This is a genomic window from Acetobacter sp. P1H12_c (assembly GCF_018811975.1).
GTDB classification, from domain to species: Bacteria; Pseudomonadota; Alphaproteobacteria; order Acetobacterales; family Acetobacteraceae; genus Acetobacter; species Acetobacter persici.
Window position 1 is genome coordinate 1 of the sequence record NZ_JACRVR010000027.1, and the last position, 41286, is coordinate 41286.

Genomic DNA, 41286 nt, shown 5'->3' on the forward strand with positions numbered 1-41286 from the left:
GGCGGCCCCTGTGCGGGGGCGCTGGGTTTCTGCCTGCTGGCGGCGGGGAAAGTTGCTGGCGATGGTCGCCAGTTCCATGAAGTTATCGGCCTGACGGCGCAGATCATCCCCGATCAGCGGCGGGGAAGAGCGCATGGAGGACACAACGGACACGCGGGTGCCCTGACGCTGCACGGCTTCCACCACGCGGCGGAAATCTGAATCGCCGGTAAAGAGAATGGCGTGATCAATATGCGGGGCCATCTCCATCATATCCACGGCAATCTCGATTTCCATGTTGCCTTTAACGCGGCGTTTTCCGGTGGAATCGGTAAATTCGCGTGCAGGTTTGGTGACGAGAAAATAACCGTTATAGGAGAGCCAGTCTGTCAGCGGCTTGAGGGGAGAATAATCTTCCGTATCCAGAATGGCGGCGTAATAATAAGCGCGAATGATGTGCGTTTTAGAGGTAAAGAAATCCAGCAGCTTTTTATAATCGACGTCAAAACCCAGACCGCGAGAGGTGGAGTAGAGACTTGAGCCATCAATGAAGAGGCAGGTTCTCTCTTCTTTTTTGAGATTCATTTGGATTTTTTCCTCTAAATAATACAGTGATACGTTTTGAATGTAGGTTAAAAATCTATCGCATTCAGGGATTTAAGGCTAAGCCTGCGCGGATTATACCGGTGTTCAGAAAAAAAGATACATTCACATGGCAAATATATCAGGTCTGACAAAAACTCCGGACGAGGCAAATACCGTCCTTATCGCGATAGGGGCAAATCTGCCTTATGCGGGGCAGGCGGCGCTGCAAACATGCCATCGGGTTGTGGCCGCATTGCGGCAGGTGCCCGGATTAACCGTCGAGGCGGTTTCCCACTGGTATGAAAGTGCTCCTGTGCCACCGTCAGGTCAACCTCCTTATATTAATGGTCTGGTCAGGGGGGTGGCCAGCATTGAGCCTGAGGCTCTGCTAAAGGCGCTTCAGACCATAGAAACGCAGTTCGGGCGGGAACGTTCCATCCCGAATGCGGCCCGCACGATTGATCTGGACCTGATCAGCTTTGGGGCACGGTGTCAGACTGACCCGTCTCTGACCCTCCCGCACCCCCGCGCGCAGGAGCGGGCTTTTGTGCTGCTGCCCCTGCGGGATGTGGCGCCGGACTGGGTGCATCCTGAAAGCGGAAAAACGCTGGCGGACCTCCTGCCGGGCGTTGCAGATCAGGAAATCCGGCGGATTCAGGAATGATTCAGGAATAAGGACTTCCTAGGGGTGGGGGGATGCGTTACAATGGTCCTTCTGAATTTTTTTGCTGAATTGTGTGGAGGCTCTTCGTAATGGCACGCGTCACTGTCGAAGACTGCGTTGAGAAAGTCCCGAACCGCTTTGAGCTGGTGCTGTACGCAGCCCAGCGCGCCCGTAATATCTCACGCGGTGAAGAGCTTACCATTGACCGGGATAATGACAAGAATCCGGTTGTCGCCCTGCGCGAAATTGCGGATGAAACTGTCAAACTGCCGGATCTGCGCAATGATCTGATCCGCTCTCAGGCGCGCGAGCCCGAGCCCGAGCCTGTGGATGAAGAAGTGCAGGATCTGGTTCCCACGGAACAGAATATCTTTGGTCTGCAGGAAGTCTCCCCGGAAGAGGAAGCTTCTGATGATGCCGGTGCGATTGAAGCCGCTCTCAGCGGGCGCGCACGGCGGTAAGAGCGTGTGACGCAGGCGGGGAGCGATAACAGAACCGGAATTCTGGTGCCTGAGGCAGGTGCTTCGGCTGGTTCTGCGCTCCTGCCTGGTGTGACGGGAGAAACTGCTCCCGTGCCGGTTGCCCCGGAACCGTCCGGGCGAGGCGATGTGACCTGTGACCGGCTGGTTAATATTGTGCGCGGCTACGCGCCCAATGCTGACCTTGAGAGTATCCGCCGCGCTTTTGAGGTGGCGAAAAAGGCTCATGAGAGCCAGCTCCGCGATAATGGTGACCCGTACATAACGCACCCGCTGGCGGTGGCGATGATTCTGGCTGGCTTCCGGCTGGATGTTCCGTCCATCGTCACCGCCCTGCTGCATGATACGATTGAAGATACCGGCGTTACGCAGGAGGAACTGCGGGCGCAGTTCGGCGCGACGGTGGCCGATCTGGTGGATGGCGTCACCAAGCTGACGCGGCTGGAACTCCAGTCCGACCGGACCAAACAGGCCGAAAATTTCCGCAAGCTTGTGCTGGCAATGTCCAAGGACATTCGCGTTCTGCTGGTCAAACTGGCAGACCGCCTGCACAACATGCGCACGCTACATTTTGTGGAGCGTGTGGACCGCCGCCAGCGCATTGCGCGGGAAACGCTCGATATCTATGCCCCCCTTGCCGAACGTATCGGTATGGACCGGGTCAAGACCGAGTTGCAGAACCTCTCCTTTGCGCAGCTTGAGCCGGAAGCAGATGCCACCATCCGCGCCCGCCTGAACTATCTGCGCGGGCAGGGTGCGGATGTGATTGAAGAGGTGCGGCGGGAACTGCTGCGCCTGTGTGAAGAGGCCGGGCTGAAAAACGTCCATGTCTCCGGGCGGGAAAAATCGCCATATTCCATCTGGGAGAAAATGCAGCGCCGGAACGTGGCGTTCGAGCAGTTGTCTGACATCATGGCCTTCCGCGTGGTGGTGGACACGCGCGAGGATTGTTACATGGCGCTCGGGGCTGTGCATGCGGCCTATCCCGTCATCGCCGGGCGTTTTAAGGACTATATTTCCACCCCCAAGGCCAACGGATATCAGAGCCTGCATACCGGGGTGACGCTGCGCTCCCCGCGGAACCAGAAGATTGAAGTGCAGATCCGTACCGAGGCGATGCATGACATTGCCGAAAACGGTGTGGCGGCGCACTGGGCCTACAAGGAAGGTGATGCCGGGAGCGAAGGCGGTATTACCGGCTTCCGTCGTCCCCGCTGGGTGCAGGATCTGCTGGAAATTCTGGAAGCGTCCTCCGCGCCGGATGAGTTTCTGGAAAACACCAAACTTGAACTCTATCAGGATCAGGTTTTCTGCTTCTCCCCCAAAGGCCAGCTTATTTCCCTGCCACGCGGGGCGACGGCGGTTGATTTTGCCTATGCCGTGCATAGTCAGATTGGGGATTCCTGCGTAGGCGCCAAGATCAACGGTCGCCTGATGCCGCTGCGGCATGAGTTGCAGAACGGGGATCAGGTCGAGATCATGACCGCGCGTGGCGGCGCGCCGTCTCCCTCGTGGGAACGGTTTGTCGTCACCGGCAAGGCGCGCGCGCGCATCCGCCGTTATGTCGCGGCCCAGCAGCGCCAGACCTATCTGGATAGCGGGCGCGCGGCACTGGCCAAGGCCTTCCGTCAGGAAGGGGTCGATGGTTCCGAAAAGGTTATTGAAACGACCCTCAAGGCGCTGAAGCAGAGTTCGCTTCAGGACCTGTATGTTGCTGTGGGCAACAATAATCTCGGGGCGCGGGATGTTGTGCATGCTGCTTATCCGGAACTGCGTCGCGCCACGCGGGCACCGCGTATGGTGGCGGGACTGCCGGGTGTTCTGGGTACGGCCGGGCCGCGCCCGCGGGCGACCAGTGGTGCCGGGAGCGGCCGGTCTGGTGGGGCTATTCCGCTGGTGGGGCTTGGCCCCGGCGTGGCCGTGCATTTTGCCGCCTGTTGCCATGCTCTGCCGGGGGACCGGATTGTGGGTGTGGTGGCAACCGGCAAAGGTGTGACCATTCACACCCGCACCTGCCCGACGCTGGAAAGTTTTGCCGCAACCCCCGAGCGTTTTCTGGATGTGGACTGGGATTATGACGCTATGGCCCGCTCCGGCAGCGGAGAACTGCGGGTGGGGCGCGTGACCATTGTGGCGGAAAATGAATCCGCCGTGCTGGCTGCGATTACCAACACCGTGTCCAAAGCGGATGCGTCTGTGGTTAATCTGAAAATTGTACACCGGCAGCTCGACTTCATGGAAATCCTTGTGGATGTGGAAGTGCGGGATCTGCGCCATCTGTCCTCGGTTATTGCGGCCCTCCGGGCGGCGCAGGGGATTTCTCAGGCGGACAGGGCACGGGCATGAGTGTCATTGCCGCCGGGATTGACCTGTGTGACATGCGCCGGATTGAGCGCGTGATTGAACAGTTTGGCGACCGCTTCCTCCAGCGTGTTTTTACGGCGACGGAGCGGGCGCGGGCGGACCGGAGGCACGGGCAGGCGCGGATTGGCGCCTATGCAAAACGCTGGGCCGCCAAGGAGGCCTGCGCCAAGGCGCTGGGCACAGGGTTTGCGCAGGGTGTGGCGCAAAGCCAGATCGGGGTGGAAAACCTGCCTTCTGGCCAGCCGACACTGGTGCTGACAGGTGCAGCCCTGCTCCGGTTGCAGCAGATCATGCCAGCCGGGCAGGTGCCGCATCTGGTGCTGAGCATGACGGATGAACATCCGTACGCGTTTGCCGAGGTCCTGATCTTGGGGCGTCCGGCTTGACATCGGGCAGGGGGCGCGGCTTGATCCCGCCGGTTTTTCTTTTCTTTCCTAATGACGCAGACAGGCGGTGCAGGACATGACCAACCCGAACCAGACTCCCACGGTATCAGGCGCAGGGGAGCCGGCAACACTCGGGCAGCTCGTGCTGGATTATGCCAGAACCATCATCGGGGTGGTGCTGGCGGTTACGCTGTTCCGCACCTTTCTGTTTGAAAGCTTTGTCATTCCGTCCGGCTCCATGATCCCGACCCTTCAGGTGGGGGATTACATCATGGTGTCCAAATACAGCTATGGGTATTCCCGTTTCTCCTTCCCGTTTTCGCCCAACCTGTTTCAGGGGCGGATCTGGGGCGCTGAGCCGCACAGGGGTGATGTGGCTGTGTTCCGTTTTACCAAAGATACCTCGGTTGATTACGTCAAACGGATTATCGGTCTGCCGGGTGACCATATCCGGGTGACGGAAGGGCATCTGTATCTGAATAATGAGCTGGTGCCCTGCCTTGCCCCGCACCCATACACGGCGATGGATGAATCCCGCGTGCCGATGGAAGGGGAGGCCTGCGAGGAGCAGCTTCCCGCCAGCGGCGGCAAAGGCGTTGTGGCGCATCAGGTGCTGAAGCTGATGGATGACGGCGCACAGAACAACACGCCGGATTACGTTGTGCCGCCGGGCTATTTCTTCGCCATGGGTGATAACCGGGATGATAGCGCGGATAGCCGCTTTATGGGTGATGGCCCGAAAGACCTTGGTTTTGTGCCCATGGAAAATCTGGTGGGCCATGCCGGGCGCGTGTTCTTCTCGGTAGAGTCCGCGCATCCGTTCTGGCAGGTCTGGTACTGGCCGGTGGAAATTCGCTGGGCCCGGATTTTCCGGAGCATCACGTGAAACGCCCTGCTGTTTTTGCCGGAGAAGCCTCTGCCGTCACCGCTTTGCAGGATCGGCTGGGCTATCAGTTTCGCAATCCGGCCCTGTTGCATGAGGCTCTGACCCATCGGTCCGCCGCGCACCAGAATGCTGGTGGCCGCCGCCGCCCGCAAAAGGCGCGTGGCATGGGCTCCAATGAACGTCTGGAATTTATCGGGGACCGCGTTCTGGGGTTGCTGATGGCGGAATGGCTGTTGGAACGCTATCCGGCAGAGCAGGAAGGGGCGCTCGGTTCCCGTCTGGCGCATCTGGTCTCCCGCGCCACGCTGGCTGAAATTGCCGAGCGGATTGATCTGCCCGCCAGTCTGGCGGTCGCCACGCATGAGGCCCGCGTGGGGGTGCAGAGCACCGCCAATGTGGTGGCCGATGCGCTGGAAGCCGTGCTGGGCGCGGTTTTTCTGGATGGAGGGCTGGACCCGGCCCGCGCCATTGTGCGCAAAGCCTGGAAGCCGATGCTGGATGCGCAGGCCCGCCCGCCCAAGGACCCGAAAACGGCCTTGCAGGAATGGGTTCTGGGGCGCGGGCAAAGCCTGCCGGTTTATGAGACAATCGGGGCCGATGGCCCCTCCCACGCGCCCTTGTTTGTGGTGCAGGTGACCGCTGGTGGCCGGAGTGGAGAAGGGCGGGCTGGTAACAAGCGCGCCGCCGAGAGTGCCGCGGCAGCGGATCTGCTTGAACAACTTGGAGGCCCGGATCATGGGTGAGACGACGCGCTGCGGCTTTGCAGCACTGGTGGGGGCGCCAAACGCCGGGAAATCCACGCTGCTGAACAAAATGGCGGGGGCTAAACTCTCCATTGTCAGCCCGAAGGCGCAGACAACCCGTGCCCGCGTGCTGGGGATTCTGATGCGCGGCTCCACGCAGATTCTGCTGGTGGATACGCCCGGCATTTTCCAGCCGCGCCGGATGCTGGACCGGGCGATGGTCGCTGCGGCATGGAGCGGTGCGGAAGATGCAGATATCACGCTGCTGCTGGTCGATGCTCGCTCTGGCCTGACGGACGCCGTTAACAGCATTATCGAGCGTCTGGCCAGCACAGGCCGCAAAGTCTGGCTGGTGCTGAACAAGACGGACCTTATCTCCCCCGAGCGCCTGCTGCCGCTGACGCAGGAGATTACGCAGAAGCTGGCGGTGGAGCACGTCTTTATGGTCAGTGCCCGCTCCGGCAGCGGTGTGGAGGATCTGCTGGACCGTCTGGCCGCAAGCCTGCCGGAAGGCCCGTATCTCTATCCGGAAGATGATCTGACGGACCTGCCCGACCGTCTGCTGGCGGCGGAACTGGTGCGGGAGCAGATTTTTCTGCAAACGCATGAGGAAGTGCCGTACGGCGCCACGGTTGAGACGGAAAGCTATAAAGAGCGCCCGGACGGTTCCGTGCGGATTGATGCCACCATTTATGTTGGCCGCGCCGGACATAAGGCGATTCTGATCGGGGAGCGGGGGCAGAAAATCCGCCAGATTGGTGAGCGCGCCCGTAAGCAGCTTTCCGGTCTTCTGGAACGGCCCTGCCACCTGTTCCTGAATGTCAAGGAGCGGTCCGGCTGGGATGAAGAGCGCGCCCGTCTGCGGGCCATTGGTCTGGATGATGTGCCATAAGGCGGCTCTGGCCGCTTGTAGCCGCGCGTCATGAAGGATAAGAGAAGGGCGACTTGTCCCGCCCCCTGTCTGGAGGCGGGGCCTTTTTCAGACGATCTGCGTGATTGAGGGCCAATGACTGCTTCCACTGGCGAGATGCCACCCCGTAAACGCGTATTGCTCAAAGTTTCCGGTGAGGCCCTGATGGGGTCAGGCGCTTATGGCGTCGATCAGCAGACGGTTGAGCGTATTGCCGCTGATGTTGCCGAGGTTGTGCGCAGCGGGTGGGAAGTCTGCCTTGTTGTGGGCGGTGGCAATATCTTCCGCGGTCTGGCCGCGGCGGCCAAGGGGATGGACCGCGCGCAGGGTGATTATGCCGGGATGCTGGCAACCGTGATCAACGCCCTGCTGTTGCAGAACGCGCTGGAAGGGCAGGACCTGCCGACGCGGGTGATGTCCGCCATCGGTATGTCCGCCATTGCTGAACCCTATATCCGCCGCCGCGCTGTGCGGCATATGGAAAAAGGCCGCGTGGTGATTTTTGCCGCAGGCACAGGCAACCCCTTCTTCACCACCGATACGGCCGCCGCCCTGCGCGCTGCGGAAATGGAATGTGACGTGCTGCTGAAAGGCACGCAGGTGGACGGCGTTTATTCGGCTGACCCCAAGCATGACCCGTCTGCCGTGCGGTATGAAGAGCTGACCTATATGGATGTGCTCTCCAACCAGCTCAGCGTGATGGATGCCGCCGCCATCAGTCTGGCGCGCGAAAATCGTCTGCCGATTATTGTGTTCAATATTGGTGAGCCGGGGTCCTTCCCGCGCGTGATGCGTGGAGAAGGCCCGTTTACGCGGATTATTGAAACCGCGTAAACCGAACGGAATGCCTTGTCCGGCGCGTTCTGCCGCCGGATATTAGTGTTAAGAGTGATGAGGCGGGCCTGCGGGTCCGTCCGGGAAACGGGAGAAAGACCGTGTCTGATCTGAATGCCCTTCTGGATGACCTGACGCGCCGCATGGATGGCGCGCTGGAAAGCCTGCGCCGTGACTTTGCGGGCCTGCGTTCTGGCCGCGCCAGCCCGGCTCTGCTGGAGCCGGTGCGCGTGGAAGCTTATGGTGGTGAAGTGCCGCTGACGCAGGTTGGCTCCATTGCCGTGCCGGAAGCCCGCATGATTACCGTGCAGGTGTGGGACCGCGTGCTGGTCGGGGCTGTTGAACGCGCTATTCGTGACGCAGGGCTGGGCCTGAACCCGGCTTCTGACGGCCAGCTGATCCGCGTGCCGATCCCGCAGCTGACGGAAGAACGCCGCCATGAACTGGCAAAGGCCGCTGCCCGCTATGCTGAAGGTGCCAAGATTGCTGCCCGTGGCGTGCGGCGTGACGGCATGGATAAAGCCAAGGCGTTTGAGAAAAAGAGTGAGATCAGTCAGGATGACGTCAAGACCTGGTCTGACGCTATCCAGAAGCTCACGGACCAGTATGTGAAAAAAATTGACGACATGCTGGCTGACAAAGATCGCGAGATTAAGCAGGTCTGACGCGCGTGGCGTCGGGATTCCTCTCTCTGGCCCGTGGTGGTGAAGCCGTGCCGACAAAATCATCCGGGACTGTAGACAGGAAATCTGTCGTCCCCGCGCATGTTGCCATTATTATGGATGGCAACGGCCGCTGGGCGCTGGAGAGAGGTCTGCCGCGTCTGGCCGGGCACAAAGCGGGGGCGGAAGCGGTTTCACGCTGCCTGCGTGCCGCGATCAATCGTGGTGTAAAATATCTCACGCTCTATGCGTTTTCTTCAGAAAACTGGTCACGCGAGCCTGCTGAGGTCGCGGATCTGACCAGCCTTCTGCGGTATTATCTGCGGCATAAAGTGGCGGAACTGCACCGGGAAGATGTGCGTATCCGCTTTATCGGGGATCTGGCGCGGTTTGACGTCAGCCTGCGGGAAGAACTGGCGCGTGCGGAATCCCTTACACGGGATAACGGGCGGCTTACCCTGCTTCTGGCGCTCTCCTATGGCGGGCGTGGCGATATTGTGCAGGCTGCCCGGCGGCTTGCGCAGTCTGTGCAGCAAGGTGACCTCAAGCCCGAACAGATTGATGAAACCCTGTTTGCGGACAAGCTGTGGACCGCTGGCGTGCCAGACCCGGATGTGGTGGTGCGGACCAGCGGGGAGTTCCGGCTGTCCAACTTCCTGCTGTGGCAGAGTGCTTACGCGGAACTCGTTTTTCTCGATATTTTCTGGCCCGACTTTAATGAAGGGCATTTTGCGACCGTGCTGGAGGCCTATGCCCGCCGGGAGCGCCGGTTTGGCGCGAGGCCCTCTGCGTCATGAGCCAGCCTGATGCTTCTGCGTGGAGAGACCTGCGCACGCGCCTGATGTCCGCCTGCGTGCTGGTTCTGGTGGCCGGGCTGTGCATCGGCATGGGTGGCATCCTTTATGATCTTCTCATTCTGGGCGTGATGGGCGGCATGGCGGCGGAAGCGGCTCTGCTGTTCAGGCTTTCCCCCCGATCATGGCGGGGCATCGTGTATGTGCTGTGGGCCATCGGGGCCGGGCTGGCGGCGGTTACGGGCCGGTGGGAGGCCTTTCCGGTTTTCTGCCTTTCTTCCATCATATTCGGGGCGCAGTTATGCGCGGTGATGTGCGTGATTGTGCTGGCGGGCACGGCTCTCGTCTGGCTGCGGCTGGAAAGCGTATGGCCGGTGCTGTTTGTGGTGGCAGTTGTGGTGGCGAGTGACACCACGGCGTACCTGACCGGCAGGCTGATGGGTGGCCCCAAACTGGCACCGCGTATTTCCCCCGGCAAAACATGGTCAGGCTCGGCGGGTGGTCTGGTGGGCGCTGTGGTGTGCGGCTGCGTGATCGCGGCTCTTTCCGGGCAGGGCGGTGTGGCAACCGCTGCGTTCTGGGGCGCGGTGCTGGGTGTTGTGGCGCAGGCGGGTGATCTGGCGGAAAGTGCCATGAAGCGCGCGCTGGGTGTCAAGGATTCCGGCACGCTGTTGCCGGGGCACGGCGGGTTGCTGGACCGGTTTGATGGTCTTGTCGTCGCCGCACCGGCTGCGGCTCTGATCTCATTATGTGTGGCGGCTCCGGCTCCGTTCTGGACGGCAGGGGCACACGCTGTTTTCGCTTTTCTGGCAGGAAAAATGCCGGGGTGAGTCTCAACAGGCGGCAGGCTTTTATCAGGCCATGCCGCCTTTGTCTGGTTTGGAAGAGGGCGCATGAGAACCGTTACCGTTCTGGGAAGCACAGGCAGCATTGGCTGCTCAACCGTGGATCTGCTGGAGCAGGCGCGTGACCAGTTCCGGGTGCGGGCGCTGGTAGGCGGCAGCAACGCCGCCAAACTGGCGGAGCAGGCAAAAAGCCTGAAGGCCGAACTGGCTGTTGTGGCCGATGAAAAGGCGTTTGAAGAACTGCGCACGCTTCTGGCTGGCAGCGGCACCGAGGTTGCCTGCGGCCGTGCGGCTGTGATTGCCGCTGCTGGCTTGCCAGCAGACTGGACAATGGCGGCTATCACCGGGGCCGCCGGGCTGGAGCCGACGCTGGCGGCTGTCAAAAACGGCAAATCCATTGCGCTGGCCAACAAGGAAGCTCTGGTGTGCGCCGGGGATGTCATGCTCCGTGCTGTAGCGGATGCCGGAGCCACGCTGCTGCCGGTAGATTCCGAGCATAACGCCATTGCGCAGGCTATGGCGGACAAGCAGGCGGATCAGGTTGCCAAAATCATCCTCACGGCGTCCGGCGGCCCGTTCCGCAAAGCGTCTCTGGAGGAGATGGAAGCCGCGACCCCGGCACAGGCGCTCAAGCACCCGACATGGAGCATGGGGGCAAAAATCAGCATTGATTCCGCAACCATGTTCAATAAAGGGCTGGAAGTGATTGAGGCCGCCCGCATTTTCGGCCTGACGGAAGACCGCATTGATGTGCTGGTACACCCGCAGTCTGTGGTGCATGGGCTGGTCCAATATACGGATGGCAGCCTGATTGCGCAGATGGGGTCTGCGGATATGCGGATCCCCATTGCACATACGCTGGCCTGGCCGAAGCGCATGGCAACGACCTCCAGCCATCTGGATCTCGCGGCCTTTGCCACGCTCGAATTCAGCGCGCCGGACATGGTGCGTTTCCCGGCGCTGCGTCTGGCGCGGGAAGCCCTGCGGAGCGGCGGCGCTGCCCCGGCCATTCTGTCCGCGGCTAATGAAATTGCGGTTGAAGCGTTCCTGAAGGAACAGATCGGCTTTCTGGACATTGCCCGTGTGGTTGAGCAGACCATGACGGCGCTCGGCGCACCCCCGGCGGATACGCTGGAGGCCGTGCTGCACTGGGATGCCGAGGCCCGTAAAGCGGCCCGCAGCCATACTCTTGCCCTGGCGGCTTGAGAAAACAGCTCTCTGAGCCGATATCCGGATAATCATGATACACGAATACCTGCGTACCCTTATCTCCTTTGCCTTTGTGCTCGGCGTGCTCGTGACCATTCATGAGCTTGGGCATTATCTGGCCGCGCGCTGGCGGGGGGTGCATGTGGAAGTGTTCTCTCTGGGGTTTGGCCCGGCCCTGTTCCGCTGGCATGACCGCAGCGGCACGGAATGGCGCGTCTGCCCTATCCCTCTGGGGGGCTATGTTCGCCCGCACGGGTTTGAAGACCCGGAGGACGCAACGGAAGAGCAGAAAGCTGCGTGGATTCCGGGGCGGACCTTCCATGATAAATCCGTCTGGTCACGGGCGATCGTGATTGTCGCGGGGCCGGTGTTTAACTTCCTGCTGGCGATTGTGCTGTTTACCATCATTTTTGCCTCGGTCGGCCAGCCGACGGTGCGCAATGAGATTGCGTCCGTCGTGCCCGGCGGGGCCGCCGCGACGGCAGGCGTGCAGCCCGGTGACGTGATCCGCAGAATCGGCACGCATGACGTCACGGACGTTCAGGATGTGCAGACGACCGTCACGGGGGAAGCCGGGGCTAAAACCACCCTCACGGTGCGCCGCGCGGGGCAGGACGTGGACCTGCCGGTGACAATCGGAACCGCAGCGGAGTCGTCCTCAGCGCAGCCGCATGGCCAGCTTGGCGTGATGTTTGCAACCGAGGCCGGCAAGCCGCTTTCCGTGCCGTCTGCCGTTGTGGCTGGCGTCAGGGCGACGTGGACCACATCCGTCCAGACACTGGACGGCGTGTGGCAAATTCTCACCGGCCGTCATACAGCCAAGGATCTGGGCGGCCCGCTCAAGATCGCGCAGCTCTCGGGGCAGGTGGCGCAGTATGGTTTTGCCAGCCTGCTTTCGTTCATGGCTTTGCTTTCTGTTAATCTGGGTCTAATAAATCTGTTCCCGGTGCCGCTTCTTGATGGCGGACGTCTGGTTTTTTATGCCATAGAGGCAGTAAGAGGGCGTCCGGTTTCAAAGCGTATTCAGGAAATCAGTTTTCAGGCTGGTTTCGCGCTTCTGGCTGGCCTGTTCTTGTTTTCGACGTTTAATGATCTGTCTGGTTTCGGATTGTTTAAGTGGATTGCATCGCTCGTAAGCTGAATTACAGTCGGGCTGGAACGGAAGAACTTGCGTGACACGGGTTATATCGGATACGTCCCCCTGCGGGCGACAGAACAACAGGGGAAGGTCTCCTGAGATGGGAACGACCCGGATGGAGGATGGCAAATCTTGACGGGTAAGCGTTCAGCCCTTTTTGTTTCTGTCTGCGTGCTGCCTTTCTTTCTGACGGAAGGAAAGGTCGCGCGCGCTGCGGCTGCGGATGATGGCGCACAGGCGCCTGCCTCCGTCTCTGCGCGGCAGGCCAGACTCTCGGCATCCACCTCTGCTCTGTCGGGACATTCCGGTGGGGTGATTGAAGATATTACGGTCTCCGGGAATACCCGTATCGAGACCAATACCGTGCTGTCCTACATGGTGGTGCGGCCGGGAGATTCGTTCAGTCAGGAAGACCTGAACCGCTCCCTGAAAACGCTTTACGCCACGGGTCTGTTCAAGGATGTCTCCATGCGGCGTGAGGGGGGGATCCTCCATGTGCGTCTGGTGGAAAACCCGATCGTCAACCGCATTGTGTTTGAAGGCAACCACGCCGCGAAGGATGAAGACCTGCGGAAGGTTATCGCCCTGCGTCCGCGTGCTGTGTATTCAGCAGAAACAACGGCGGATGACCGGCAGAAGATTCTGGACGTCTACGCCCAGAAGGCCCGTTACGCCGCTGTGGTGACGCCCCAGATTGTCCGTCTGGCGCATAACCGTGTGGACGTTGTCTTCCAGATCAATGAAGGTCCGCAGACGCTGATCCGCAAGATCAGCTTTGTCGGCAACAAAGCCTATTCGGAAGCGCGTCTGGCCGGGGTGGTCTCCTCCAAGGAAACCGCATGGTACCGGTTCTTCTCCTCTTCTGATGAGTACAACCCGGACCGTCTGAAATATGATGCCGAGTTGCTGCGCCGTTTCTATCTGGCCAATGGCTATGTTGATTTTGACGTCAAGAACGCTACGGGTGAACTCTCTCCGGACCGCAAATCCTTCTACGTGACCTTCACGATGAATGAGGGTATTCGCTACCGTCTGGGGAAGGTGGATATCCGGTCCAGCCTGCGCCATGTTCCGGCAAAGTCCCTGCGTAAATATGTCGAGCTGTTTGCCCATCAGTGGTACGACGGTAAGGCCGTGCAGGATAACGCGACGGATATGGAGGAAATTCTTCAGGCACAGGGCCATCCGTTTGCGATGGTGCGCCCGGAAATTGCCCGTAACCCGGAAAAGCATACCGTCAACCTGCTGTTTGATGTGAGCGAAGGCCCGCGCCGGTATATTGAGCGGATTGACGTGAACGGAAACACCGTCACGCAGGATAACGTGATCCGTCGCCAGTTGCCGTTTGCGGAGGGTGACCCGTACACTCCCAGCTACAAGAAATATGCCAAGCAAAGTCTGGAAGATCTCGGATTTTTCAAAAGCGTTTCGCTGGATGAAAATCAGGGGTCTGCGCAGGACCGTACCAACGTGTCTGTCAACGTGACGGAAAAGCCGACGGGTGAATTCTCGCTGGGTGGCGGGTACTCAACCGACGTTGGCGTGCTGGGCAATATCGGCCTGAAGCAGCATAACCTGCTCGGCTCAGGTGTGGATGCCGGTCTGTCCGGTACCATGTCTATGTGGCAGAAGCAGGCGGATTTCTCCGTGACTGATCCGGCCTTCCTGAGCCGCAACATGGTGGCGGGGATTGACCTGTTCGGGATTGAGAACAAATACCAGACCTATCAGAACTATTCAGAAAGCCGTTACGGTCTCACCCTGCGTATGGGGTATGCCTATAACCGCTATCTGTCCCAGTCCTGGAGCTACACCCTGATGCGCCGTAACGTCGGCAATACATGGGATGAATCTTCATGGTATGTTCTGGACAATAAAGGGGCAACCACGCTCTCCCAGCTCAGCACCAATCTTGTCTATGATACGCGCGACAATCACATGGTGCCGCATAGCGGCTATATGGTGTCTGTCGGGGGTGATTTTGCTGGTATCGGCGGGAACTCGCGGTATGTCCGTGGCAAGGTGAATGGCGCGTACTATATTCCGCTGGATGACCTGACCAACAGTCATGAATGGACGGTCGCGCTGCGGGCTGGCATGGGCTACATGACCGACTGGGGCGACGGCAAGAAAAGCATCATTGATAACTTCTATCTGGGCGGTAACAATCTGCGAGGCTTCCTCGACGGTGGTGCCGGGCCGCGAAGCATCGGTTATTACGGGCATGCCTCGGAAGATCTGATTGGTGGCCGCTTTATGTATACGGCGTCTGCCCAGCTGAACTTTCCCATCCCGTTCCTGTCTGACATGGGCGTGAAGGGGCGTGCATTTGTTGACTCCGGGAGCGTCGCCGGCTTGCGCGTCCAGCGGAATATTATCAATCCTTACACAAATAAGCAGGACGTAAGCGGTAACACCTTGCGGCCGCGTGTCAGTGCCGGTGCGGGTTTCTCATGGAAAAGCCCCTTCGGTCTGCTGAATATCGATCTGGGCGTGCCCGTTATGCGTAGCCATAATGACCGCACGCAGCTCCTTCGCTTTGGCTTCGGCCAGCAATTCTGAGGTAATGATGCCTAACTTTAACAGAACAGCCGCTCTTTCTGCGGCTCTCCTGTCAATTTCCGTTGCGCTGGCTCCGTCCGCCATGGCTCAGAACGCGGGCGGCGGCTGGTTTGTGCCCAAAGCGGCTCAGCAGCCTGCTCCTCCGGCGGCACATACCCAGCATCGGGCACCGTCTCCTGTCCAGTTGCCAGCACCTCCGGCTGATAGCAGCGAAGCAGACCAGCAGCAGACCCCGCCGGTCCTGCCGCTGCCGCCCATTCCGTCCATGCAGGATCTGCCGAAGGGTGTCGCTCCGCCGCCGACCGTTATTGGCGTGATCAGCGTGTCCGGTGTCATGCGTCAGTCTACCGCTGCCATGCAGGTGGAGCGTACTCTGGGTGGCCGCCGTGATGCGCTGGCGCAGGACCTGCAGAAAGAGCAGGCAGGCTGGCGGAATGAGCAGCAGAACCTGCAGGCTCAGGCGAAAACCATGACGTCTGACCAGATTCAGAACCGGGAACGCAGCCTGCAGAACCGCGTGATGAAGGCGCAGCACGACTTCCGCAACCGCAACCGGATCATTCAGGAAGCGGCGCAGGTGTCTCTGGGTCAGATCGAGCGTGAGCTGGTTCAGGTCATTCAGAAAGTGGCGGCAGCCCATGGCATGAATCTGGTGCTGCATAGCGAACAGATTGCCCTGCATGTTGACGGGCAGGACATTACGAACGAAGTGGCCAAGCAGCTCAACAGCGTGCTGCCGTCCGTGTTTATTCCGGATGCTAATGTAGACCCGGAAGAGCTGGCAAAATCCGGCAAGATGCCGACCACGGCAGATGCGGATCAGGATGCCCCGGCAACGGGTCCGGCTCCTGCTGTCGCTCCTGCGGCTCCGGCCGCCGCTCCGGCTGCGCATAAGTAAGGATGGCCAGCACGCAGGCGTCTTCCGGGCCAGCCGACCCCCGGTTTTTTACACGGTCTGGTCCGTTTGACGGGCAGGCTCTGGCTGATGCAGCCGGAGCCACGCTGGTTCCGCCGCGTGAAGGCGGATTTCCCGAGGCTGGCTACGCTGGCATTGCCCCGCTTCAGGTCGCGGGGCCGGGGGATGTCAGTTTTCTTGATAATCGCCGCTACGCGCCTCTGCTGGAAGGCACAAAAGCCGGTCTGGTGATTGTGGCTCCGGCGTTTGCGGATAAGGTTCCGGCGCATTCCGCCGCGCTGGTGTCCGCAACGCCGTATCTGGCATGGTCCCGCGTTGCGCGGCTGTTTCACCCCAAAGCTCCCGCGCAGCCGGGTATTCACCCCCTCGCAGTGGTTGATGCCAGTGCCGTGGTGGACCCGTCAGCTGAAATCGGCCCGTTTGTGGTGATTGGCGCACGGGCTGACATTGGCCCCCGCTGCATCATCAATTCTCACTGTGTGGTGGGTGAGGGCGTGGTGCTGGGTGCGGATTGCCGCATTGGCTGCCATGTCACCCTGTCTCACGCAACACTGGGTGAGCGTGTGATTATTCTGCCGGGTGCGCGCATCGGGCAGGATGGCTTCGGGTTTGCCGTGGGGCCGAACGGGTTTGAAACCGTGCCGCAGCTTGGGCAGGTGGTGCTGGAACATGATGTTGAGATCGGGGCAAACACCACGATTGATCGCGGTTCCGTTAATGATACCGTGATTGGTGCGGGCTCACGGCTCGACAATCTGGTTCAGATCGGCCACAACGCCCGGCTTGGGCGGTGTTGCATTGTGGTGTCTCAGGCCGGGATTTCCGGCTCCACGGTGCTGGAAGACTATGTGACTGTCGCAGCGCAGGCAGGCCTTATCGGGCATATCCGTATTGGGGCCAAGGCGCGTATTGGAGCACAGTGCGGCGTGATGTCCGATGTGGAGGGCGGCGCTGATGTGATTGGCAGTCCGGCCATGCCGTTCCGGGAGTTTTTCCGGAATGTTGCGGTGTTGCGCAAGCTGTCCAAAAAAGCGTCTGGACCGGCAGAAGGCGGTTCGGGCAAGGGTTGAACAGGTACCGGGCGCTGTCCGGCTGAAAAAGGTGGTCCAGGGGACGTGGAGACGAAACAAGAATCGCAGCAGGACGTTCAGACAATCGATGCGATTGACGTCACGCGCATTATGCAGGCGATTCCGCACAGATATCCTTTCCTTCTTATCGACCGGATGGTGGATATCAGACTGGGGGAAGAGGCAACCGGCATTAAGAATGTCTCGGTCAACGAGCCGTTCTTCCCCGGTCATTTCCCTGTGCGGCCCGTTATGCCCGGTGTTCTGATTGTAGAAGCCATGGCGCAGACAGCAGCAACGCTGGTGGTGCTGACGCTTGGCAAGGCTTTTGAGGGCAAGGTTGTCTATTTCATGACAATCGAAAACGCCAAGTTCCGCAGACCTGTGGAGCCGGGTGACCAGTTGCGCATCCATGTTGTGAAGGAACGCCACCGCGCCAATGTGTGGAAGTTCCGTGGCGTTGCCAAAGTGGATGGGGTTTCCGTCGCGGAAGCAACATTCAGCGCCATGATCATGGGTTGAGTCCCGCATTATTTTTAAGATAAGTGTTACAAAATATCCTGATCTGCCCGGAAAACGCCTGTTTTCTGAGGCAGATAGTCCCGCGTAATGCGTTGTACTCTGCGGGATGCAAACAGGTGAAAGAGGAGTGGAACTGGTGCATGCAGTAGGAGAAAACGGGGGGGCGCGTGTTCACCCTACCGCCATTGTTGCACCAGAGGCTCGGCTTGGGCGTGGCGTGGTAATCGGACCCTGGTGTTCGGTCGGCCCCCATGTGGTGATTGAAGACAACGTGGAACTGATTTCTCACGTTGTGGTGGATGGCCATACGCGGCTGGGTGCGGGGTCACGCTATTTCCCGTTCAGCACCATCGGCATGGCCCCGCAGGATCTCAAATATAAAGGTGAGCCGACCCGGTGTGAGGTGGGTGCCCGCACGGTGGTGCGTGAGCATGTGACCATCCATCGTGGCACCGCCGTGGGCACGGGCCTGACGCATATTGGTGACGATGTGCTGATTATGGCCAACGCCCATGTGGCGCATGACTGCACGCTCGGGAACCGGGTGATTATCGTCAATAACGTCGTCATGGGTGGCCATGTGACAATTGAGGATGATGCGCGGGTCATGGGCTCTGCCGCCATCCACCAGTTTGTCCGTATTGGCCATGCGGCTCTTGTGGGCGGTGTGGCCGGTGTGGAAGCGGACGTTATCCCCTACGGCAGCGTACTGGGGAACCGCGCGCGGCTTGTGGGCCTGCACTGGATCTGGCTGCGCCGGAACGGCGTGCAGTCCGCGGAAATCCACCGGATGCGCAAGGCGTTCCTCACGCTGTATCCGAAAGGTGTGTGCGAGGAAGGGCCGTTTGCGGCGCGTCTGGAAGTGATGCGGCGTGAGTTTGGGGATGAACCCCGCGTGCGTGAAATTCTTGCTTTTATTGATGCTCCCAGCCGCCGTGGCCTTGTCCGTGTGGCGCGTGGAGACTTCAGCACGGCGGAAACCGAAGGCGCGTGAGCGCGCAGCCCGGCGCAGTTGGTATTCTGGCCGGGGGCGGTCCGCTTCCCGCACGCGTTGCCGAGGCCGCAGCGGCAGCCGGGCGGCCGGTTTTTATTCTTGGATTTGATGGATTTGCGGAGCCAGAGGTGATCAGCCCCTGGCCGCACCAGTTTGTGCGCCTTGGCGCTGCGGGGCACATGCTGTCTCTTCTGCGGGAGCATGGCTGCACGGATCTGGTGCTGATTGGCCCTATCCGTCGTCCGTCCCTGCGCAGCCTGTACCCGGATGCGGAAGGGGCGCGTATTCTCGCCCGGCTGGGGCGCGCGCTGTTTGCGGGAGACGATGGGCTTCTGGCGGCTCTGGTGCGTATTCTGGGCGAGGAAGGGTTCTGTGTCCGGGGTGCGCATGAATTTCTGGCGCACGCCGTCGTACCCCCGGGTATTCTGGGCGCGGTTGCGCCGGATGATCAGGCTCAGGCGGATATCAGCCGCGGGATTGAGGTTGTGCACGCGCTGGGCCGGATGGATATCGGGCAGGGCTGTGTGGTGCAGAATGGTCTGGTGCTGGCTGTGGAAGCCATGGAGGGCACGGACCGAATGCTGGCGCGCGCCGGAGAGTGCCGACAGCCAGGCGAGGGTGGTGTGCTGGTCAAGCTGCTCAAGCCCGGGCAGGACAAGCGGGCGGATATGCCCACCATTGGCCCTGCGACGGTGCGCAACGCGCATCTGGCGGGCCTGCGTGGGATTGCGTTTGAGGCAGGCCATACTTTGCTGACAGACCGCGAGGCCTGTGTGCGGGAGGCGGATCAGGCAGGATTATTCCTGATTGCGGTAACGCCGGAGCCTCTCGCGCGCTAAAAACAAGAGCGAAACAGAGGAGACGCAGCGCGATGGTACGCTATTTGCACACTATGGTCCGGGTGAAAAATCTGGATGACAGCATCGCTTTCTATAAACTTCTGGGGATGCATGAACTGCGGCGGCGCGAGGTGCCGGACGGCCAGTATACGCTCGTTTTTATCGGCTATGCTGACAATGCCGCCGGTGAGGCCGAGATTGAGTTGACCTATAACTGGGGCAAGGATGACGGCTATGACGTCGGCACCGGTTTCGGGCATTTTGCCGTCGGTGTGCCGGACGTCGCGGCTGCGGTGGAGCAGGTGCGGGCCGGGGGCGGCAAGGTTACGCGGGAAGCAGGCCCCGTGAAGTTCGGCACATCCGTCATTGCCTTTGTGGAAGACCCGGACGGTTATAAAATCGAACTGATCCAGCGCCCCGGCTAACTCCGCGCAGCGATGCGCGGTTTCAGGACTGCGGTTTCTGCTTCAGGCGGAGCAGAGCGCGGTCCAGAGACTCGTCTATGGTTTTGACGGCTTTGAGCACCAGAGGGTCCGTGCTGGTGCCAAGCTGCTCGGCTGCGAGCTTGGCCGGGGAGAGAATATTCCGGATATCGTGCCGCAGCTTTGGGTCAGCGTCCGTTGCTGCGGGAGCAGGGGCTGTGTCCGCCACAGGAGCCGGCTGAGCCTGTGTGACTGAAGGCTGTGAGAGCAGCGTGGGCGTGAGGGGCGCAGACGGGGGTGCTGTAACTGCAACCGGTGTTATGGAAGCGTTCTGCCGCGAGTCTGCGGGCTGACTGTGGGCCGGATGGCGCGAATTAGCCAGAGCAGACGTCCTGAAACGGGTGCCGAGCCACGCCCCGATCCCGGCTGTCAGCGCAACAGGCAGCAGCCCCGCAGGGAAGGAAAGACCGAGCAGCCCTGCGGTCAAAGCGCCGAGGAGCGGCAGGCAGAAGAGAAGCAGCACGATGCTGAGGGGGGATTGAGAGGTGCTCATGGAGGACCAGCCCTTCTTTTTGTCGGAACAGAGTGTGCCGGGACTCTGCCGATATGATTGACGTTCTCCTTTCTGAACATTATAAGCCGCCCCTTCAAGACAGGTGGCTCTGGGCTGCCTGCATATCTGTATCAATGAAGGGAGTGCTGCAATGAAGCGCACTTATCAGCCGTCCCGGCTCGTCCGTAAGCGTCGTCATGGTTTCCGCGCACGTATGGCAACTGTTGGTGGCCGCAAGGTTATTGCCAACCGTCGTTCCAAAGGCCGTAAGCGTCTCTCCGCTTAAGCTTTTTATGGCTTACGGGCATCATGCAGCAGCGTGAGAGTCTGGAGGGAGCGGGGGCTGAGCCCGTTCGTTCCCAACGCCTAAAAAAGCGGAAAGAGTTTCTCTTTCTGGCCGCGCGTGGGCGTAAGGCGCCCGTGCGGGGGCTGGTGCTCCAGCTTTTTCAGCGGGCCGACTCCAACGCACCGCGCGTTGGGTTTACCGTTACAAAAAAAGTTGGAAACTCTGTGGTTCGCAACCGCGCCCGCCGAAGGCTGCGCGAGGTTGTCCGCATTGTGGAAACTGAAACACCTCTTAACGGCCTTGATCTGGTTCTGATTGGCCGCGCTGCAACCCTGAACCGCTCTTTTGTGGATCTGGTGGCAGATTTTCGCAAAGCCTTGCAGCAGTGTCTTTCTCAGGCTGACCGGAGCGCAAAGCCCGGCCATAAGTGAGATTTCTGCCTGCCTGACAGGGCAGGAAGATGCTTTCCCGGCTTGCATTCCTGCTCATCCTGCGCTGGAAACCAGAGTGCCGTGAAGACTCCGTGTTTCACGGTTGAATTATCTGTTCCGTTTCGTGCAGGGGGGCCAGCAGGCCAGCAATGGATACAAGACGTCTGATACTGGCAACACTGCTGTCAGCCGCGGTTCTTCTCGGGTTTGATTATTTCTTCCCGCAGGCGCCCAAAGCTCCTGTTACGCAGCAGACAACGCAAAGTGTTTCTGCGCCGCCGTCTGGTGCCGCGCAGCCTTCTCCCGCAGCCTCGGCGCAAGCTGCGGCCGATCCAGCCAGTGAGGCCAGCGGGCCTGAGACGCATCTGGCGATTGATGCCCCTGCCGTGCAGGGTTCCATCAATCTGCGCGGTGCGCGGCTAGATGATCTGGTCCTCAAAAAATATCGGGAAACGGTCAAGCCGGACAGCCCGGACGTGCGTGTGCTGTCTCAGGACGCAAGTACGCGGCCGGACTATATTGATTTCGGGTGGCGCGCGCCGTCCGACGTTTCCGTGCGTCTGCCCGATTCCCATACGTTGTGGAAGGCAGACAGCGCAAAGCTGGATTCCACGCATCCCGTCACCCTCTCATGGGATAACGGGCAGGGCCTGACGTTTGAAATTGCTCTGGCGGTGGATCAGGACTTCATGTTCACCGTCACCCAGCGCGTGCATAACGCAACGGGTCAGGCTGTGGCGCTGTACCCGTATTACCGCGTCAACCGTGCCTACACGCCGGAAACCAACGGCGGGATGCTGGTGCATGAAGGGCCGATTTCCGTCATTGATGGCCGTCTGAATGAAGGGTCCTACAAGGCGCTGCGGAATGAAGGCGTGCCGCCCGATAACGTCTCATGGAGCCATCAGGGCACAGGCGGCTGGGCCGGGATTACCGATAAATACTGGCTGATGGCCGTCCTGCCGGACCAGACCACACAGGCTGTGGGGGCCTATACCTATCTGCCCGCGCAGCACATCTATCAGGTGGGCTTTACGGCCAGCGCCCCGGTGCAGGTGGCAGCAGGCCAGACGGCCTCTTCCGAAGCACATGTGTTTGCCGGTGCGAAGGAAGTGCGTCTGCTGGACCGGTATGAGCACAGCCTGCATGTGCCCATGTTCTGGAAAGCGGTGGATTTCGGGTGGCTGGCGTTCCTGACGCGCCCGGTCTTCTTCGTGCTGGACTGGCTCTACACCATGATCGGCAATTTTGGTCTGGCGCTGCTGACCTTTACCGTGATCGTGAAGCTGCTGTTCCTGCCGCTGACCATCAAGCAGATGCGCATGACGTGGAAGACCGCCCGCCTGAAGCCGAAGGTGGACCAGATCCGCGCCCGCTACAAAGACGATCCGATGGCCATGCAGCAGCATATTATGGGGCTGTACCGGGAAGAGGGCGTCAACCTGTTTGGCGGCTTCCTGCCCCTGCTTATTCAGGCTCCGGTGTTCTGGTGTCTGTATAAGGATCTGTATGTCACCATCGAGATGCGGCATGCGCCGTTCTTTGGCTGGATTAAGGATCTCTCCGCCCCGGACCCGACGAACGTTTTCAACCTGTTCGGGCTGATCCCGTTTGATCCGGCACAGGTGCTGTCCATTCTCTCCCTTGGTGCATGGCCCATCCTGTATGGCGCGACCATGTTCCTGATGCAGAAGATCAGCTCCAGCTCCACCAACATGGACCCGGCGCAGCAGAAGGTGATGACGTTCATCCCGCTGGTGTTCACCTTCTTCATGGCGCATCAGCCGGTTGGTCTGGTGATCTACTACGCATGGAGCAACCTGCTGACGGCGTTGCAGCAGTTCATCATTCTCGGGCGCTTCAAGGCGGCTGATAAAACTGCCGATGGCAAGACGACTGGAGTGAGCAAGCGCTGATGCCCGAAGCCGGAACTGACTTTCGAGACCTGACGAATGACGAACAGATTGCCGCCGCCCTGGAAAAGGGGCGGCTGCTTTTTGCCGGTTCGTGCGATTTTATTTTCGGGGCGCAGAAGCTCGGGCAGCTCCCGCCGCAGACCCTGCCGGAAATTGCCTTTGCGGGCCGCTCCAACGTGGGCAAATCCAGCCTTGTCAACGCGCTGACAGGCCGGAAGACGCTCGCCCGCGCCTCATCCCAGCCGGGCCGCACCAAGCAGCTCAACTTTTTTGATCTGGCCCACAGGCTGATGCTGGTGGACATGCCGGGCTACGGCTTTGCCAAAGCCGCGAAGTCGGTCAAGGAAGACTGGCAGGAAATGATGTTTGACTACCTGCGCGGCCGCCCCGGCCTGCGGCGGGTGCTTCTGCTGCTGGATGCGCGGATTGAAGTCAAACCGCATGATCTGGAAGTGATGAAGCTGCTGGACCGCGCCGCCGTCAGTTTTCAGGTAGTGCTGACCAAGTGTGATGCCGTGAAACCCACGGCACTGGCCCGTAAGGAAGAAGAGGTTCTGGCTCTGACCAGACGCCACCCTGCGGCATGCCCCTTCCTTTCCCTGACCAGCAGCGAGACCGGACTGGGCATTGAGCCTCTGCGGGCAGAACTTGCAGACTTTGCTCTGCCGCCCCAATAACACCCGGCAGGATTATCGAGCAGGATTTTCAGCCCATGACCGACCCTTCTTCCTCATTGCCTGATCTGCATCATGAAGCCGCCGTTCTGGCTGGTGCGCTGCCGTATCTGCGGCGTTACGCGGGTGATACCATTGTGGTTAAATATGGCGGACACGCCATGGGTGACCCGGAACTGGCGCTGACGTTCGGGCGGGACATTGCCCTGCTCAAGCTGGTTGGCATCAATCCGGTGGTGGTGCATGGCGGCGGCCCGCAGATCAACCAGATGCTGGCCCGGCTGGATATCCGCTCCACCTTTGTGGATGGCCTGCGCGTGACCGATGCCAGTATGGTCGATGTGATTGAGATGGTGCTGGCCGGGTCCGTCAATAAGGAAGTGGCGGAACTGATCAGTCAGGCCGGTGCGCTGGCGGTTGGTATTTCCGGCAAGGACGGCAAGCTGATTACCGCCCGCAAGCTGGCCCGCACCGTGCGGGACCCGGATAGCCAGATTGAGCGGGTGCTGGATCTCGGCTTTGTGGGTGAGCCGATTAAGGTCGACCCGCGGGTGATTTACGCTCTGTCCGGCTCCGGGCTGATTCCGGTGATTGCACCGGTTGGTCTGGGTGAAGACGGCGCGACCTACAACATCAATGCCGATACCGCAGCCGGTGCGGTGGCCGGGGCCGTGCATGCCACGCGCCTGCTGATGCTGACAGACGTGCCCGGCGTGCTGGACAAGGACGGCAAGCTGATCCCGGAACTGACAGCCGAGCAGGCCCGGCAGGCCATTGCGGACGGCGTGATTACCGGCGGCATGATCCCCAAGGTGGAAACCTGCATTGAGGCCGTTCAGGCCGGGGCGCGGGCCGCCGTGATCATCAATGGCCGCACACCGCATGCCTGCCTGCTGGAACTGTTTACGGCGTCCGGCTCCGGCACGCTGATCCGCGCGGACTAATCTGAGTGGGCGGATACCTGCCAGCAGGTGTCCGCCCCGCCGCGTTGACAGGAGCGTGCCCTGTCCGCATGGTTCCTTCCTCTTTTTGCCGGTCGGGGGTTCCGCCCCGGCCCTGTCTCCATCCTGTCTGACGGTATTGTCTTATGACTGAAGAAACTCTCCGCGCTCAAATTGAAACTCTGTGGGACGCCCGTGACCGGATTTCCTCCGCCACGACTGGTGATGATCGCAAGGCGATTGAAACCGCTCTGGAGGCGCTGGATTCCGGGCGTCTGCGCGTGGCAGCCCCCAGTGAAGATGGCTGGGTGGTGCATGAATGGCTGAAAAAGGCTGTTCTGCTTTCTTTCCGTCTGAATGACAGTGTGATCGTGCCGGGCGCTGCCGCGGGTGGACCGGCGTTTGATAAGGTCCCCGTCAAGTTTCAGGGCTGGGATCAGGCCCGCTTTGAAAAAGCCGGGTTCCGCGTGGTGCCAGGTGCCATGGTGCGTTACTCCGCCTATATCGCGCCGGGTGCGGTGCTGATGCCCAGCTTTGTGAATGTGGGCGCGCATGTGGGCAGCGGCACAATGGTGGATACATGGGCAACCGTTGGAAGCTGTGCGCAGATTGGCAGCAACTGCCATATCAGTGGCGGGGCAGGCATTGGCGGTGTTCTGGAACCGTTGCAGGCGGCTCCGGTCATTATTGAAGATAACTGCTTTATTGGTGCGCGGTCCGAAGTGGCGGAAGGCGTGATTGTGGAGCGTGGCTCTGTTCTGTCCATGGGGGTGTTCCTCGGCGCGTCCACCAAAATTGTGGACCGTGCGACGGGTGAGATCTTCATGGGCCGTGTTCCGGCTTATTCCGTGGTGGTGCCGGGTACGCTGCCCTCGTCCAGCCCCGTCGGGCCGGATGGCCGCCCGAACCCCAATCTGGCCTGCGCCGTGATTGTGAAGCGGGTGGATGAACGCACACGCTCCAAGACGTCTATCAACGACCTGCTGCGCGACTAAGCACGGGATCTCTCAGGCAGATTATACACATGACCTATTCAGCGCCGGACCAGACCACCACAACCGGACCCCGGACCGGGCTTCTGCCCGATCTGACGGACCCGGTGGCGGTCACGCAGGCGCTGATCCGGCATGCGTCTGTCTCGCCTGATCCCGGCCCGGCCCAGCAGACTCTGGCCGCCATGCTGGAGGCGCTGGGCTTTACCATTATCTCCCTGCCGTTTGGGGAGGGGGCGGAGCGGACGCCAAACCTGTTCGCCCGGCTGGGCACGGCAGGGCCGCACATCTGTTTTGCAGGCCACACCGATGTGGTGCCGCCGGGTGCGGAGAGTGCCTGGACCCATCCGCCTTACGCGGCAGACATTGCAGACGGTATTCTGTTCGGGCGCGGTGCGTGTGACATGAAGGGCGGCATTGCCGCTTTTGTCTCCGCTGTTGCCCGGTGTGTCCAGCAGGGCGGCCTGCCCGGCTCCATCAGCCTCCTGATTACCGGGGATGAAGAAGGCCCCGCCACATACGGCACCTGCAAGGTGCTGGACTGGATGGCGGAGCAGGGGCAGATCCCGGATTTCTGCGTGGTGGGGGAGCCCACCAACCCGGCCGCCATGGGGGATATGATCAAGATTGGCCGCCGTGGCAGCCTGAACGCCCATATTGTGGTGGAGGGCGTGCAGGGCCATGTGGCGTATCCGCATCGGGCGGATAATCCGGTGCATAAGCTGCTCAGTGTGCTGAGTGCTTTGCGTGAGACGCCGCTGGATAACGGGTCTGACTGGTTTGAGCCTTCCAGCCTGCAAATTACCAGTATGGATGTGGGCAATACCGCGACCAACCTGATCCCGGCAAAAGCGGAAGCGCGGCTGAATATCCGTTTTAATGACCTGCATACCGGCACAGGCCTGAAAGGCTGGCTGGAGACCATCTGCCGCCAGCACGCGCCCACGGCGCGGGTGACTGTACGCATCAGCGGGGAATCTTTCCTGACGGCACCGGGGGCGGCGACGGACCATCTGGTGCAGGCCGTGCAGACCGTGACAGGCCGCACGCCTAAGCTGGATACGGGTGGCGGCACATCTGATGCGCGCTTTATTGCAAATTATTGCCCGGTGGCGGAATTTGGTCTGGTCGGGGCCAGTATTCACAAGGTGGATGAACACACCACACTGGCCGATCTGGAAACATTGACGACGATTTATAAGACCTTTCTGGAAGGGGTCATGGCGTGATTTCAAGTTCGGGTTCTGGCAAACAGGGTAATGGCCGCAGAATTTTGCAGGGGATGCTGCTGCTGGCCAGCGGGCGGCGTGAAGGCATTGGCTGCTTTCAGGGAACGCCGGATTCCTTTGGTGCGGCCCTTGCGCCGCAACTGGCGTTATTGCTGGTCGGTATTTTTCAGGCCTCCATGCAGGCGGACAAGGTGCTGGGCTTTACCAAGCTCCTGCTTTCTCTGTGTGTGGTGCTGCTGCCTGCTGTAATCTCGCATTTTTATGCCCATAAATGGGGGCGGGATGCGCTCTGGCTCCGCTATATCACGGCCTCTACATGGTGTGGCTGGGTGGTGGTGCTTATCTCTCTGGTGGCAACGGTTCTGGCGGGCCTGCTTTTCCCGCCGCTGCTGCATCAGCCGGGTTTTATGGCCGCGCTGATGGTCACGGTCTCTGTCTATGAAATCTGGCTGCAATGGTATGTGGCGCGTGTCGGGCTCGGGCTGAGCCGGGGGCGTGCCGTGCTGATGTATGTCTCGGTGCTGGCGGCGACGCTGGTTCTTTACGGTCTCGCGGCTCTGCTGCCGCCGCATTACATCGTGATGCAGGATCTGCTTCAGCCGATGATTTCAATTAAGCCGTCCCACTAAGTCTCTCACCAGACCACGCTGCGAAGAGTGCGGTCTGAGGGAAGAAAGTTATCCTGTTTTTGAAAAGCCTGTGCAGGCATGAGAGCAATTCTCTCACGCCGCGCAGGTTTTTTTATGGGCTGCGTATCCGTGTGTGGAGTCTTGCAGGAGGGCAAGCCTTTTCACTTCAGGGCCACCAGACGGAGCAGAAGCAGGCTCAGCCCCCCTAACACGGTGAGCGATAGGACGACGGTTGTCGTGACGCGGCTTCCTGCTCTGGCGACGGTACGAACATCAACCCCCAGCCCCAGAGCCGCCATGGACAGGACTGTCAGCACTGTTGCTGTCTGCGTAAGCGGCGCAATCAGGCCTGAAGGGACAAGCCCGAGACTGCGGCAGAGCATGAGCGCCAGAAAACCGGGGATGAACCACGGGACAAATTGTGTGAGGCCGGGACGCCCGGCCTTGGCTGGTCCGGCGGTGATAGTGCTACCATCCGGCTGCGCAGGAGGCAGGCGGGGCGCAAGGCAAGAGAGAACACAGCAGACCGGCCCCAGCATCAGCACCCGCATCAGTTTAACAACAGTCCCTGTCTGCACAGCCAGTGGGCCAAGGGGTGCTGTGGCAGGCAGAACCTGCGGCACGGCATACACCGTCATGCCCGCAACAATGCCGAAGGACTGGTCAGTCATCCCCGTCGCAAAGGCCAGAACGGGCAGGGCAAGCACCACTCCAATCCCCAGAACAGCCGTAAAGGCGATGGAGGCTGCCACATCCTTGCTGTCTGCCCGGATCACCGGGGCCACGGCGGCAATGGCGGAATTGCCGCAAATGGCGTTCCCGCAGGCGACAAGCAGGGCCATGCGGGGCGAAAGGCCGAGCAGCCTGCCAAGGCCGAAACTCACCAGAATGGCCGTGGCGACGACGGTGGCAATCCCCGCCAGCAACCGGGGGCCAAGTGGCATGAGAGCGGCTGCGCTGACGGAGGCACCCAGCAGCATGACGGAAACCTCCAGCAGGGTTCGTGCGCTGAAGCAGATACCCGCATCCCACTGAGTGTCTGGCGTCCATAGGCTACGGATGCAGGCGCCCAGCAGGATGGCCAGAACAAGTGCTTCCAGCCACACCTTGCCAAACAGCAGGGATTCGAGTGACTGGAGGCCATACGCGCCTCCTGTAATGGCCGCGCATAAGCCAATGCCGGGGAGCCGGGTGCGGAGGGTGCGATAGACTGTGCCCAGAGATGCGGTGATCATGGATGTGTCCTTCCGCCCTCTGATCTAGGCGCGGAAGATCAATCAATCCAACGCATTGTTTTTCTCATTCCAATCAGTAAAAATAATGAATTGGAAAAGGATGGCCTGATTGTGACTCTTGAGCAGCTTCGGATTTTTGTGTGTGTGGCGGAACGGGAGCACATGACGGATGCGGCCAGAACCCTGCATGTCACGCAGTCTGCGGTCTCGGCGGCGATTGCCGCACTGGAGGCGCGGCACGGGGTCCGGCTGTTTCACCGTGTTGGGCGCGGGATTGTGCTGACAGAAGCAGGCAGCCTGTTTCTGGCGGAAGCCCGCATTATTCTGGCGCGTGTTGCCGCGGCGGAGGCCATGCTGGATGATCTGAGCGGCCTGAAGCGCGGCACCCTGCGCGTTGTTGCCAGCCAGACCATTGCGGCATACTGGCTGCCGCCCGCACTCGCGGCCTTCCGGGCGCGGTTCCCGCATCTGGAAATCGTGCTGGAAATTGGCAACACCATGCAGGTTGCGGCCCATGTGCAGGCGGGGCAGTCTGACTTTGGCATTGTGGAAGGCAAAGTGGACAACCCTGTTCTGGCGCAGTGGCCCATTGCACAGGATCGGCTGGTGCTGGTACGCTCCACACCGTTTGATGCGCAAAGCTGCACCCCGGAAGCCCTGCAAAAGGCAGACTGGGTGATGCGGGAGCAAGGGTCTGGCACCCGCTCCACGCTGGATGAGTGTTTGCGGCAGAGCGGCGTGGACCCCGAGACGCTGACCGAGGTTCTGGTTCTGCCATCTAATGAAAGCGTGCGCACGGCCGTTGAGGCCGGGGCCGGGATTGCCGGTCTGTCCTCTCTCGTCGTTGCTCCAGCGCTGGCGGCGGGCACGTTGTATGCGGCTCCGCTGGCCTTCGGGCCGCGCGAGTTCTTCGGCCTGCGGCACAAGGAACGGTACCGGAGTCAGGCCGTTGAGGCTCTGACAGATTTTATTGCGCAGTATTCAGCGCAGCAGGGGTGAGGGCGCATGCAGACTCTTGAGCGTCTGGGGCTGAGTGTCCCGGTTTTTCAGGCCCCGATGGCCGGGGTGGCGACGCCCCTGCTGGCGGCGGAAGTCTCCATGGCCRGAGGGCTGGGCGGGCTGGGCCTCGGCTCAGCAAATCCCGCGCAGGCGCGCGCCATGATGGCGGAAGTCCGCGCCAGAACGGACCGGCCCTTTAACGTCAATCTGTTTGTGCATCAGACACCCCGACAGGACCCGGAGCGTGAGGCCCGCTGGCTGGACTGGCTGAAACCGGTTTTTGCAGAATACGGGGCGGCGCCGCCTGAAAAATTGTCTGCGTCCTATACAAGTTTTCTGGATGACCCGGAGATGATGGCGCTGCTGCTTGAGGTCAGGCCAGCCGTTATCAGTTTTCATTTTGGCCTGCCGCCCGCAGCCTGTGTGACGGCGCTCAAACAGGCAGGCGCAGTCCTGCTGGCGAGTGTCACCAGCCCGGCAGAAGCCCGCGCGGCAGAAGCAGCCGGGATGGATATGGTCGTGGCGCAGGGGATTGAGGCCGGAGGGCACCGGGGCATTTTTGACCCCGATGCACCGGATGATGCACTGGGCACCTTCGCACTGGTGCGTCTGCTCAGCCGCCAGTGTCATGCCCCGGTGGTGGCTGCGGGCGGCCTCATGGATGGGGCAGGTCTTGCTGCAGCGCTGGATCTGGGGGCTGTGGCGGCCCAGATGGGCACGGCTTTTCTGCTCTGCCCGGAAACAGGCCTTGAGGACGGGTACCGAAAAACCCTGATGGGGCAGGCGGCTTTTCATACCCGTCTGGTCAGTCTGATATCCGGCCGCCCTGCGCGCGGGCTCTCCAACCGGTTTACCGCGCTTGCGGAACAGGCGGATAAGCCCGCCTGCCCGGATTACCCGATTGCGTATGATGCCGGGAAAGCACTGGCCAAAGCTGCCCGCGCACAGGGGGATGCAGGTTTTGGGGCGTACTGGGCCGGGCAGGGCGCGCCACTGGCCCGCGCAGTGCCTGCGGGGCGGTTGATTCGGGAAATCTGGGCTGACTATCAGGACAGTGTGAAACAGCGGATACGCTCAGCGGAGCGCACGGGGCAGGTCTGAGACCGGCCGCCCGGCCAGCATTAGTCTGAGGGGGTCTGGTCCGCAAACGGGTCCGGGTTGTAGCCAACGCCTGTCAGATACAGGCCGGTTGGCGGGGCTGTCGGGCCTCCCGCCGTGCGGGAGCGGGCTTCCAGTGCGGCGGTAATGCGTTCCGGTGCCCAGCGTTCCCGGCCGACAAGAATCAGCGTGCCGACCATGTTGCGCACCTGATGATGCAGGAAAGACCGTGCGCGGGTGCGGATATGAATTTCTTCTCCCACACGCTCCACGGTCAGACTGTCCAGCGTGCGGACCGGGTTTCTGGCCTGACAGGCGGCGGCGCGGAAAGACGTAAAATCATGCGTGCCTACTAGCCTGTCTGCCCCGGCGCGCATCAGGTCCAGATTCAGGCGCGCGCGCACATGCCACATATGGGTGGCCCCAAGCGCCGGAGGGGCAGGGCGGTTGATAATGCGGTACAGGTAGGAGCGCCATGTGGCGGAAAACCGCGCACTCCATTTGTCCGTTACCCGCGCGGCCTGAAGCACGGCGACGGTGTTGGGCTTGAGGTGATAGCTCAGCCCGTCCCGCACGATATGGGGGGCGAGGTTCATATCCGCAGGGAAGTCCAGATGCGCGACCTGCCCCGTGGCATGGACCCCGGCATCCGTCCGTCCGGCGGTAATGCTGGAGACGGGGCGTCCGTTCGCCATACGGGTCGCGGCGGCTTCCAGAAGGCTCTGGACAGAGACGCCCTCATTCTGCTTCTGCCAGCCGACCAGCCCCGTGCCGTCATATTCCATTTTAACGGCCCAGCGCTGGAACGCATCCCGGTTTTCCGCCGCAGCGTGCGGGTCACACGGGAAAATGGGCGAACGATCCTGCAGGACCAGCGGCGGCTCCGTCATACGCTGTCTGGAGCAGCGGGGGGCGTGTGGTAGAGGCGGGTGCCAGCGGGAACAGGCTGGCCACGCAGGAAGGCCTCTGCGTCCATCATGCCGCGCCCCGGTTTTTGCAGGCGCGTCAGGCGCAGGGCCCCCTCGCCGCAGGCAATGGTCAGGGCATCGTCCAGCGCCGTGCCAGGCGGGGCCGTGTGCGTGCGGTCCGGCAGCGGGGTGGCCGCACCAATTTTCAGCACCGTGCCATCCGCCTGCACGGTAAAAGTGCCGGGCCACGGCGTGAGGGCGCGAATACGCAGGTCCAGTGCGTTGGCGGGCTGGGACCAGTCGAGACGTCCGTCCTCCCGCGTCAGCATGGGCGCGTAGGTCACGCCCTCTTCCGGTTGCGGGATGGGGGCAGGGTGGTCCGCCAGAACGCGCACGGCAAGCTGGCCTCCAATGGCGCTCAGCGCATCATGCAGGCTGGTGGCGGTGGTCTCAGTTGTAATCGGCACAGCCTCACGCAGCAGCATAGGGCCGGTATCCAGCCCGGCTTCCATCTGCATGATGGTCACGCCGCTTTCCGCATCGCCTGCCAGAATGGAACTCTGAATGGGCGAGGCCCCGCGCCAGCGCGGGAGCAGGCTGGCATGAATATTCAGGCAGCCAAGGCGCGGCGCATCCAGCATGACCTGCGGCAGAATGAGGCCATAGGCGGCCACAACGGCGGCATCAGCCTTGAAGGCGGCAAAAGCGGCCCATTCTTCCTCATTTTTGCGGAGCTTTTCCGGGTGGCGCACTGGCAGGCCGAGGGCTTCCGCCGCCTGCTGCACCGGGGAGGCCCGTAGCGCCTTGCCCCGGCCAGCGGGGCGCGGGGGCTGGGAATACACAGCGACAATCTCGTGCCCTGCGGCATGGAGGGCGCGCAGGGCCGGCACCGCAAAATCCGGCGTGCCCATAAAGATAAGACGCATGGTGTCCGGCCCTCCGGCTTATTTCCGCTTCTGTTCCTTGGCCAGCCGCCGCAGGATCATGTTCCGGCGCAGCACGGAGAGGTGATCCACAAACAGGATACCTTCCAGATGGTCAATTTCATGCTGCATGCAGGTGGCCAGCAGGCCGTCCACTTCACGCTCCATGACATCGCCACTCACCGTGCGCCACTGGACGCGCACTTTCTCCGGCCGGGTGACTTCCGCGTACTGGTTGGGCAGGGAAAGGCAGCCTTCCTCCCGCGCGGCCAGTGTCTCTGTCTCGGCAATTACTTCCGGGTTGATCATGACAATCGGCTCACGGGCCTCTTCCTCGCCCAGATCAACCAGCGCAAAGCGCAGGCCAAGCCCCACCTGCGGGGCGGCCAGCCCGATGCCGGGGGCGGCATACATGGCGGAAAACATACTGGGCAGAACCCGGCGGATATCCGCCATATCTTCCGGTTTGACCTCACGTGTTTTGCGCCGCAGCACGGCATGCGGGGCAATGAGGATGGGCATGGGAGCGGCATCTGCCGCCGCAGCGGAAAAAGCTGCGTCTGTCATGGCTGCGTCTGTCATACGCCCGATTTAACCTCCCGCGTCCGGCTGCGCCAGAGGAAGATGTTCAGGATGTGCCAAAAACCGTGGGAAATATGCCGCACTCGCGACTCAGATGATGCAGGAGCGCGCCTGAGCGGCCTTTTCAGGCATGCGTGGGCCTCCGTGCAGTCTTGCGTTTGGCCGCGTGTCTCCCATATCGTGAGGAAAGCCGGGTGCCATGAAGGGCCCGGTTTCTGTCTCGCTCAGAAAGGGGAGGCTTTATGTCTGGCAGAGTATTTGGCTCACCCATGTTCCTTGGTTTTGACCATCTCGAGCAGATGCTTGAGCGGGCCAGCAAAGGCAATGGCGATGGGTATCCACCTTATAACATTGAACAGATAGCCCCCAACGGGCTGCGCATTACGCTAGCGGTGGCGGGATTCCGGATGGATGATCTCCAGATCACGCAGGAAGACAACCAGCTGGTCATTCGTGGGCGGCAGGTGGAAGATGGTGAGGAGCATGTGTATCTGCACCGTGGCATTGCCTCCCGCCAGTTCCAGAAGGCTTTTGTGCTGGCTGAAGGCATAGAGATTGGCGGGGCCTGGCTGGATAACGGCCTGCTGCATATTGATCTGTTCCGCCCGCAGCCGGAAGTGCGCGTCAAGCGGATTGAAATCATGCAGCCCGGCAGCACGAAAACGGCAGCCGCTGCGGCAGGTGGTCTGAAGCCCCGTTCCTCTCGCATGCTGCATAAGGTGGTGGAGGACTGAGCTGCCGGGCGCAGGCTGGCGGATCTTTTTCCGCCGGACAGCGTTGGTTTTCTAGAAACGGAAAGGAGACACCATGAGAGTCACGACCCGTAACGGACGTGTTGTTCTTATGCCCGATGAGTCGGATAAACCGTTGGATGTCCATCAGCTTTCCGAAAAACAGTTTCGGTCTCTGGGGGTTGCCAATGTCGCCTATGTGCGCCCGGCCCTGACGGAAGATGGCGAGGAAGGCTGCGCCATTCATGCTGCTGACGGCTCCCCGCTGGCCGTTGTGGAAGATCTGGAAACCGCGTGGGGGGTTATCCTCCAGCACGATATGGTGCCCGCCAGCCTCCAGTAACTGGCCCTCCATTCATCGATTTTTCCAGTCACCGGCCTTTGTCATTCTCTGACCCATTAAAACTCAGGCCCATTAAAAAACCCTGCCACGGGACGGATGAAAAATCCGCTGTGTGGCAGGGCCTTTTTTGGCGGCAGGTGCTCAGGCCGTCCTTCAGGACGGCCCCGTATCCACCCACCCGATATTTCCGTCATCACGCCGGTATACCAGATTGATCTGCTGGTTCTTCCGGTTGCGGAAAAGCAGAATGCTGCATGCGGCAAGGTCAAGCCGCATGACGGCCTCACTCACGCTCAGGCTCGGGATATCCGTGGTGTGTTCCGCAATAATCGCGGCATAGGTCTCGGCTTCTGCCTGAGCCTCATGGTCCGTGCCGTGATCCGGCCTGTCCTGCCGGGCTTTTGTGGCGGGCGGCGCGGATTGCAGCACGTAGGAGCGGCCGGTTTCCTGCGTGACATCCGCCTTGCTGGTGCGGGCGTGGGTTGTCACGCGGCGATGGTAGCGGCGCAGGCGTTTGGCAATATGTTCGGCGGCATCATCAAACGCGGCATTGGCGTCAGCGGCTTCGCCCTCACCGCGCAGGGTCAGGCCACGGCCCGCATGCACGTTGATATCACAGGTGAAGAAGGACCGGGCTTTGCTGAAAGTCACATTGGCTTCCAGCGCCTTGTCAAAGTATCGTTCTGCAAGGCCGCCCAGGTGAGCATTGACCCGGTGCTTGAGCGCATCGGACAGAGCAATCTGTTTACCGGAAACATGAATATGCATCGGATGTCGTTCCTTGCTGGTTAAAAGCAGGACCGTCTTTGCCTGAGCGCGGAGCCGTAACAGATGCAGCCCTCTCTCAGGCGCAGGCGGTTTGACTCGTCAGACACGGAGCCTGTGCCCGCGTGCCTGAACGTATTTGGGCATGTCCGGGCCGGGTCTGTCTACGGTTTTATGACAGTTTTAATGCAGGAACCCGAAGGGGGCGTGCAGCGTTACGGCGCGAGGATTTCGGCCCGTTTCTCAAAAAACCGCACGCTTCGGGGTTGCTGAGGCGGAAAGCTGGCGCATACAACACAGAACAGAGTTGCAAGCCAGACAGGATGCCATGCTTTTAAGATCCAGCCCGCCCGTCAACATGCCAAAGATGCGCCGCAAGTGGCGGGTCAAGGTGATGATCCTGCTGGCGCTGCTGGCCGCCTATGGCAGCATCATGTGGTACATGACGCATTACAAGCCGCCGATGGAACGGGTGGTGATTCCGGTGGAGGTGGTCAGGCAGACGACCCGTGCCGGTCTCGCGGCCCCTCCGGCCCCGGTGCCGGAACTGGAGCCAGCGCCTCCGGTACCCGAAATTGCGCCGCCGCAGTTAGTGATTAAAGGGCGGCAGTAAGGAGGCCGCGCCTTACAGCGAGAAGCTCTCGCCCAGATACACGCGGCGTACATCCTCGTTCGCAACAATTTCTTCCGGTATGCCCTGCATCAGCACCTGCCCGCTGTGCATGATGTAGGCGCGGTCGATCACTTCCAGCGTCTCACGCACGTTATGATCGGTAATCAGCACACCAATGCCACGGTCTTTCAGGTGTGAAACAAGGTCACGGATTTCCCCCACCGCAATGGGGTCAATCCCGGCCAGCGGTTCATCCAGCAGGATGTAATGCGGCTGGCTGGCCAGTGCGCGGGCAATTTCCAGACGCCGCCGCTCACCGCCTGACAAAGCGAGGGAGGGAGAGCGGCGCAGATGCGAGATACCAAATTCGCTCAGCAGCCCGTCCAGCATCACTTCCCGCTGGTCCGGGTCACGCTCTACCACTTCCAGCGCGGCCATAATGTTCTGCTCAACATTCAGCCCACGGAAAATACTGGCTTCCTGCGGCAGATACCCAATGCCCAGCCGCGCACGGCGGTACATGGGGAGCTGCGTAATATCCGCGCCATCCAGCGTGATAGAGCCGGTATCCGGCTGCACAAGGCCCACAATCATGTAGAAGCTGGTGGTCTTCCCGGCCCCGTTTGGCCCGAGTAGGCCCACGGCCTCGCCCCGGTGCACTTCAATGGAGACGTTTTTCACCACCTCGCGCTTTTTGTAGGATTTGCCAATGCCATTGGCAAACAGGCCCTGACCGGGCGCATGGGGGGCGTTCAGGTCGGCCGGTTCAGGCCCCGGCCCGATGATCTGATTGTCCACGGCTTCGTCCGAGGTCCAGCTGATCTCCTGCGTCATCTGTTATTTCCTGTCCGATCCGTCGCCATTGTTCGGCACAACCAGCCCGCTTACGCGGCTGCCGGGGCGCTCGGTCATGGTTGCCAGACCTGTATGCATGTTGATGATGGCGGCAGCGCCCTGAATCTGGTTTGGCCCGCGAGTGATGTGTACATTCCCCACAATACGGGCAATGCCGGTATCCGGCACGTAGACGCCGCGATCCCCGGTGACGGTTTCCGTCTGTGTGCGGACCCACACATGGCCAAACGCATTGACCTTTTCCAGCTTGCCAGAACCGTTTGCCAGCGGGTCGGATGAGGTCTGGCCCGCATCCTTCTTCTGGTCCGCAGGCTGGGCGGACTGGTCTGGCGGGGCGCTGTAGCCCACCAGCACATCCGCGCGGATCTGCCGGTTATCATTGGTGGTGACCGTCGCGTTGCCACGCCCGATGGAAATACGCTGCTGCGAGTAATATTCCATGGAATCCCGCGCCGTCAGAATATCCTGCGGGGTGGTGAGCTTCAGGGCATTGCCCGTCATCACCAGCACGGCCTGATCCATGTCATACACGGCCTTATCGCCCCAGCCCTGATCGGTTTGGGTGTAGATATGCACATGCCCGACGGCTTCCAGCCGGTAAATTTCATTCGCGCCGGAGGAATCCGGGTCGCCACCGCCTGCTTTGCTGTCAGCCGGTTTTCCGTCCGCAGGCTTGGTGTCCGCCGGGGCCGGTGTGCTGGCCGGAGCGGGTGGCTGGCCGGTCGGGGCGGCGGGGGTGCCTGCGGCTGCGGCGGATGCACTGGGTCCGGCGGGTGTGCCTGCTGCGGCGTCCTCCGGGGCAGGGGCCCCATCAGGCGTAGTCTTCTTGCGGTAATAGGCAATCAGCTTGTCAGCCGTGACCGTGACATCGCCACGCACGGCCTTCGCCTGATCATACGCGGTGACTTTTTTCTGGTTCTGGTCCCAGTCAAACCCACCGGCGGCGGTGACGGTAATCTGCCCGCCGTGGGAAAGGTCGATCGACTGGGCATGGGCTGTGCCGCAGAACAGGGCTGCCAGCAGCGGCAGCGCCATAAGGCCCGGAGCCACAGCCAGCTTAGCGGAAGGAGGGAGCAGACGCATATTCAGGAAGCCTTCCCATCAGCCGGATGGCTGCCGCGGTCATCATTCAGGATCAGTCGGCCCGGCCCGCGGAACTGGGCAATGCCCTCATGCTGAGACACCAGATATCCTTTTGCATCAAGCACGCCAAATGGCCCTTCTGCCCGCACCCACGCGTTGGATGCAATAATGCCCGTACGGATATCCACATCCGCTACAGGGCTGCGCATCATAAGGCCATCATCACGATACAGGGTTACTTCTCCGGTGAGGTCAAGAATCTGTGCATGCTGCATGTAGACGCCTTTTTCCGATCGGACCAGCAGCCAGCTTCCGCCCTGACTGAGGATATCCGCCACCGGGTCCGTCAGATCCATCCGTTCCGGGTTGGCCTGATGCGCGCTGTCCGCCGTCACCATAAAGGGTCGATTATGTTCATCTACACCCCGATAGGTCGCGCCGATCAGATTCCCGCTTTCAATCTTGACCCTTGAGAGGTCTTTCAGCGCCGCCTTGTTGGCGTTAATCAGCCGGTCCACTTCCGGCCAGACCGCAATGGAGCTGAGCAGCAGCAGGGCCGTGGCGGGCAGAACCCATTTGGCCCAGCGCAGCAGCAACCGCCTGCGGGCGAGTTCCGCGGCATCCGGCGGCAGGCGGCGGGGTGCTGAGGGCGCCATGCGCTCACGCTGCTGGCGCACGCTCTCCTGCGAGCGGGCAAAATCATCACGCTGGGGGGGGCGGTCAGCGGGTTCGGTCATCCCACGCCCGCCCGCAGCAGGTCATGCACATGCACAACGCCCATCGGGCGGCGGTCCGCGTCCAGAATGAACAGGGAGGTAATGGGGCGGTCACGTTCGTTCATCATGCGCAGCGCATCAGCAGCAAAAATGTCAGGCCCTATGGTAAGAGGGTGACGGTTCATGACATCCTTTGCCAGCGTGGTTGTCAGATCAAGGTCCAGCGCGCGGCGCAGGTCACCATCCGTGATCAGCCCCGCCAGACGGCCATTATGGTCCAGAATGCCAATGCAGCCTAGGGCTTTGCACGTCATTTCCATAATCACGTCCCGCATGGGGGTGTCTTCCTGCCCCAGCGGGATATCCGCGCCGTTATGCATCAGCTCCTGCACGGTGCGCAGGCGGCTGCCCAGACGGCCTCCGGGGTGAAAATTGCCAAAATCGCTGGCGGTAAAGCCGCGCTGGCGCAGCAGGACCACGGCCAGCGCATCCCCAAACGCCAGTTGCATCAGGGTGCTTGTGGTCGGGGCGAGGCCCATCGGGCAGGCTTCCGGCATGGCAGGGAGCGTCAGGGCCACATCCGCCGCGGAGGCCAGTGTGGAGTTTGCCCGGCTGGTCACCGCCAGCAGCGGCAGCCCTGCCTTGCGGGTATGGGCTGCGATATCGCCCAGTTCTGTCGTCTCGCCCGAGTTGGAGAACGCCAGAACGGCATCCCCCGGCTGCACCATGCCCAGATCCCCGTGGGAGGCTTCTGCCGGATGCACAAACAGGGCGGAGGTGCCGGTGGAAGAAAGGGTTGCCTGAATTTTCCGCGCCACATGGCCGGATTTACCAATGCCCGTTACCACCACGCGGCCGGATACGCTCAGCAGAATCTCCACCGCGCGGGCAAACGCGCCGCCCAGCCCGTCCGGGTCCTGCAAGGCGTGGACCAGCGCATCCAGTCCGGTGCGTTCCGTCTGGATCACGGCTGCGGCCTCGGTCGCGAGGGTGGCGGGAGAGGCCGGTAGAGTGCGGTCTGTCATGCGGGGCGGGTTCCGGTCCGGGCGGGATCAGGCGCGGTGGGAGAAAATATCGGGGTCTTCATACCCCAGCAGGTCAAGCCGGGCACGCGCGGGCAGGAAGTCGTAACAGGCCTGCGCCAGATCCCGGCGGCCTTCACGCACCAGCAGCGCATCCATTTTTTCCCACAGCGCATGCAGATACAGCACATCGGACGCAGCATAGGCCAGTTGTTCCGGCTTGAGGTTTGTTGCCCCCCAGTCGGACGTCTGCTGCTGCTTGCTCAGTTCCACTCCCAGAATGTCCCGGCACAGGGCGGCCAGACCGTGGCGGTCCGTAAAGGTGCGGACCAGACGGGCGGCGATTTTGGTGCAGACCACGGGGCTGACGGTAATGCCCAGCGCATGCTGGAGAATAGCGACGTCAAACCGCGCGAAATGCATGATCTTGGTGACGGCAGGATCGGCCATCAGGCGTTTGAGGTTGGGGCAGTCATACCCTTTACCGCCGAGGGATTCCGGGATGATCTGCACCAGATGCGCCGTGCCGTCTCCGGCGGAAAGCTGCACAAGGCACAGCCGGTCACGATGGGGGTTGAGGCCCATGGTTTCCGTATCCACAGCAACGGACCCGGTAAAGGTCAGCCCGTCGGGCAGGTCGTTACGATGAAGGGTGATGCTTCCCTCGGAAGAGGTCCGGGATGCGTTCATGACCCGCTCCTGCCTTGTTGTTGATCAGGCTCAGACGGATACAGCCGGGATGCAGGAATGTCCATTCCGGACACCCTGTCAGAGCTTTCAGGCGATTTGATGGTGAGTCCTGCCGGAGCACTCCATCAAGCCGCCCGCTGGCCTGAGCTCTGAGTGTTCCAGAAGCGTATCTGGCGTGTGTTTGGGAACGGGGATGCAGGAGGAGGTGCAGAAACAGGCCAGGTTTTCAGGATGCGTTTCAGGACGCCGGGAGCGTGCCGTTCCGGGATTCCTGCACGGCAAGCCGGGTCAGCCGGGCCTCGTTTTTCTTCAGGAAACGCCCCATGGCAATCATGCCACCAACCGCGGCAATGCCAATGATGATCCCGGCCGGGCCGGAAACTTCAGAGATCTTGCGGCCCAGCGCATAAGTGCCCAGCGCATAGCCGCCTGCCCAGCAGGTGCCCCCCAGCGCATTGAACAGCATGAAGCGCGGCCAGTGCATGCGGCAGGCCCCGGCCAGCACGGCCACAAATACCCGCACGACGGAAATAAACCGGCCACAGAAGACAATGGCGCTGCCGTGGTGGTGGAACAGATATTGGCCCAGAATCAGACGGTCGGCATTGAGCCCGAAGCGCGAGCCGTATTTTTGCAGCAGGGGCAGCCCAACCCTGCGGCCAATGACGTAGCCGATGTTATCGCCAATAATCGCCCCGGCCACAGCGGCCACGGCCACCCAGCCAATGGCGAGGTGATGCGTTTTCAGGCAATAGAGCGAGGCCGTGATGATACAGTCCTCAGCCGGGACAGGCACCCCCATGCTCTCCATCATGACAATCAAGGTAACAATGCCGTAGCCGTAATGCTGAAGCAGCGTGTCCAGATGGTGCAGCAGGGGTCAGGTGTCCTTGTGCAGGAGGGTGCGACAGAACCGCGCAGGGTAGGCGGACCATGCCGCAAACCTCTGCCGGGGAGAAGGCAGGCTGCGGCATGGCAGTTCTTCGGTCGTCCCGCAGAAGGGCGTGGGATGAAGGAGTTTAGGCTCAGGACTCATTCTTTAAGATAGAAGATGAAGCTTGCTGCGATGTGGATTGCGGACATGAATGTATGAGCGCAGCGGTCGTATCTGGTCGCAACACGTCGCCAGTCTTTCAGCTTTGCGAACATGTTTTCGATCAGATGGCGCTTTTTATACAGATGCCAATTGTAAGGTGGCTTTGATTTCCGGTTCTTCTTCGGCGGAATACAGGCTGTGATATTGCGTTCTGCAAGCGATAACCTGATCTG

Annotated in this window: 47 protein-coding genes; 33 read left to right on the forward strand and 14 right to left on the reverse strand. The window is 61.1% G+C overall.

The window, feature by feature from the left end; all coding sequences use genetic code 11:
• Window positions 1-564, reverse strand: a 564-nt coding sequence (locus KP699_RS12020; protein ID WP_215762797.1) for an NYN domain-containing protein, incomplete at its 3' end; no start/stop codon positions are given.
• Between the two features lie 127 nt (window positions 565-691).
• Between KP699_RS12020 and folK the strand changes: the two genes are divergently transcribed.
• The 20 genes from folK (at window position 692) to gloA (ending at window position 19806) form a co-directional block, all read left to right on the forward strand.
• Window positions 692-1228: a 2-amino-4-hydroxy-6-hydroxymethyldihydropteridine diphosphokinase gene (gene folK, locus KP699_RS12025; protein ID WP_215762798.1), complete on the forward strand. Its 537-nt coding sequence runs from the start codon at window positions 692-694 to the stop codon at window positions 1226-1228.
• 89 nt (window positions 1229-1317) lie between these two features.
• Entirely contained in the window at window positions 1318-1689 is a 372-nt protein-coding gene (gene rpoZ, locus KP699_RS12030) for a DNA-directed RNA polymerase subunit omega (RefSeq protein WP_025829482.1), read from the forward strand.
• A 39-nt stretch (window positions 1690-1728) separates the two neighbouring features.
• A complete protein-coding gene (locus KP699_RS12035; protein WP_370684597.1) occupies window positions 1729-4053 on the forward strand; it encodes a bifunctional (p)ppGpp synthetase/guanosine-3',5'-bis(diphosphate) 3'-pyrophosphohydrolase in 2325 nt (774 codons plus the stop codon).
• Complete coding sequence (gene acpS, locus KP699_RS12040; protein ID WP_215762799.1) at window positions 4050-4457, forward strand: holo-ACP synthase; 408 nt, start codon at window positions 4050-4052, stop codon at window positions 4455-4457. The genes KP699_RS12035 and acpS overlap by 4 nt, the downstream gene beginning before the upstream one ends.
• Window positions 4458-4533: 76 nt before the next feature.
• Entirely contained in the window at window positions 4534-5343 is an 810-nt protein-coding gene (gene lepB / locus KP699_RS12045) for a signal peptidase I (RefSeq protein ID WP_077930312.1), read from the forward strand.
• Window positions 5340-6086 (forward strand): ribonuclease III, encoded by a 747-nt coding sequence (gene rnc, locus KP699_RS12050; protein ID WP_212356177.1) that lies wholly within the window; start codon window positions 5340-5342, stop codon window positions 6084-6086. Before lepB ends, rnc begins: the two co-directional genes overlap by 4 nt.
• On the forward strand, window positions 6076-6978 hold the full coding sequence (gene era, locus KP699_RS12055; RefSeq protein WP_215762815.1) for a GTPase Era: 903 nt from the start codon (window positions 6076-6078) through the stop codon (window positions 6976-6978). Before rnc ends, era begins: the two co-directional genes overlap by 11 nt.
• Before the next feature lie 114 nt (window positions 6979-7092).
• Window positions 7093-7830, forward strand: coding sequence for a UMP kinase (pyrH, locus tag KP699_RS12060; RefSeq protein WP_025828795.1), 738 nt, complete (start codon window positions 7093-7095; stop codon window positions 7828-7830).
• Window positions 7831-7973: 143 nt separating this feature from the next.
• The gene (frr, locus tag KP699_RS12065; RefSeq protein ID WP_212356201.1) at window positions 7974-8495 is read left to right on the forward strand and encodes a ribosome recycling factor; all 522 of its coding nucleotides are present in this window, start codon (window positions 7974-7976) and stop codon (window positions 8493-8495) included.
• Window positions 8496-8542: 47 nt separating this feature from the next.
• Window positions 8543-9289 carry a polyprenyl diphosphate synthase gene (gene uppS / locus KP699_RS12070; protein WP_215762816.1) on the forward strand — a complete coding sequence of 249 codons (747 nt, stop codon included), beginning with the start codon at window positions 8543-8545 and terminating at the stop codon, window positions 9287-9289.
• Window positions 9286-10116 carry a phosphatidate cytidylyltransferase gene (locus KP699_RS12075; protein ID WP_215762800.1) on the forward strand — a complete coding sequence of 277 codons (831 nt, stop codon included), beginning with the start codon at window positions 9286-9288 and terminating at the stop codon, window positions 10114-10116. The genes uppS and KP699_RS12075 overlap by 4 nt, the downstream gene beginning before the upstream one ends.
• A gap of 63 nt (window positions 10117-10179) precedes the next feature.
• Window positions 10180-11337, forward strand: coding sequence for a 1-deoxy-D-xylulose-5-phosphate reductoisomerase (gene dxr, locus KP699_RS12080; RefSeq protein WP_077930307.1), 1158 nt, complete (start codon window positions 10180-10182; stop codon window positions 11335-11337).
• A 31-nt stretch (window positions 11338-11368) separates the two neighbouring features.
• Window positions 11369-12481, forward strand: a complete 1113-nt coding sequence (rseP, locus tag KP699_RS12085; protein WP_208864136.1) for an RIP metalloprotease RseP — start codon at window positions 11369-11371, stop codon at window positions 12479-12481.
• Window positions 12482-12610: 129 nt separating this feature from the next.
• On the forward strand, window positions 12611-15040 hold the full coding sequence (gene bamA / locus KP699_RS12090; protein WP_086655744.1) for an outer membrane protein assembly factor BamA: 2430 nt from the start codon (window positions 12611-12613) through the stop codon (window positions 15038-15040).
• Window positions 15041-15044: 4 nt separating this feature from the next.
• Complete coding sequence (locus KP699_RS12095; RefSeq protein ID WP_077930305.1) at window positions 15045-15938, forward strand: OmpH family outer membrane protein; 894 nt, start codon at window positions 15045-15047, stop codon at window positions 15936-15938.
• 2 nt (window positions 15939-15940) lie between these two features.
• On the forward strand, window positions 15941-17026 hold the full coding sequence (lpxD, locus tag KP699_RS12100) for a UDP-3-O-(3-hydroxymyristoyl)glucosamine N-acyltransferase (RefSeq protein ID WP_025828784.1): 1086 nt from the start codon (window positions 15941-15943) through the stop codon (window positions 17024-17026).
• Between the two features lie 84 nt (window positions 17027-17110).
• Window positions 17111-17548: a 3-hydroxyacyl-ACP dehydratase FabZ gene (gene fabZ, locus KP699_RS12105; RefSeq protein ID WP_306297667.1), complete on the forward strand. Its 438-nt coding sequence runs from the start codon at window positions 17111-17113 to the stop codon at window positions 17546-17548.
• Between the two features lie 106 nt (window positions 17549-17654).
• The gene (lpxA, locus tag KP699_RS12110; RefSeq protein WP_212356171.1) at window positions 17655-18542 is read left to right on the forward strand and encodes an acyl-ACP--UDP-N-acetylglucosamine O-acyltransferase; all 888 of its coding nucleotides are present in this window, start codon (window positions 17655-17657) and stop codon (window positions 18540-18542) included.
• The gene (locus tag KP699_RS12115) at window positions 18539-19381 is read left to right on the forward strand and encodes an LpxI family protein (protein ID WP_215762801.1); all 843 of its coding nucleotides are present in this window, start codon (window positions 18539-18541) and stop codon (window positions 19379-19381) included. The genes lpxA and KP699_RS12115 overlap by 4 nt, the downstream gene beginning before the upstream one ends.
• Before the next feature lie 32 nt (window positions 19382-19413).
• Window positions 19414-19806, forward strand: a complete 393-nt coding sequence (gloA, locus tag KP699_RS12120) for a lactoylglutathione lyase (RefSeq protein ID WP_215762802.1) — start codon at window positions 19414-19416, stop codon at window positions 19804-19806.
• Window positions 19807-19828: 22 nt separating this feature from the next.
• Here gloA and KP699_RS12125 read toward each other — a convergent pair whose 3' ends face one another.
• Window positions 19829-20356: a hypothetical protein gene (locus KP699_RS12125; protein ID WP_215762803.1), complete on the reverse strand. Its 528-nt coding sequence runs from the start codon at window positions 20354-20356 to the stop codon at window positions 19829-19831.
• A 151-nt stretch (window positions 20357-20507) separates the two neighbouring features.
• Between KP699_RS12125 and rpmH the strand changes: the two genes are divergently transcribed.
• The 8 genes from rpmH (at window position 20508) to KP699_RS12165 (ending at window position 27454) form a co-directional block, all read left to right on the forward strand.
• A complete protein-coding gene (gene rpmH, locus KP699_RS12130; protein ID WP_025829074.1) occupies window positions 20508-20642 on the forward strand; it encodes a 50S ribosomal protein L34 in 135 nt (44 codons plus the stop codon).
• Between the two features lie 23 nt (window positions 20643-20665).
• Entirely contained in the window at window positions 20666-21073 is a 408-nt protein-coding gene (rnpA, locus tag KP699_RS12135) for a ribonuclease P protein component (protein ID WP_077930298.1), read from the forward strand.
• Window positions 21074-21222: 149 nt separating this feature from the next.
• Window positions 21223-22989: a membrane protein insertase YidC gene (gene yidC / locus KP699_RS12140; protein ID WP_215762804.1), complete on the forward strand. Its 1767-nt coding sequence runs from the start codon at window positions 21223-21225 to the stop codon at window positions 22987-22989.
• Window positions 22989-23666, forward strand: coding sequence for a ribosome biogenesis GTP-binding protein YihA/YsxC (yihA, locus tag KP699_RS12145; RefSeq protein ID WP_086655739.1), 678 nt, complete (start codon window positions 22989-22991; stop codon window positions 23664-23666). Before yidC ends, yihA begins: the two co-directional genes overlap by 1 nt.
• 35 nt (window positions 23667-23701) lie before the next feature.
• A complete protein-coding gene (gene argB, locus KP699_RS12150) occupies window positions 23702-24607 on the forward strand; it encodes an acetylglutamate kinase (protein ID WP_077930296.1) in 906 nt (301 codons plus the stop codon).
• Window positions 24608-24750: 143 nt separating this feature from the next.
• The gene (dapD, locus tag KP699_RS12155) at window positions 24751-25599 is read left to right on the forward strand and encodes a 2,3,4,5-tetrahydropyridine-2,6-dicarboxylate N-succinyltransferase (protein ID WP_212360337.1); all 849 of its coding nucleotides are present in this window, start codon (window positions 24751-24753) and stop codon (window positions 25597-25599) included.
• A 29-nt stretch (window positions 25600-25628) separates the two neighbouring features.
• On the forward strand, window positions 25629-26825 hold the full coding sequence (gene dapE / locus KP699_RS12160; RefSeq protein WP_215762805.1) for a succinyl-diaminopimelate desuccinylase: 1197 nt from the start codon (window positions 25629-25631) through the stop codon (window positions 26823-26825).
• The gene (locus KP699_RS12165; protein ID WP_237388681.1) at window positions 26822-27454 is read left to right on the forward strand and encodes a hypothetical protein; all 633 of its coding nucleotides are present in this window, start codon (window positions 26822-26824) and stop codon (window positions 27452-27454) included. Before dapE ends, KP699_RS12165 begins: the two co-directional genes overlap by 4 nt.
• Window positions 27455-27615: 161 nt before the next feature.
• Here the strand turns inward: KP699_RS12165 and KP699_RS12170 are convergent, their stop codons facing one another.
• Complete coding sequence (locus KP699_RS12170) at window positions 27616-28689, reverse strand: YeiH family protein (RefSeq protein ID WP_215762806.1); 1074 nt, start codon at window positions 28687-28689, stop codon at window positions 27616-27618.
• Window positions 28690-28800: 111 nt separating this feature from the next.
• Here KP699_RS12170 and KP699_RS12175 point away from each other — a divergent pair, with 111 nt between their 5' ends.
• Both KP699_RS12175 and KP699_RS12180 read left to right on the forward strand, forming a co-directional pair.
• Window positions 28801-29688: a LysR family transcriptional regulator gene (locus KP699_RS12175; RefSeq protein ID WP_215762807.1), complete on the forward strand. Its 888-nt coding sequence runs from the start codon at window positions 28801-28803 to the stop codon at window positions 29686-29688.
• 6 nt (window positions 29689-29694) lie between these two features.
• On the forward strand, window positions 29695-30789 hold the full coding sequence (locus KP699_RS12180) for a nitronate monooxygenase family protein (protein WP_215762808.1): 1095 nt from the start codon (window positions 29695-29697) through the stop codon (window positions 30787-30789).
• Between the two features lie 20 nt (window positions 30790-30809).
• On the opposite strand, the gene truA is transcribed toward KP699_RS12180, so the two are convergent.
• The 3 genes from truA to def form a co-directional block, all read right to left on the reverse strand.
• Window positions 30810-31571: a tRNA pseudouridine(38-40) synthase TruA gene (truA, locus tag KP699_RS12185; protein ID WP_252347038.1), complete on the reverse strand. Its 762-nt coding sequence runs from the start codon at window positions 31569-31571 to the stop codon at window positions 30810-30812.
• Window positions 31572-31672: 101 nt separating this feature from the next.
• Window positions 31673-32620 (reverse strand): methionyl-tRNA formyltransferase, encoded by a 948-nt coding sequence (fmt, locus tag KP699_RS12190; protein WP_215762810.1) that lies wholly within the window; start codon window positions 32618-32620, stop codon window positions 31673-31675.
• An 18-nt stretch (window positions 32621-32638) separates the two neighbouring features.
• Window positions 32639-33199: a peptide deformylase gene (def, locus tag KP699_RS12195; RefSeq protein WP_025829393.1), complete on the reverse strand. Its 561-nt coding sequence runs from the start codon at window positions 33197-33199 to the stop codon at window positions 32639-32641.
• A 242-nt stretch (window positions 33200-33441) separates the two neighbouring features.
• Here def and KP699_RS12200 point away from each other — a divergent pair, with 242 nt between their 5' ends.
• Both KP699_RS12200 and KP699_RS12205 read left to right on the forward strand, forming a co-directional pair.
• Complete coding sequence (locus tag KP699_RS12200; RefSeq protein ID WP_025829394.1) at window positions 33442-33933, forward strand: Hsp20 family protein; 492 nt, start codon at window positions 33442-33444, stop codon at window positions 33931-33933.
• A 109-nt stretch (window positions 33934-34042) separates the two neighbouring features.
• Window positions 34043-34273, forward strand: a complete 231-nt coding sequence (locus KP699_RS12205; protein WP_370684596.1) for a DUF1150 family protein — start codon at window positions 34043-34045, stop codon at window positions 34271-34273.
• A gap of 153 nt (window positions 34274-34426) precedes the next feature.
• Here KP699_RS12205 and hpf read toward each other — a convergent pair whose 3' ends face one another.
• A complete protein-coding gene (hpf, locus tag KP699_RS12210; RefSeq protein WP_212373797.1) occupies window positions 34427-35041 on the reverse strand; it encodes a ribosome hibernation-promoting factor, HPF/YfiA family in 615 nt (204 codons plus the stop codon).
• A 325-nt stretch (window positions 35042-35366) separates the two neighbouring features.
• Between hpf and KP699_RS12215 the strand changes: the two genes are divergently transcribed.
• Complete coding sequence (locus KP699_RS12215; protein ID WP_215762811.1) at window positions 35367-35651, forward strand: hypothetical protein; 285 nt, start codon at window positions 35367-35369, stop codon at window positions 35649-35651.
• Window positions 35652-35663: 12 nt separating this feature from the next.
• On the opposite strand, the gene lptB is transcribed toward KP699_RS12215, so the two are convergent.
• From lptB to KP699_RS12250, 7 genes are all read right to left on the reverse strand, one after another.
• Window positions 35664-36485: an LPS export ABC transporter ATP-binding protein gene (gene lptB / locus KP699_RS12220; protein WP_099050337.1), complete on the reverse strand. Its 822-nt coding sequence runs from the start codon at window positions 36483-36485 to the stop codon at window positions 35664-35666.
• Window positions 36486-36488: 3 nt separating this feature from the next.
• The gene (locus tag KP699_RS12225; RefSeq protein ID WP_215762812.1) at window positions 36489-37589 is read right to left on the reverse strand and encodes an LptA/OstA family protein; all 1101 of its coding nucleotides are present in this window, start codon (window positions 37587-37589) and stop codon (window positions 36489-36491) included.
• A gap of 2 nt (window positions 37590-37591) precedes the next feature.
• Window positions 37592-38326, reverse strand: coding sequence for an LPS export ABC transporter periplasmic protein LptC (gene lptC / locus KP699_RS12230; protein ID WP_215762813.1), 735 nt, complete (start codon window positions 38324-38326; stop codon window positions 37592-37594).
• Entirely contained in the window at window positions 38323-39330 is a 1008-nt protein-coding gene (locus tag KP699_RS12235) for an SIS domain-containing protein (protein WP_212356142.1), read from the reverse strand. Before KP699_RS12235 ends, lptC begins: the two co-directional genes overlap by 4 nt.
• A 27-nt stretch (window positions 39331-39357) precedes the next feature.
• Complete coding sequence (locus KP699_RS12240) at window positions 39358-40017, reverse strand: ribonuclease D (protein ID WP_077930284.1); 660 nt, start codon at window positions 40015-40017, stop codon at window positions 39358-39360.
• A 238-nt stretch (window positions 40018-40255) separates the two neighbouring features.
• Window positions 40256-40819 carry a DedA family protein gene (locus KP699_RS12245; RefSeq protein ID WP_252347034.1) on the reverse strand — a complete coding sequence of 188 codons (564 nt, stop codon included), beginning with the start codon at window positions 40817-40819 and terminating at the stop codon, window positions 40256-40258.
• Between the two features lie 230 nt (window positions 40820-41049).
• Window positions 41050-41286 (reverse strand): transposase (locus KP699_RS12250; protein ID WP_215762814.1); only part of this gene is annotated, 237 nt, incomplete at its 5' end.

What these genes read in the sequence shown, in the direction of transcription:
- folK (WP_215762798.1), top strand. Translation starts at nt 692, where the DNA reads ATGGCAAATATATCAGGTCTGACAAAAACTCCGGACGAGGCAAATACC.
- rpoZ (WP_025829482.1), top strand. Translation starts at nt 1,318, where the DNA reads ATGGCACGCGTCACTGTCGAAGACTGCGTTGAGAAAGTCCCGAACCGC.
- acpS (WP_215762799.1), top strand. Translation starts at nt 4,050, where the DNA reads ATGAGTGTCATTGCCGCCGGGATTGACCTGTGTGACATGCGCCGGATT.
- lepB (WP_077930312.1), top strand. Translation starts at nt 4,534, where the DNA reads ATGACCAACCCGAACCAGACTCCCACGGTATCAGGCGCAGGGGAGCCG.
- pyrH (WP_025828795.1), top strand. Translation starts at nt 7,093, where the DNA reads ATGACTGCTTCCACTGGCGAGATGCCACCCCGTAAACGCGTATTGCTC.
- frr (WP_212356201.1), top strand. Translation starts at nt 7,974, where the DNA reads ATGGATGGCGCGCTGGAAAGCCTGCGCCGTGACTTTGCGGGCCTGCGT.
- KP699_RS12075 (WP_215762800.1), top strand. Translation starts at nt 9,286, where the DNA reads ATGAGCCAGCCTGATGCTTCTGCGTGGAGAGACCTGCGCACGCGCCTG.
- dxr (WP_077930307.1), top strand. Translation starts at nt 10,180, where the DNA reads ATGAGAACCGTTACCGTTCTGGGAAGCACAGGCAGCATTGGCTGCTCA.
- KP699_RS12095 (WP_077930305.1), top strand. Translation starts at nt 15,045, where the DNA reads ATGATGCCTAACTTTAACAGAACAGCCGCTCTTTCTGCGGCTCTCCTG.
- lpxD (WP_025828784.1), top strand. Translation starts at nt 15,941, where the DNA reads ATGGCCAGCACGCAGGCGTCTTCCGGGCCAGCCGACCCCCGGTTTTTT.
- lpxA (WP_212356171.1), top strand. Translation starts at nt 17,655, where the DNA reads ATGCAAACAGGTGAAAGAGGAGTGGAACTGGTGCATGCAGTAGGAGAA.
- gloA (WP_215762802.1), top strand. Translation starts at nt 19,414, where the DNA reads ATGGTACGCTATTTGCACACTATGGTCCGGGTGAAAAATCTGGATGAC.
- KP699_RS12125 (WP_215762803.1), bottom strand. Translation starts at nt 20,356, where the DNA reads ATGAGCACCTCTCAATCCCCCCTCAGCATCGTGCTGCTTCTCTTCTGC.
- rpmH (WP_025829074.1), top strand. Translation starts at nt 20,508, where the DNA reads ATGAAGCGCACTTATCAGCCGTCCCGGCTCGTCCGTAAGCGTCGTCAT.
- rnpA (WP_077930298.1), top strand. Translation starts at nt 20,666, where the DNA reads ATGCAGCAGCGTGAGAGTCTGGAGGGAGCGGGGGCTGAGCCCGTTCGT.
- yidC (WP_215762804.1), top strand. Translation starts at nt 21,223, where the DNA reads ATGGATACAAGACGTCTGATACTGGCAACACTGCTGTCAGCCGCGGTT.
- yihA (WP_086655739.1), top strand. Translation starts at nt 22,989, where the DNA reads ATGCCCGAAGCCGGAACTGACTTTCGAGACCTGACGAATGACGAACAG.
- argB (WP_077930296.1), top strand. Translation starts at nt 23,702, where the DNA reads ATGACCGACCCTTCTTCCTCATTGCCTGATCTGCATCATGAAGCCGCC.
- dapD (WP_212360337.1), top strand. Translation starts at nt 24,751, where the DNA reads ATGACTGAAGAAACTCTCCGCGCTCAAATTGAAACTCTGTGGGACGCC.
- dapE (WP_215762805.1), top strand. Translation starts at nt 25,629, where the DNA reads ATGACCTATTCAGCGCCGGACCAGACCACCACAACCGGACCCCGGACC.
- KP699_RS12170 (WP_215762806.1), bottom strand. Translation starts at nt 28,689, where the DNA reads ATGATCACCGCATCTCTGGGCACAGTCTATCGCACCCTCCGCACCCGG.
- truA (WP_252347038.1), bottom strand. Translation starts at nt 31,571, where the DNA reads ATGGAATATGACGGCACGGGGCTGGTCGGCTGGCAGAAGCAGAATGAG.
- fmt (WP_215762810.1), bottom strand. Translation starts at nt 32,620, where the DNA reads ATGCGTCTTATCTTTATGGGCACGCCGGATTTTGCGGTGCCGGCCCTG.
- def (WP_025829393.1), bottom strand. Translation starts at nt 33,199, where the DNA reads ATGACAGACGCAGCCATGACAGACGCAGCTTTTTCCGCTGCGGCGGCA.
- KP699_RS12200 (WP_025829394.1), top strand. Translation starts at nt 33,442, where the DNA reads ATGTCTGGCAGAGTATTTGGCTCACCCATGTTCCTTGGTTTTGACCAT.
- KP699_RS12205 (WP_370684596.1), top strand. Translation starts at nt 34,043, where the DNA reads ATGCCCGATGAGTCGGATAAACCGTTGGATGTCCATCAGCTTTCCGAA.
- hpf (WP_212373797.1), bottom strand. Translation starts at nt 35,041, where the DNA reads ATGCATATTCATGTTTCCGGTAAACAGATTGCTCTGTCCGATGCGCTC.
- KP699_RS12215 (WP_215762811.1), top strand. Translation starts at nt 35,367, where the DNA reads ATGCTTTTAAGATCCAGCCCGCCCGTCAACATGCCAAAGATGCGCCGC.
- lptB (WP_099050337.1), bottom strand. Translation starts at nt 36,485, where the DNA reads ATGACGCAGGAGATCAGCTGGACCTCGGACGAAGCCGTGGACAATCAG.
- KP699_RS12225 (WP_215762812.1), bottom strand. Translation starts at nt 37,589, where the DNA reads ATGCGTCTGCTCCCTCCTTCCGCTAAGCTGGCTGTGGCTCCGGGCCTT.
- lptC (WP_215762813.1), bottom strand. Translation starts at nt 38,326, where the DNA reads ATGACCGAACCCGCTGACCGCCCCCCCCAGCGTGATGATTTTGCCCGC.
- KP699_RS12235 (WP_212356142.1), bottom strand. Translation starts at nt 39,330, where the DNA reads ATGACAGACCGCACTCTACCGGCCTCTCCCGCCACCCTCGCGACCGAG.
- KP699_RS12240 (WP_077930284.1), bottom strand. Translation starts at nt 40,017, where the DNA reads ATGAACGCATCCCGGACCTCTTCCGAGGGAAGCATCACCCTTCATCGT.
- KP699_RS12245 (WP_252347034.1), bottom strand. Translation starts at nt 40,819, where the DNA reads ATGGGGGTGCCTGTCCCGGCTGAGGACTGTATCATCACGGCCTCGCTC.